The sequence below is a fragment of the Kineococcus sp. TRM81007 genome (assembly GCF_022669155.1).
In the GTDB taxonomy this organism is placed as follows: domain Bacteria; phylum Actinomycetota; class Actinomycetes; order Actinomycetales; family Kineococcaceae; genus Kineococcus.
The window spans coordinates 590355-632327 of the sequence record NZ_JALBVB010000056.1; the positions used below are offsets into that span (position 1 = coordinate 590355).

The 41973-nt window shown below is 75.5% G+C and carries 37 protein-coding genes, 1 tRNA gene, 1 other RNA gene and 1 pseudogene; 22 read left to right on the plus strand and 18 right to left on the minus strand.

Translation table 11 applies throughout. The annotated features are described in order from the left end of the window. Window positions 1–22: 22 nt before the first annotated feature. The 5 genes from MN205_RS16920 to MN205_RS21295 all read right to left on the minus strand — a co-directional run bounded on the left by MN205_RS16920 (window position 23) and on the right by MN205_RS21295 (window position 5078). Complete coding sequence (locus MN205_RS16920) at window positions 23–1273, minus strand: beta-ketoacyl synthase (protein WP_242129408.1); 1251 nt, start codon at window positions 1271–1273, stop codon at window positions 23–25. Window positions 1274–1361: 88 nt separating this feature from the next. Then, entirely contained in the window at window positions 1362–1607 is a 246-nt protein-coding gene (locus tag MN205_RS16925; protein WP_166611561.1) for an acyl carrier protein, read from the minus strand. A gap of 108 nt (window positions 1608–1715) precedes the next feature. Further along, the gene (locus MN205_RS16930; RefSeq protein WP_242129409.1) at window positions 1716–2762 is read right to left on the minus strand and encodes a beta-ketoacyl-ACP synthase III; all 1047 of its coding nucleotides are present in this window, start codon (window positions 2760–2762) and stop codon (window positions 1716–1718) included. Next, window positions 2759–3724 (minus strand): ACP S-malonyltransferase, encoded by a 966-nt coding sequence (locus MN205_RS16935; RefSeq protein WP_242129411.1) that lies wholly within the window; start codon window positions 3722–3724, stop codon window positions 2759–2761. Before MN205_RS16935 ends, MN205_RS16930 begins: the two co-directional genes overlap by 4 nt. Window positions 3725–3863: 139 nt before the next feature. Beyond that, on the minus strand, window positions 3864–5078 hold the full coding sequence (locus MN205_RS21295) for a CdaR family transcriptional regulator (protein ID WP_242129413.1): 1215 nt from the start codon (window positions 5076–5078) through the stop codon (window positions 3864–3866). Between the two features lie 158 nt (window positions 5079–5236). Between MN205_RS21295 and MN205_RS16945 the strand changes: the two genes are divergently transcribed. Continuing rightward, window positions 5237–5911, plus strand: coding sequence for a hypothetical protein (locus tag MN205_RS16945; protein ID WP_242129415.1), 675 nt, complete (start codon window positions 5237–5239; stop codon window positions 5909–5911). Window positions 5912–5992: 81 nt separating this feature from the next. Here MN205_RS16945 and aceE read toward each other — a convergent pair whose 3' ends face one another. Both aceE and fdhD read right to left on the minus strand, forming a co-directional pair. Beyond that, window positions 5993–8749, minus strand: coding sequence for a pyruvate dehydrogenase (acetyl-transferring), homodimeric type (gene aceE, locus MN205_RS16950; RefSeq protein ID WP_374115947.1), 2757 nt, complete (start codon window positions 8747–8749; stop codon window positions 5993–5995). A gap of 57 nt (window positions 8750–8806) precedes the next feature. Next, window positions 8807–9697 (minus strand): formate dehydrogenase accessory sulfurtransferase FdhD, encoded by an 891-nt coding sequence (gene fdhD / locus MN205_RS16955; protein WP_242129417.1) that lies wholly within the window; start codon window positions 9695–9697, stop codon window positions 8807–8809. A 223-nt stretch (window positions 9698–9920) separates the two neighbouring features. Here fdhD and MN205_RS16960 point away from each other — a divergent pair, with 223 nt between their 5' ends. From MN205_RS16960 to MN205_RS16985, 6 genes are all read left to right on the plus strand, one after another. Next, complete coding sequence (locus MN205_RS16960; RefSeq protein WP_242129419.1) at window positions 9921–10349, plus strand: DUF3052 domain-containing protein; 429 nt, start codon at window positions 9921–9923, stop codon at window positions 10347–10349. Window positions 10350–10390: 41 nt separating this feature from the next. Then, entirely contained in the window at window positions 10391–10834 is a 444-nt protein-coding gene (locus tag MN205_RS16965) for a redoxin domain-containing protein (RefSeq protein ID WP_242129422.1), read from the plus strand. 49 nt (window positions 10835–10883) lie between these two features. Then, window positions 10884–10956: transfer RNA gene (locus MN205_RS16970), tRNA-Val, on the plus strand. A 20-nt stretch (window positions 10957–10976) separates the two neighbouring features. Next, a complete protein-coding gene (locus MN205_RS16975) occupies window positions 10977–11888 on the plus strand; it encodes a Nif3-like dinuclear metal center hexameric protein (RefSeq protein ID WP_242129425.1) in 912 nt (303 codons plus the stop codon). A gap of 8 nt (window positions 11889–11896) precedes the next feature. Then, window positions 11897–12640 (plus strand): zinc ribbon domain-containing protein, encoded by a 744-nt coding sequence (locus MN205_RS16980; protein WP_242129427.1) that lies wholly within the window; start codon window positions 11897–11899, stop codon window positions 12638–12640. Next, a complete protein-coding gene (locus MN205_RS16985; RefSeq protein ID WP_242129430.1) occupies window positions 12637–13752 on the plus strand; it encodes a bifunctional RNase H/acid phosphatase in 1116 nt (371 codons plus the stop codon). The genes MN205_RS16980 and MN205_RS16985 overlap by 4 nt, the downstream gene beginning before the upstream one ends. 88 nt (window positions 13753–13840) lie before the next feature. On the opposite strand, the gene MN205_RS16990 is transcribed toward MN205_RS16985, so the two are convergent. Both MN205_RS16990 and MN205_RS16995 read right to left on the minus strand, forming a co-directional pair. Beyond that, on the minus strand, window positions 13841–15640 hold the full coding sequence (locus tag MN205_RS16990) for a bifunctional UDP-sugar hydrolase/5'-nucleotidase (protein WP_242129432.1): 1800 nt from the start codon (window positions 15638–15640) through the stop codon (window positions 13841–13843). A 74-nt stretch (window positions 15641–15714) separates the two neighbouring features. Continuing rightward, window positions 15715–16458, minus strand: a complete 744-nt coding sequence (locus MN205_RS16995) for a YaaA family protein (RefSeq protein ID WP_242129434.1) — start codon at window positions 16456–16458, stop codon at window positions 15715–15717. A gap of 36 nt (window positions 16459–16494) precedes the next feature. On the opposite strand from MN205_RS16995, the gene rnpB reads away from it, so the two are divergent. Continuing rightward, an RNA gene (gene rnpB, locus MN205_RS17000) (RNase P RNA component class A) lies at window positions 16495–16884 on the plus strand. 13 nt (window positions 16885–16897) lie between these two features. Here the strand turns inward: rnpB and MN205_RS17005 are convergent. The 6 genes from MN205_RS17005 to map form a co-directional block, all read right to left on the minus strand. Beyond that, a complete protein-coding gene (locus MN205_RS17005; protein ID WP_242129436.1) occupies window positions 16898–17293 on the minus strand; it encodes a hypothetical protein in 396 nt (131 codons plus the stop codon). Between the two features lie 4 nt (window positions 17294–17297). Next, a complete protein-coding gene (locus MN205_RS22055; RefSeq protein ID WP_242129438.1) occupies window positions 17298–17882 on the minus strand; it encodes a DUF6083 domain-containing protein in 585 nt (194 codons plus the stop codon). Window positions 17883–17924: 42 nt separating this feature from the next. After that, entirely contained in the window at window positions 17925–18920 is a 996-nt protein-coding gene (locus MN205_RS17015) for an LLM class F420-dependent oxidoreductase (protein WP_374115968.1), read from the minus strand. A gap of 64 nt (window positions 18921–18984) precedes the next feature. Then, complete coding sequence (gene ppgK / locus MN205_RS17020) at window positions 18985–19764, minus strand: polyphosphate--glucose phosphotransferase (RefSeq protein WP_305037233.1); 780 nt, start codon at window positions 19762–19764, stop codon at window positions 18985–18987. Between the two features lie 85 nt (window positions 19765–19849). Beyond that, window positions 19850–20050 carry a PspC domain-containing protein gene (locus tag MN205_RS17025; RefSeq protein ID WP_242129443.1) on the minus strand — a complete coding sequence of 67 codons (201 nt, stop codon included), beginning with the start codon at window positions 20048–20050 and terminating at the stop codon, window positions 19850–19852. A 63-nt stretch (window positions 20051–20113) separates the two neighbouring features. Next, window positions 20114–21004: a type I methionyl aminopeptidase gene (gene map, locus MN205_RS17030; protein WP_242129445.1), complete on the minus strand. Its 891-nt coding sequence runs from the start codon at window positions 21002–21004 to the stop codon at window positions 20114–20116. A 53-nt stretch (window positions 21005–21057) separates the two neighbouring features. Here map and MN205_RS17035 point away from each other — a divergent pair, with 53 nt between their 5' ends. From MN205_RS17035 to MN205_RS17095, 12 genes and pseudogenes are all read left to right on the plus strand, one after another. After that, on the plus strand, window positions 21058–21243 hold the full coding sequence (locus MN205_RS17035) for a hypothetical protein (protein ID WP_242129447.1): 186 nt from the start codon (window positions 21058–21060) through the stop codon (window positions 21241–21243). Window positions 21244–21401: 158 nt separating this feature from the next. Beyond that, on the plus strand, window positions 21402–22661 hold the full coding sequence (locus MN205_RS17040) for a toxic anion resistance protein (RefSeq protein ID WP_255820478.1): 1260 nt from the start codon (window positions 21402–21404) through the stop codon (window positions 22659–22661). 5 nt (window positions 22662–22666) lie between these two features. Beyond that, entirely contained in the window at window positions 22667–23554 is an 888-nt protein-coding gene (locus MN205_RS17045; RefSeq protein ID WP_242129451.1) for a hypothetical protein, read from the plus strand. Between the two features lie 8 nt (window positions 23555–23562). Next, window positions 23563–24627 carry a hypothetical protein gene (locus MN205_RS17050; protein WP_242129453.1) on the plus strand — a complete coding sequence of 355 codons (1065 nt, stop codon included), beginning with the start codon at window positions 23563–23565 and terminating at the stop codon, window positions 24625–24627. A 43-nt stretch (window positions 24628–24670) separates the two neighbouring features. Next, window positions 24671–25465: an AIM24 family protein gene (locus MN205_RS17055; RefSeq protein WP_242129455.1), complete on the plus strand. Its 795-nt coding sequence runs from the start codon at window positions 24671–24673 to the stop codon at window positions 25463–25465. Between the two features lie 142 nt (window positions 25466–25607). Beyond that, entirely contained in the window at window positions 25608–26183 is a 576-nt protein-coding gene (locus MN205_RS17060; protein WP_242129457.1) for a TerD family protein, read from the plus strand. A gap of 133 nt (window positions 26184–26316) precedes the next feature. Beyond that, window positions 26317–27510, plus strand: a complete 1194-nt coding sequence (locus tag MN205_RS17065) for a DUF475 domain-containing protein (RefSeq protein ID WP_242129459.1) — start codon at window positions 26317–26319, stop codon at window positions 27508–27510. Between the two features lie 58 nt (window positions 27511–27568). Next, window positions 27569–28426 carry a hypothetical protein gene (locus tag MN205_RS17070; protein WP_242129461.1) on the plus strand — a complete coding sequence of 286 codons (858 nt, stop codon included), beginning with the start codon at window positions 27569–27571 and terminating at the stop codon, window positions 28424–28426. A gap of 68 nt (window positions 28427–28494) precedes the next feature. Beyond that, complete coding sequence (locus MN205_RS17075) at window positions 28495–29073, plus strand: TerD family protein (protein ID WP_242129463.1); 579 nt, start codon at window positions 28495–28497, stop codon at window positions 29071–29073. A gap of 66 nt (window positions 29074–29139) precedes the next feature. Next, the gene (locus tag MN205_RS17080) at window positions 29140–30390 is read left to right on the plus strand and encodes an HpcH/HpaI aldolase/citrate lyase family protein (RefSeq protein ID WP_242129465.1); all 1251 of its coding nucleotides are present in this window, start codon (window positions 29140–29142) and stop codon (window positions 30388–30390) included. Beyond that, a pseudogene (locus MN205_RS22360) lies at window positions 30387–32965 on the plus strand (phosphoribosyltransferase domain-containing protein). Before MN205_RS17080 ends, MN205_RS22360 begins: the two are co-directional and overlap by 4 nt. After that, window positions 32962–33891, plus strand: a complete 930-nt coding sequence (locus MN205_RS17095) for an HAD family hydrolase (RefSeq protein ID WP_242129471.1) — start codon at window positions 32962–32964, stop codon at window positions 33889–33891. The pseudogene MN205_RS22360 and the gene MN205_RS17095 overlap by 4 nt, the downstream one beginning before the upstream one ends. Here MN205_RS17095 and panB read toward each other — a convergent pair. Together panB and MN205_RS17105 are read right to left on the minus strand one after the other, a co-directional pair. Then, window positions 33837–34658, minus strand: coding sequence for a 3-methyl-2-oxobutanoate hydroxymethyltransferase (gene panB / locus MN205_RS17100; RefSeq protein ID WP_242129473.1), 822 nt, complete (start codon window positions 34656–34658; stop codon window positions 33837–33839). The two genes, MN205_RS17095 and panB, sit on opposite strands and share 55 nt — an antisense overlap. Continuing rightward, the gene (locus MN205_RS17105) at window positions 34655–36469 is read right to left on the minus strand and encodes an NAD+ synthase (RefSeq protein ID WP_242129475.1); all 1815 of its coding nucleotides are present in this window, start codon (window positions 36467–36469) and stop codon (window positions 34655–34657) included. Before MN205_RS17105 ends, panB begins: the two co-directional genes overlap by 4 nt. A gap of 148 nt (window positions 36470–36617) precedes the next feature. Between MN205_RS17105 and MN205_RS17110 the strand changes: the two genes are divergently transcribed. Continuing rightward, window positions 36618–37961 carry a glutamine synthetase family protein gene (locus MN205_RS17110; RefSeq protein WP_242129508.1) on the plus strand — a complete coding sequence of 448 codons (1344 nt, stop codon included), beginning with the start codon at window positions 36618–36620 and terminating at the stop codon, window positions 37959–37961. Then, entirely contained in the window at window positions 37958–41065 is a 3108-nt protein-coding gene (locus MN205_RS17115; protein ID WP_242129477.1) for a bifunctional [glutamine synthetase] adenylyltransferase/[glutamine synthetase]-adenylyl-L-tyrosine phosphorylase, read from the plus strand. Before MN205_RS17110 ends, MN205_RS17115 begins: the two co-directional genes overlap by 4 nt. Here the strand turns inward: MN205_RS17115 and fgd are convergent. Then, on the minus strand, window positions 41053–41973 hold a 921-nt coding region (gene fgd / locus MN205_RS17120; RefSeq protein ID WP_242129479.1), incomplete at its 5' end, for a glucose-6-phosphate dehydrogenase (coenzyme-F420). The two genes, MN205_RS17115 and fgd, sit on opposite strands and share 13 nt — an antisense overlap.

Below are 41973 nucleotides of genomic sequence, written 5' to 3' on the forward strand. Positions count from 1 at the left end.
GCGGGGCCCTCTCGCGTCCGGCTCAGACCGAGGCGAAGACCAGGCTGATGTTGTGGCCGCCGAAGCCGAAGGCGTTGTTCAGGCCCACCAGCCGGCCGGTGCCGTTCAACGGCCGGGCGTCCTTGCGCACCACGTCGAGGCTGACGTCCGGGTCCAGGTCGTCGACGTTGATGGTCGGCGGCGCCGTGCGCTCCTGCAGCGCCCGCACCGTCAGGATGCTCTCCACGGCACCGGCTGCGCCCAGGAGGTGGCCCGTCATCGACTTCGTCGCCGAGACCGCGACGCCGTCCACGGCGTCGCCCAGGGCCAGGCGCAGGCCCTTGTCCTCGGCGACGTCGCCGGCCGGGGTCGACGTGGCGTGGGCGTTGACGTGGTGCAGGTCCGCCGGGGTCAGGTCCGCCGACCGCAGCGCGTCGCGCACGGCCCGGGCGACACCGGCGCCCTCCGGCTCCGGGGCGGCCACGTGGTGGGCGTCCGCGGACAGCCCCGCGCTCAGCAGCTCGGCGTGGACGCGAGCGCCGCGGGCGCGGGCGTGCTCCTCGGACTCCAGCACGACGATGCCGGCGCCCTCACCCAGGACGAAGCCGTCGCGCTGGGTGTCGAAGGGGCGTGAAGCCCGCGCAGGGTCCTCGTTGCGCCGCGACAGGGCGTGCATGGCCGCGAAGGAGGCGATGGGCAGCGGGTGGATGGCCGCCTCGGTGCCGCCGGCGATGACGATGTCGGCGCGCCCGGTGCGGATCATGTCGGCGCCGTAGGCCAGCGCCTCCGCGCCCGAGGCGCAGGCGCTGACCGGGGTGTGGGCGCCGGCGCGGGCGGTGAACTCCAGGCTGATCGCCGCGGTCGGGCCGTTGCCCATGAGCATCGGCACCGTCAGGGGCAGGACGCGGCGGGCGCCCTTCTCCCGCAGCGTGTCGTAGGCCGTCAGCAGGGTCCAGATGCCGCCGATCCCGGTGGCGACCACCGACGCGAGCCGCAGCGGGTCCACCTCGGGGGTGCCGGCGTCCGCCCACGCCTCGCGGGCGGCGATCACGGCGAACTGCTGGGAGGGGTCCAGCCGCTTGATCTCGCGGCGCTCCAGGACGTCCTCGGCCGGGACGGCGGCCTGGGCGCCGAACGTCACGGGCAGGTCGTACTCCTGGGTCCAGGAGGCGCTGAACGGCCGTGCGCCGGACCGGCCGGCGAGCGCGCCCTCCCACGTGGAACGGACGTCCCCGCCGAGCGGTGTCGTCGCTCCCATCCCGGTGACGACGACGCGGCGAGCGGTCGCGGTCATGGTCGGTCAACTCCTTCTCGAGCGGTGACGGCTGTGGTGCCGGGCCGGCCCGCTGCGTGCGGGCCGGCCTCGCGGCGGTGCAGGCTGCTCAGCCCTGGGCCTGGGAGATGTAGGCGACGGCGTCGCCCACGGTCCGCAGGTTCTTCACGTCCTCGTCGGGGATGCGCACGCCGAACTTCTCCTCGGCGTTCACCACGATCGTCATCATCGACAGCGAGTCGATGTCGAGGTCGTCGGTGAAGGACTTGTCGGCCTGCACGCTGTCGGTGGGCAGGCCCGTCTCCTCGTTCACGATCTCGGCGAGACCGCTGAGGATCTCCTGCTCACTGGCCATGCGTAGCTCCTTCGGTGGGGGTGACCGGGGGGCCGGTCACCTCGTCGGCCTGGTGCGCGCCTCGCGCCCAGGGGTCTGGGACCGGGCGGGGACACCGCCCGGGACGGCTCACGGCAGGCGGACGACCTGCGCGGCGTAGGACAGGCCCGCGCCGTAGCCGATGAGCAGCGCCAGGCCGCCCGAGGGGGCGTGCCCGTCGGCCATGGCGCGCTCCATCGCCAGCGGCACGCTGGCCGCGGAGGTGTTGCCCATGTCGACGATGTCGCGGGCCACGTGCACCGACTCCGGCAGCTTGAGCTGCTTGACCATCGCGTCGATGATGCGCGCGTTCGCCTGGTGCGGCACGAAGACGTCGATGTCCTCCGCCCGCACGCCGGCGGCGTCGAGGGCGCGCTGCGCGACGGGGGCCATCTGCCACACCGCCCAGCGGAAGACGGACTGCCCCTGCTGCTCCAGGTAGGGCCACTTGACCGGCTCCTGGGCGGCGGCCTCCGCGGCGATCGGGTCGGCCATGGCGGCGGCGTGCGAGGAGCGCAGCTCCAGCCAGGAGAACTTCGAGCGGATGGCGTCGGCCTGGGCGCCGTCCGAGCCCCACACGGTGGGGCCGATGCCCACCTCGTCGGAGGCGCCGACCACGGCCGCGCCCGCGCCGTCGGCGAACAGGAACGCCGTGGAGCGGTCGTGCTTGTCCGTGAAGTCGGAGAGCTTGTCGACGCCCACCACGAGCACGTTGCCCGCGGTGCCGCCGCGCACGAGGTCCCCGGCCAGGGCGATGCCGTGGCAGAAGCCCGCGCACCCGGCGGAGATGTCGAACGCCGCGGCGGGGGTGGCGCCGAGGCGGTCGGCCAGCACCGCGGCGGCGGCCGGCGTCTGGTACGGGTAGGAGACGGTCGCCAGGACCACCGCGTCGACGTCGGAGCCGGTCAGGCCCGCGGCGGCCAGCGCCTTGGCGGCGGCGTCCTCGGACATCTCGACCACGCCGACGTCCTCCGCCGCCCAGCGGCGGGTGCGGATGCCGGTGCGCTGCTGGATCCACTCGTCGGAGGAGTCGATCCAGGTGCACACCTCCTCGTTGTCGATGACGCGCGGCGGGCGGTGCGCGCCGACGCCGAGGATCCGCGCGTGGCGGGCGGCGGGGGACTTGATGCTGGTCACTGGACGTCTCCTGCGCCGGACGTCGCGACCGGGGTCGCGCCGTGCTCGGCGATCATGGTGCGGGCCCGCTCGAGGTCGGCGGGCGTCTTCAGGGCGAGGACGTCGATCCCCTTCAGCTGGCGCTTGGCGAGGTTCACCAGCGTGCCCGCGGGCGCCAGCTCGATCAGCGCGGTGACGCCGAGGCGCCGGAACGACTCGGTGCACAGGTCCCAGCGCACCGGGCGGCCGACCTGCGCCACCAGGCGGCGCAGCAGCTCACCGCCGTCGGTGACGAGCTCGCCGTCGGCGTTGGCGGCCAGCGGCACGCTCGCCGTGCCCGGCTCCAGGCCGGCGGCCAGCTGGCCCAGGGTGCCGGCGGCGGGGGCCATGTGCTCGGTGTGGAAGGCGCCGGCGACCTGCAGCGGCACGACGCGCGCCTTCGCGGGCGGCTGGTCCGCCAGGGCGGCCAGGGCGCCCAGCTCGCCGGCGGCCACGACCTGCCCGCCGCCGTTGTCGTTGGCGGCCGTCAGCCCCAGGCGCTCCAGCGCGGCGGCGACCTCGGCGGGGTCGCCGCCCAGGACGGCGCTCATGCCGGTGGGCCGCACGGCCGCGGCGGCGGCCATGGCGCGACCGCGCTCGCGCACGAGCACCAGGGCCTGCTCCGGGGTCAGGGCCCCGGCGGCGGCCGCCGCGGTCAGCTCGCCGACGGAGTGGCCGGCGACGGCGCCGGCGACGCGTGCCAGCTCGGCGGGGCCCGCGACCAGCTCGCGCAGCGCCACCAGGCCCGCGGCGACGATCAGCGGCTGGGCCACCGCGGTGTCGCGCAGGGTCTCGGCGTCGGAGACGGTGCCGTGCGCCACGAGGTCGTCGCCGACGACGGCGGAGGCCCAGCGCAGGCGGTCGGCCACGCCGGGCAGCTCCAGCCAGGGGGCCAGGAAGCCCGGCGACTGCGAGCCCTGACCGGGGAAGACGAAGACGAGCACCCGATGAGACTGCCCCGTGCCGCCTGGTGTTCACGGTCACGACGCTCACGGACTTTACCCGCACACGTTGTGGGAAACCTACAAACCGTGCGGGGCCCCGTGCGAGCCGGGCACGGTGGGTGAGGGTCCGTCACCGCCTTCACGGGGTGTCGCGCCCGGCTTCCCGGCCACCCGGGGGAGCGGCCTGGGCCAGCCGCCCCAGCGCCAGCGCGACCTGCAGCACGAACCGTTCGCGGGGCTCGTTGGGCGTCCAGCCGCACACCTCCCCCACCCGGCGCAGCCGGTAGCGCACGGTGTTGGCGTGGACGAACAGCGAGCGCGCGCACGCCTCCAGCGACCCGCCGGAGTCCAGGTAGGCGGCCAGCGTCTCCAGCAGCGCCCCGCCCGCCCCGGCCAGCGGCACGTAGGCGCGGTCCACCAGCGCCCGGCGCGCCGTCGCGTCGCCCGACAGCGCACGCTCCGGCAGCAGGTCGTCCGCCTCCACCGGCCGCGGCGCGCGCGGCCACGCCCGCGCCGCCACCACCCCGGCCAGCGCCGCGCGCGCCGAGCGCGCCGCCACCGGCAGCGAGGGGACCGTGGGGCCCACCACGACCGGCCCCGGCCCGAACTCGGCGGCCGCCAGCGCCTCCGCCGTCGCGCGGACGTCCGCCACCCCGGACAGGACGACGACCAGGCGGTCGCCCTGCACCCCCACCAGGGCCTCCCCGCCGGCCGCCCGCGCCGCCTTGCGCACCCGCGGCACCACCCCGCCGGGAGCCTGCTCGCCCGCCGCGCCGATGACGACGGCCGTGGGGGCGTCCATCGTCCAGCCCAGCGCCGCCGCGCGGGAGGCGATGGTGTCCTCCCCGTCACCGCGCAGCACGGCGTCCACCACCAGGGCCTCCAGCCGCGCGTCCCAGGCGCCGCGCGACTCCGCGGCCCGCGCGTACACGGCGGCCGCCGCGAAGGCCACCTCCCGCGAGTAGCGCAGCAGCGCCTCCCGGGCGCGCACCTGCTCACCCGGTCGCGCGTCGCCCACGACCGCGTCCAGGCCCTCCTCCACGACCGTGATGGCGGTGCGCACCAGCTCCACGGTCTGCTGCAGCGTCACCGAGCGCATCAGCTCGCGCGGCGCCGTGCTGAAGACCGCGGTGGCCGCCAGCACCGCCGGCTCCGGCTCGGTCAGCCAGCGCACGAAGTCCGTGAACCCCGCCTGCGCCACCAGCCCCACCCAGGAGCGCTCGTCCGGTGGCAGCGCCGCGTACCAGGGCAGGGCGGCGTCCATGCGCGCCGCGATGGCCGAGGCGAACGTCCCCGCGGCCGCCTCCAGCCGGCGCACCGTCTCCTCGGACAGCTCGGCGGGGGGCTGGGGCACGTGCGCGAGCGTACGGCGACGGGCCGCCCCGAGGCCGCTGGGCTAGGGTTCGAGGACGGCGCCCTCTGCCCGCACCGGCACCGCCGGCCCCGGTGGCCGGCACCGCACACCCGCCGGGACCCGCCGCGGGGACCGACGAGGACGCCGGGGAGGGACGCATGGGACTGCTCGACCGCTGGCGCCGACGCCCCGCGGAAGCCGAGAGGACGGGTGAGGCCGGCCGCCGCCGGCGCCGCCGCCCGGCCCCGGCCGCCCCCGTGGGGGAGACCGCGCTGCGCGAGACCCTGCACGACGACCCGAACGACGAGACGGCCTTCGACGCCCTGGCCGAGACCGTGCGCACCCGCGCCGCCGAGGCCCACGTGGCGGACCACCCCGCCGAGGGCCACGAGGCCGAGGACGCCCGCCGCGCCGCCGACAACGCGGTGTGGGCCCTGGCCGAGGAGCTGGCGCAGAGCCCCAAGGCGTGGCGCCCGCTGCTGGTGATGGGACGGCTGTCCCTGCAGGACGACCGCGAGGCCGCCCTGCGGCGCCTGGGCATCGCCGCCGAGCGCGACTCCTCCGGCACCGCCCTCGCGCAGGCGCTCGGGATCCTGCGCGAGGGCGGCATGAACGACGAGGCGCTGAGCCTGGGCGTGGGCCACTGGCGACCGCGCGAGCACGACGTGGAGGCCGGCCGGCACCTGGTGGCCGCCGCCATCGACTCCGGCCGCCTGGCCGAGGCGCGCCGGCACCTCAAGGCGCTGGGGGAGCACCCCGACCAGGGGCGCGTGGCCCCGCTGCGCGCCGAGCTGGAGGACGCCATCGCCAGGGCCGACCGCTCGCGGCACTGACGACGGCCGCCCCGCTGCGCACGCACGAGGGCCCCGCACCGCGAGCTCGCGGTGCGGGGCCCTCGTCGTGGCGGGGCGGGGTCAGCTCTCCCCGCCGGCGCTGCCGCTGCGGCCGGCGCGCACGTCGTGCAGGCGGTACTTCTCGATGGCCTGGCCGGGTGCGCGCCAGTCCACCTCCCCGCGACGGGCGAGCACCTCGAGGGCGCGCACCGCCACCGACGGGCCGTCGATGTGGTAGTACCGGCGCGCGGCGGCGCGGGTGTCGGAGATGCCGAACCCGTCGGCGCCCAGCGAGTCGAACTCGCCCGGCACCCACTGCCGGATCTGGTCCGGCACCGCGCGCATCCAGTCGCTGACCGCGACCACGGGACCGGGCGCGTCCTTCAGCTTCTGCGTCACGTACGGCACCCGCGACTCGTCACCGGGGTTGAGGAAGGCGTGCTCGTCGCACGCCAGACCGTCGCGGCGCAGCTCGTTCCAGCTCGTCACCGACCACACGTCGGCCACCACGCCGAAGTCGTCCTTCAGCAGCTGCTGCGCCTCCAGCGCCCACGGCACCCCGACGCCGGAGGCCAGCAGCTGGGTGCGCGGTCCGTCGCCCTCGCCGACGGACACGCGGTGCAGGCCGCGCAGGATGCCCTCGACGTCCACGTCCGCCGGCTCGGCCGGCTGGACCATCGGCTCGTTGTAGACCGTCAGGTAGTACATGACGTTCTCGGGGCTCTCGCCGTACATGCGGCGCAGGCCGTCCTTGACGATGTGCCCGATCTCGTACGCGTACGCCGGGTCGTAGGAGACGACCGCCGGGTTCGTGGAGGCCAGCAGCAGCGAGTGCCCGTCGCCGTGCTGCAGGCCCTCGCCCGCCAGCGTGGTGCGGCCCGCGGTGGCGCCGACGAGGAAGCCGCGGGTCATCGTGTCGGCCGCGGCCCACAGGTTGTCGCCGGTGCGCTGGAAGCCGAACATCGAGTAGAAGATGTAGATCGGCACCATCGGCTCGCCGTGGGTGGCGTAGGAGGAGCCGGCGGCGGTGAACGCCGAGACGGAACCGCTCTCGTTGATGCCGACGTGCAGGATCTGACCCTGCTCGGACTCCTTGTACGCCAGCATCAGCTCGCGGTCGACCGACGTGTAGTTCTGCCCGTGGGGGTTGTAGATCTTGATCGTCGGGAACAGCGAGTCCATGCCGAAGGTGCGGGCCTCGTCGGGGATGATCGGCACGACGCGCTTGCCGAACTCCTTGTCGCGCATGAGGTCCTTCAGCAGCCGGACGAACGCCATCGTGGTGGCGATCTCCTGCTTGCCCGAGCCCCTGGCCGCGACCTTGTAGGCGTCGTCGGCGGGCAGGTGCATCGGGGCGTGCTGCACGCGGCGCTGCGGCACCGGACCGCCGAGGTCGGCGCGGCGCTTGTGCAGGTACTGGATCGCCTCGTCGCCGTCGCCCGGGTGGTAGTACGGCGGGTGGTACGGGTCCTTCTCCAGCTGCTCGTCGCTGATCGGGATGCGCAGCGAGTCGCGCAGGAGCTTGAGGTCCTCCAGCGTGAGCTTCTTCATCTGGTGGGTCGCGTTGCGGCCCGCGAAGTGCGGCCCCAGGCCGTAGCCCTTGATGGTCTTGGCGAGGATCACCGTCGGCTGGCCGGTGTGCTGGGTCGCCGCGCGGTAGGCCGCGTACACCTTGCGGTAGTCGTGGCCACCGCGCTTGAGCGACCAGATCTCGTCGTCGCTCATGCCGGCGACCAGCTTGGCGGTGCGCTCGTCGCGGCCGAAGAAGTTCTCGCGCACGTAGGCGCCGTTCTCCGCCTTGAACGTCTGGTAGTCCCCGTCGGGGGTGGCGTTCATCAGGTTCACCAGGGCGCCCTGGCCGTCGGCGGCCAGCAGCGAGTCCCACTCGCGCCCCCACAGGACCTTGATGACGTTCCAGCCCGCGCCGCGGAAGAACGCCTCCAGCTCCTGCACGATCTTGCCGTTGCCGCGCACCGGCCCGTCCAGCCGCTGCAGGTTGCAGTTGACGACGAACGTGAGGTTGTCGAGCTCGTCGTTCGCGGCGACGTGCGCCAGCCCGCGCGACTCCGGCTCGTCCATCTCGCCGTCGCCCAGGAACGCCCACACGTGCTGCTGGGAGGTGTCCTTGATGCCGCGGTGGTGCAGGTACTTGTTGAACTGCGCCTGGTAGATCGCGTTGGCCGGGCCCAGGCCCATCGAGACCGTGGGGAACTCCCAGAAGTCCGGCATCAGCCGCGGGTGCGGGTACGACGGCAGCCCGTTCGGCGCCGCGGAGGCCTCCTGGCGGAACCCGTCGAGCTGCTCGGTGCTCAGCCGGCCCTCGAGGAAGGCGCGGGCGTACACGCCGGGGGAGGCGTGGCCCTGGATGAACACCTGGTCGCCGCCGCCGGCGTGGTCCTTGCCGCGGAAGAAGTGGTTGAAGCCGACCTCGTACAGGGTGGCGGAGGAGGCGTAGGTGGAGATGTGCCCGCCAACCCCGATGCCGGGCTGCTGCGCCCGGTGCACCATGACCGCCGCGTTCCAGCGGATCCAGGCGCGGTAGCGGCGCTCGGTCTCCTCGTCACCGGGGAACCAGGGCTCCTGCTCCGGCCCGATGGTGTTGATGTAGTCGGTCGCGGTGAGGCTGGGGACCCCCACCTGCTGCTCGCGCGCCCGCTGCAGCAGCTGCAGCATGAGGTAGCGGGCGCGCGTCTTGCCGCGCTCGCCGACGACCGCGTCGAGGGACGCGAGCCACTCCGCGGTCTCCTCGGGGTCGATGTCGGGCAGCTGGCTGGGCAGCCCGTTGAGGATGGGGCCGAGCCCCGCGGGGCCGTTCCCCGCGTCGTCGCGTCTGGCCACGGTGGTGGTCCTCCCGCTGTCGTCCGTCGGCCCGCGGTCAGCGGGCACGGGCCCAGGCTATTCCGCCACCCCGACGGTCGGCGCACCCGGGAGGCGTCGCACCCCCGCGTGCGCGGGCGCGCGCAGCCGGTGACCGCCCGCGTACACGTTCGCGGTGGGCGGGCGCAGGAAGCCCACGAGCGTCATGCCCGCCTCCCGGGCCAGCGAGACCGCCAGCGAGGACGGTGCGGAGACCGCCGCGAGCACCGGCACGCCCGCCACGGCGGCCTTCTGCACCAGCTCGAACGAGGCCCTCCCGCTGACGACCAGCACGCGCCCCCGCAGCGGCACGGCGCCGGAGCGCAGCGCCCACCCCACGACCTTGTCGACCGCGTTGTGCCGCCCGACGTCCTCGCGCAGGCACAGCAGCTCGCCGTCGGCGGTGAACAGGCCGGCCGCGTGCAGCCCGCCGGTGCGGTCGAAGGCCGACTGGTGCGCGCGCAGCGCCCCCGGCAGCTCCGCCAGCACCGCCGGGTCCAGGAGCACCCCGTCGTCGTGCAGGGGGGCGGGCACCCGCGCCAGCACCTCCTGAACGCTGGCCGACCCGCACACCCCGCACGCCGACGTGGTGGTGAACGGGCGGGCGGTGCGGCGCCCGGCGAGCCTGCTGCCGGGCCGGGGGGTGACCTGGGCCACGTTGTACGTCGGCTGCCCGTCCTCGCCCAGGTCGGTGCAGTGCCGCAGCGCCACCACGTCCCCGGCGCCCGCGAGCAGCCCCTCGGCGTGCAGGAACCCCATCACCAGGTCCACGTCGTGGCCGGGGGTGCGCATCGTCACCGCCAGCTGCTCGCCGGCCACCTCGATCTGCAGCGGCTCCTCCACCGCGAGCGTGTCCACCCGGGTGCCGGGCGCCGCGCCCGGGCGCAGGTCCAGCCGCTCGGTGCGCGTGCGCGTCGTGACCCGTCCCACGGCGCCAGGTTCCCACGAGGGGCGCCGCCGCGCCCGCGAGGAGCCCGCGAGGAGGCCGCGAGGAGCCCGGGAGGGGGCGGCCGCGGGGAGGTCACGCGACGGTCACGTGATCGCCGTGTGCGCGGTGCCGCCTTGCGCGCGGGGCACCGGGTGGGCTGGACTAGGCGGTCACGGAGCACCAGACGATCCCCGGCAGCGGGGCAGAGGGAAGGCAGGACAGAACGTGGGCGCCACCGCGGACCCTGCCGCCGACACGGCGGCAGTGGCCAAGCTGGGCTTCAAGCCCGGCCAGATCGTGCAGGAGTTCGGCTGGGACGAGCAGGTCGACGAGGAATTCCGGACCGCCGTCGAGGAGCTGGTCGGCGGTGAGATCCTCGACGAGGACGCCGACGAGGTCGCCGACGTCGTCCTGTGCTGGTACCGCGACGGCGACGGTGACCTCGTGGACGCGCTCGTCGACGCGATCACCAACCTCGCCGACGGCGGCATCGTGTGGCTGCTGACGCCGAAGAAGGGCCGCACCGGGCACGTGCCCGCCGCGGAGATCGACGAGGCCGCCCCCACCGCGGGGCTGCACGCCACCTCCAGCGTCAGCGCCAGCGGCAACTGGGCCGGCACCCGCATGACCACGCCGAAGAGCGGCCGCCGCTGAGCGCGCCGGAGCGGGCCACCGCGACCCCCGGCACCTTCCCCGTGCCCGGGGCGCTGGTGCGCGACCAGCACGGCGAGGCCCTGCGGCTGTCCGAGCTGTGGTCGCAGGGGCCCGCGCTGCTGGTGCTGGTGCCGGCCGCGTTCTCCACGCACTGCACCGCGGAGCTCGGGGCGCTGGCCCACGACGTCGACCGCTTCGACGACGCCGGCGTGCAGCTCGCCGCCCTCTCGTGCGACCCCGTGCCGGCTCTGCGGGCCTGGGCCGAGGAACGGCGCTACCCGTTCCCGCTGCTGTCCGACTTCTGGCCGCACGGGGCCGTCTCGCGCGCCCTGGGCGCCTTCGACGAGGAGCTGGGCACGAGCCGCCGCCTGTCGCTGCTCGTGCAGGACGGCCGGGTGCGCTGGAGCCTGCGCAGCCCGGTGGACCGGCCCCGCTCACCGGCCGTCCACGAGGAGGTCCTGGACGTCCTCCGCGGTCCCGGCTGATCCCGCCGGTCAGGCACTACCGTGGACGCGACCGGCCCCGAGCCGGTGCGGGCCCGTAGCTCAGCTGGTAGAGCACCGCGCTTACACCGCGGCCGTCGTCGGTTCGAACCCGGCCGGGCCCACTCGCCGCTAGGGTGCGGCCGTGGCGACGACGACCCCCGTGCAGGAGCAGCCGCCCGGCCCGAGCGCCCCCACCCTCGCCGAGGTGCTGGAGGTCCTGGAGGCCATGCACCCGGCGCGGTGGGCCCAGCCGTGGGACGCGGTCGGGCTGGTCTGCGGCGACCCCGCCCGCACGGTGCGCCGCGTGCTGCTGGCCGTCGACCCCGTCGACGCCGTCGTGGACGAGGCCCTGGCCGCCGGCGCCGACCTGCTGCTCGTGCACCACCCGCTGCTGCTGCGGCCCGTGACCTCCGTGGCCGCCACCACGGCCAAGGGGAGCGTCGTGCACCGCCTCGTGGAGGCCGGCTGCGCCCTGCACGTGGCCCACACCAACGCCGACGCCGCCGCGCCCGGCGTCTCCGACGCCCTGGCCCGCGTCCTCGACCTGGACGGGCTGGTCCCGCTCGAACCCCTGGCGTCGGAGCCGGGCCGCCCCGAGCTGGGCATCGGCCGCGTCGGCGACCTGCCCGCCCCGGAGCGCCTGGCCGACTTCGCCGACCGGGTCGCGCAGGCCCTGCCGGCCACCGAGCAGGGCGTGCGGGTGGCCGGCGACCCCGACGCGCTCGTGCGGCGCGTCGCCGTGTGCGGCGGGTCCGGCGACAGCCTGTTCGACCGGGTCCGCGCCTCCGGCGCGGACGTGTTCGTCACCGCGGACCTGCGGCACCACCCGGCCTCGGAGGCCAGGGAGAGCGCCGCGTTCGCCGGTGCCGCCGGCGCTGCGGGCACCCCCCACCTGGTCGACGTGGCCCACTGGGCCAGCGAGTGGCCGTGGCTGGCCGGTTGCGCCGACCGCCTGGTGACGGGGCTGGCCGCGCGCGGCCGTACGGTGGACGCCCACGTGTCCACCACGCGCACCGACCCCTGGGTGCTGCGCGTCCCCAGTCGAGGAGAGTGACCCGGCGGATGCCCAAGGCCCCGGCGATCGACCAGCAGAAGCTGCTGGACCTGCAGGCCGTCGACATCCGGCTGGCGCAGCTCGCCCACCGGCGCGCCACCGTGCCCGAGCAGGCCGAGCTGGACTCCCTGCTCGCCGAGCGCCGCCGCGTCGGCGACGTGCTCGTGGCCGCCCGCGCCCTGGTGAGCGACGCCGAGCGCGCCGTCGCCAAGAGCGAGGCCGACGTGGCCCAGGTGCGCGACCGCGCCGCCCGCAACACCGCCCGGCTGAACGCGGGCAGCGGCAGCGCCAAGGACCTGCAGGGGCTGCAGCACGAGCTGGAGTCCCTGGCCCGCCGCCAGTCCGTCCTGGAGGACGCCGAGCTGGAGGCCATGGAGAAGCTGGAGCAGGCGCAGTTCGCGGCCGCCGAGCTGGCCACCACCGACGGTGAGCTCGCCGAGCAGGTCGAGGACGTCACCCGCCGGCGCGACGCCGTCCTGGCGGAGGTCGCCACCGAGGAGCGTGCCGTCCTGGCCCGCCGCGAGGCCATCGCCACCGGCGTCGACGCCGAGCTGCTGCGGCTGTACGAGGTCACGCGCGCGCCGCGCGGGGGCGTGGGCGCTGCGCTGCTGCGCGGCCGGCGCTGCGAGGGCTGCCGGCTCGAGCTGAACGCCTCCGACCTGGGGGCGGTGCGCGCCGCCGCGGCCGACGAGGTGGTCTTCTGCGAGGAGTGCGGGCGCATCCTCGTGCGCACCGCCGAGTCCGGTCTGTGAGCGCTCGCCTGCTGCGCGTCGAGGCCGACGGGGGCTCGCGCGGCAATCCCGGCCCCGCCGGGTACGGGGCGCTCGTCAAGGACGCCGCCACCGGTGAGGTGCTGGCTGAGGTCGCCGAGTCCATCGGCCGCGCCACCAACAACGTCGCGGAGTACCGCGGGCTGCTGGCCGGCCTGCGCGCCGCCGCCGAGATCGACCCGAGCGCGCGCGTGGAGGTCCGCATGGACTCCAAGCTCGTCGTCGAGCAGATGTCCGGGCGCTGGCAGGTCAAGCACGCCGACATGCGCCGCCTGGCGGAGGAGGCGCGCGCCGTCCTGCCCGCCGACCGGGTCGACTACGGCTGGATCCCGCGCGCGCAGAACTCCCACGCCGACCGCCTCGCGAACGAGGCGATGGACGCCGCGGCCGCCGGGCGGCCCTGGCAGCGCAGCACCGGGGGCCCCGCGGCGGCCGCCGGCCCCGCACCCGCCGGTCCCGCCGCCCCCGCCGGTTCCGCGCCCGCCGCGGGGGAGCCGCTGGAGCTCGTGCTCGTGCGGCACGCCTCCACGCCCCTGACCGAGCAGCGCCGCCTGTCCGGCCGCCACGGGGAGGACCCGGAGCTGTCCGAGGCGGGCCGCGAGGAGGCGCGGCGGGTGGCGCGGTGCGCCGAGGTGCGCGGTGCGGACGTCGTCGTCTCCTCCACCCTGCGCCGCTGCCGGCAGACCGCCGAGGTGATCGCGGAGCACGTCGGCGCCCCGGTCCTGCTGGACCCGCAGTGGGACGAGACCGACTTCGGGGACTGGGACGGCTGCACCACCGCGGAGGTCGTCAGGCGCTGGCCCGCGGAGTTCGCGGCCTGGTCGGCCGACCCCGCGGTGGCGCCACCCGGCGGGGAGCCCCTGGTGGCGGTGGAGCGCCGCGTGCGCGACGCCGCGTCCGCGCTGCGCGCCCGCTGGGCCGGCAAGCGCGTCGTGCTCGTCACCCACGGCGACCCGCTGCGGGCGCTGCTGCGCGAGTGCCTGGGGTGCGGGGCCGGTGCGCAGCGCCGCATCCGCGTCGACCCCGGCTCGCGCACGCTGCTTCGCCTGCACGGCGACGGCTCCAGCGAGGTCGTGGCGGTCAACCGGGTCTGACCGGCGGTGCGGGTGGGTGCGCCGGCGGCGGCGCAGGAGGGGGTGGTGGAGGGGGCTGGACCGGCCCCTCCACCACCCCGCGCTGGCCTCAGTCGAACAGGCGCTCACCGTTCGCGGTGAGCCACCAGTTCTCCACCGCGAAGTCGGCCGGGTCGATCGTCCCGGTCTCCTGCGCGTGGTCGATGAGCAGCTGACGGATCTCCGCCTGCTCGTCGTACACGATCGGCGCCTCGGCGATGTGCGGGAACTGCCCGCCGCCGGAGCGCCGGTAGTTGTTGACCGCGACGACGAACTGCTGGTCGTCGGCGACGGGCGCGCCGTCCAGGGTCAGCGACGCCACGCGCGAGCCGGCCGGCTGCGACAGGTCCAGCTCGTACTCCACACCCGCGAGCTGGTCGAGGTTGTAGTCGGGGACCTCGCCGGACGCGAGCGACTCCGGGTCCGCGGGGTTCCCCGGCGGGACGCTGGCGTAGTACTCGGCGGACTTCTCCAGGTAGTCGCGCACCTGCGCACCCGTCATGCGCACGGCCTGCAGGGTGTTGTCGTACACGTACAGCCCGGCCACGTCCTTGACGGTGACCTCGCCCCGCGGGAAGACCGCGGTGCGGCTGAACGGCGCGGCGATGGACAGCACCGGCAGGTCCGCGTCGGGTGTGCCGGCGATCGCCGCGCGCACCGTGTCGGTCTGCACCCGCTGGATGAAGTCGATGAGCGGGGTGTCCCGCCAGCGCGACTCGGTGGCCGGCAGCTCCTCGGTGGAGGTGGCGACGACCTGGTTGACGTAGTCGACGGTCTTGCGGTGCTCCTCGGCGACCACCTCGACGATCTCGGGGTCCTCGGGGACGTCGGCGGCCCGGACCTCCTGCACGTCGGCCCCGGCGAGGGAGTACTCGCCCTTCGTCCTGCGCAGCTCCAGCTGGCTGACGGTCACCGAGGCGCCCCAGCGGTACGGCTGGGTGACGAGGACGCGCTTGCCGGGGGTGGCGGTGGAGTCCACCCACGCCTCGGGCAGGTCCTGGTGACTGTGCCCGGCGACGACGACGTCCACGCCGGCCACCTCGGCGGCGACGCGGTCCGTGACGTTCTCCGCCGGCAGCTCCTCCTCGCTGTAGGAGGACTCCCCGGAGCGGCCGGAGTGCGAGAGCACGACCACCAGGTCGGCGCCGGCGGCCTTCATCCGCGGCACCTCCCGCTGCGCGGTGGCCACCACGTCCTCGAAGGTGAGCTGCCCCTCGACGTTCTGCTTGTCCCACACGGCCGAGCCGGGGGTGGTCAGGCCCAGGATGCCGACCTTCACGGGCTTGCCGCCGCCGGTGGGCTCCACGTCCCGCAGCACCCACGGCCGCAGGTACGGGGTGCCGGTGCGGTCGTCGACCACGTTGGCCCCGAGCAGCGGGGCGTCCAGGTCGAGGCGGTACTTCGCCAGGGTGTCCAGGCCGTAGTTGAACTCGTGGTTGCCGACGACCTGGGCGTCGATGCCGATGGCGTCGTAGGCCTGCGCCACCGGGTGCTCGACGCCGGTGGCGGTCACCGGCTCCTGGCGCGCGTAGTAGTAGGTCAGCGGGGTGCCCTGGATGGCGTCGCCGTTGTCGACCACGAGGGTGGAGTCGGCGCCGCGCTCTGCGCGCACGCGGTCCACGGCGGTGGACACGCGCGCCAGGCCCAGGCCCTGCCCCGCGGCGTACGGAGCGCCGGCGAAGTAGTCCCAGTCCAGGACGTGGCCGTGCACGTCCGTCATGGACACCAGGGTGATGGAGGGCGGGACGGGGGCCGCGGAAGCGGCGCCCGCGCCCGTGGTGGCGCCGAGGCCGACCAGCAGGCCGGTGGCGCTGAGGGCGGCGGCCGCGCGGGTGCGGCCGCGGCGCCCGGAGGTGGGGGGAAGCTGCATGGGCCCACTCCACCGTCCCCGGGTGTCGAGCAGGTGACGCGCAGGTGTCACACCGGTCACGGCAGCCCCCTGCGTCACGGCGCTTCCACCTCCAGGGTCCACGTCGCCCCGCGCTGCGCCGGCTCCAGCAGCTTCGCGCCGAACGCCTCCACGGTCGCGTCCAGCAGCGCGGCGGGGCTGCGCGGCGGACGGCCCGGACGGGTCAGCAGGTGCCGGGCCAGCAGGCCGCGGGTGTGCTTGGCGGCGTGCGAGACGACCTTCCCGTCCCGCAGCACCCGCACCGCGACGGTGCGCTCGGCCGCCGCCGCGTCCGGCACCCACGCGGCGGCGTACGCCGCCGAGCGGCAGTCCACGACCACGCCCGACGGCTCCAGCGCCTGCTGCAGGTGCGGGCGCCAGAACGCCGCCAGCGGCCCCACCCCGGGCAGGTCGGTGCCCATCGACAGCCGGTAGCCGGGCACCCGGTCGCGCGGTCGCAGCACCCCCCACAGCGCGGAGACCACCAGCACCCGCCGCGCGGCGGCCGCCGGCAGCGACGGCAGGTCCAGGGCGTCGAACAGCACACCGGTGTAGACGCGCGCCGCGGGCGCGGCGGGCCGGGTGCGCAGCGTCGTGTTCGCGCGCACCACGTCGGCCAGGCTCGCCCCGGCCCCCAGCAGCGCCGGTGCGTCGGGCCGCGCCGAGACCTCCACCAGGGCGTCCAGGACCCGCTCGCGCGCCGCCGTCAGCTCCGGAGCCGTCAGCGCCTCCGGTCGCACGGGGGCGCCGCGCGCCGGCCCCGCCCACTTCGACTCCGACGGGGGCAGCAGCACGAGCACGAGGGGGCAGCTTAGGGGCGCTACCCTGGTCGTGGACGAGTCGGCCGGGCGGTCGCGTCGGCCCGGGAGACCGGGCTGCCGAGGAAAGTCCGGACTCCACAGGGCAGGGTGGTGGGTAACGCCCACCCGGGGTGACCCGCGGGACAGTGCCACAGAAAGCAGACCGCCTCCCCGGCGCGAGCCGGGGCGGTAAGGGTGAAACGGTGGTGCAAGAGACCACCAGCGCACCGGGTGACCGGTGCGGCTCGGCAAACCCCACCCGGAGCAAGACCAGACAGGCAGCGTTCGAGGGCGGCCCGCCCGAGCTGCCGGGTAGGTCGCTGGAGGCGCGCGGTGACGCGCGTCCTAGAGGGATGGCCGCCGCCCGCGGCGGGTCGCGAGACCCGCCGCGGGGCACAGGATCCGGCTTACAGGCCGGCTCGTCCGCCCCCGGTCCCGCTCACAGCGAGCCCAGGGACCAGCCCGCCACCTCGCTGATGCGCCCGCGCCACAGCAGGCCCTCCGCGATGCGCTGCGTGCCGTCGATCTGCGCGCCGGCCAGGTGCAGGAAGTCGTGGTGCACCGGCTCACCGGCGGTGCGCTGGCGGTCCACCGCGCGGAACAGGCGCTGGACGTCCTCGCCGACCTGCCGGCCCCCGCCCCCGCCCCGCGCGGCGCGCTCCACGAACTGCTGCAGCCAGCGGTCCCGGCCGATGAGCGTCCCGGAGACGACCTGCCCCCCCGCGAAGAGGGTGATGTCCAGGACCATGCCGTGGTCCGCCATGGCGGCCAGCCGTTCCAGGACGGCGTCGCCGCCGATGTCGAGGATCTCCTGCACGTCGTGATCGTCGGGCACGCGCTCAGCCTAGGCCGTCGTCCGCGGGCGCGGTGTCGCGGTGGGTGCGCCACACCTGCCGCAGCCGCGGGTTCCCCGGCTCCGGGGAGTCGCCGCACACCACCTCGTGCAGCAGCCGGGCACCCACCTGGCCGGGGTCGTCCCCGGCCGGCTCGGCACGCCCGTCGCGCACCCGCCAGCGGTCCTGCACCGGCACGGCCGTCGCCAGCACCGCCTCCTTCGCCAGGCGCACCACCTCGCCGTCGGCGCGCCGGTAGACGTGCACCACCCCCGGGCAGCGCGGGCAGTCCTCCTCGGTGAACGGCCGGGCGGCGGCGATCCGGGCCACCCGCGCCAGGTGCCGCAGCACCTCGGGGGAGTGCTGCCCCAGCGTGGGCGGCAGGCCGGCACCGCCGGCCGGCTCGGGGTCCGGCTCGGGCTCGGGCTCGGGCACCGCCGAGAAGCGCGCGGTGCACCGGGCGCACACGCGCACGCGCACCCCGAGGCGCTCCTGCACGCCGACGTCCTCCGTGCCGCCGCAGAACGCGCAGGGGCCGGCGGGGTCGGGCTCCACCACGGCCCGCGGCGCCGGGGCGTCGTCCTCGCTCACGGCGTCAGCGTGCCAGCCCGTCCCGACAGCACCGCACCCGCGTCAGCCGCGCAGCGCGGGGACGACCTCGCGCTCGAACAGCTCGACGCCGCTGGTGTCGGTGGCCGCCTCGGGGAAGTACAGGATCGGGTACGTCATGCCCGCGTCGACGACCGGCTTGAGCTTCTCCACGATCTGCTCGGGCGTGCCCACCCCCGGCAGGTGCGGGGCGACCGAGCCCATCTCGCGCTCGGCGGCCTCGGCGCCGACGTGCCGCTCCAGCACCGCGCGCCGCGCGGCGAGCCGCTCGGCGACCTCCGCCTCGTCCCGGCCGATCGCGATGTTGTAGTTGGCGCTGCGCACGATCGAGCCGAAGTCGGTGCCCACCTCGCGGCAGTGCTCCCGGAGCACCCGCGACTTGTGCGTGAACCCCTCCAGCGTGCCGTCGAAGTTCGTGTACCGCGCGTACCTCGCCGCGGTGCGCAGCGTCTTGCGCTCCCCGCCGCCGGCGATCCACAGCGGGATGCCGCCCTCCTGCAGCGGCAGCGGCCGCACGATCGCCCCGTCGGTGGTGTAGTGCTCCCCGGCGAACGTGGACACGCCCTCGGTCCACGCCTGCCGCATGATCTGCACCCCCTCGTCCAGGCGGGCGAGGCGCTCGCCGGCGGACGGGAAGCCGTAGCCGTAGGCGAGCCACTCGTGCTCGTACCAGCCGGCTCCGATGCCCATCTCCACGCGCCCGCCCGAGACCACGTCGACCGTCGCGGCGACCTTCGCCAGGTACGCCGGGTTCCGGTAGCTCATGCACGTGCACATCTGCCCCAGCCGGACGCGCTCCGTGGCCGCTGCGAAGGCCGCCATCAGCGTCCACGCCTCGTGGGTCGCCTCGTCGGTGGGCTCCGGGACCGTGTGGAAGTGGTCGAAGACCCAGATCGACTCCCACACGTCGCCGGCGTCGGCGCGCTGCGCCAGCGAGCGCATCGTCGCCCAGTGCTCGGCGGGGGCCACCCCCACCAGGTCGTGCTTCCAGCCCTGGGGCACGAAGAGTCCGAACCGCAGCGTCGCGTCGCTCATGGCGCGACCCTAGTGCCCCGGGCCACCGATCGGCCCGTGCCGCCCGGCGTCAGCCCCGGGCGCGGGAGGCCGCCAGCGAGGCCGCCCCGATGATGCCGGCGTCGTTGCGCAGCGCGGCCGGCACGACGGGGGTGCGCAGGTCCAGCAGCGGCAGGAACTTCTCGTGCTTCTTGCTGACGCCCCCGCCGACGACGATGAGGTCCGGCCACAGCAGGTCCTCCAGGTGCGAGTAGTACCGCTGCAGGCGCTTGGCCCACTGCGACCACGACAGGTCGTGGCGCTCGCGGGCCGAGTCGGCGGCCTTCTTCTCCGCGTCGTGCCCGCCGATCTCCAGGTGGCCCAGCTCGGTGTTCGGCACCAGGGTGCCGTCGACGATGAGCGCGCTGCCGATGCCGGTGCCCAGCGTGGTGACGACGACCACGCCCCTGACGCCCTTGGCGGCGCCGAAGGCCGCCTCGGCGTACCCCGCGGCGTCGGCGTCGTTGACCACGAGCACGGAGCGGCCCAGCGCGTCGGAGAACAGCGCCTCGGCGTCCGCGCCGATCCACGAGGGGTCGACGTTGGCGGCGGTGCGCGTGATGCCGTGCTGCACGACGGCGGGGAACGTGATGCCCACCGGCACGTCCGGGTCCGCCTCGAAGCCCGCCAGGACCTCGGCGACCACCGGCGCGACGGCACCCGGGGTCGCCGGCTGCGGGGTCGCCAGCCGGACGCGTTCGGCGGTGAACTCCCCGGCGGCCAGGTCCACCGGGGCGGCCTTGATGCCGGAACCGCCGATGTCGACGCCCAGGGCCCTGACCGGCCGGGCCGGGGCGGGGGTCTCGGGCAGGCCGCTGCTGGACTCCGTGGGGGTGCTCACGCGCCGAGCCTAGGGAAACGGCGCCGCCGCGTCTCGCGGACGCCCCGGGGAGGCGTCAGCGGGAGGCGCGCGGGGAGCCCTGCTTGGGCATGATCACCCACAGGACCAGGTAGGCGACCACCTGCGTGCCGGGCAGGACGAGGGACAGCAGGAACAGCAGTCGCACCAGGTTGGGGGACAGGCCGAAGCGGTGCGCGAGACCGGCGCACACGCCGGCGATCACCTTGCCGCGGGCGGGACGGACCAGGCCGTTCACGTCGAGCTCCTCTCGTCGGGTTCCGCCCCGCTCAACGCGCGCGGCCGCCCGCGGGTGCCCGGCTCAGGGCAGCGTCAGGACCTCCGCGCCGGTGTCGGTGACCACGATCGTGTGCTCGAACTGGGCCGTGCGCCGGCGGTCCTTCGTCACCACCGTCCAGCCGTCCTCCCACATGTCCCACTCGTGGGTGCCCAGGGTGAGCATCGGCTCGATGGTGAAGACCATCCCCGGCTCCATGACCGTCGCGTGCTCGGGTGCGGCGTCGTAGTGCGGCACGACGAGGCCGGAGTGGAACGCCGGCCCCACGCCGTGGCCGGTGAAGTCGCGCACCACGCCGTAGCCGAAGCGCTTGGCGTAGGCCTCGATGACGCGGCCGATCACGTTGATCGCCCGGCCGGGGGCGACGGCCTTGATGCCGCGCCGGGTGGCCTCGCGGGTGCGCTCCACGAGCAGCCGGGACTCCTCGTCGACCTCGCCGCACAGGTAGGTGGCGTTGTTGTCGCCGTGCACGCCGTCCAGGTACGCGGTGACGTCCAGGTTCACGATGTCGCCGTCGCGCAGCACCGTGGAGTCCGGGATGCCGTGGCAGATGACCTCGTTGACGCTGGAGCACAGCGACTTGGGGAAGTTCCGGTACCCCAGCGTCGAGGGGTAGGCGCCGTGGTCGCAGAGGAACTCGTGGCAGACCCGGTCCAGCTCGTCGGTGGTGACGCCCGGCGCGATGCGCTTCGCGGCCTCCTCCATCGCCCGCGCCGCCAGCCGGCCGGCGCGCCGCACGCGCTCCACCGTCTCGGGGTCCAGCACGTGCGGGCCGGTGTACGGGGTGGGCGCGGGCTGGTCCACGTACTCCGGCCGCGGGATCGACGCCGGCACCGGCCGGCGCGGGCCCACCGTCCCGGGGACGAGGTCGCCGAGGGGCGCGGTGCTGCCGGGGGCGGTGGTGCCGGTGCTCATGCCCCGAGTCTAGGTCGGGTGCGCCCGCGGTCCGCAGGGGCGAGGATGGTGCCGTGAGCGCAGGACCGTACTTCTACGACACGCGCACCGGCGAGGTGCACGACGCCGAGCACCGCGGCCCCGGCAAGTACCTCATGGGCCCCTACGCCACGCGCGAGGAGGCGGCGCGCGCACCCGAGCTGGCACGTGCGCGCACCGAGGCGCAGGACCGCCGGGACGAGGAGGAGGACGACTGGTGACCCACCTCCCGCCGCCGCGTCCCCACCGCCGGGTGCACGGGCGGGTCCGTCGTGGGGTGGATGCCGGGGGCACCCGACCGCGGGCAGGATCGTTGTGCCGGTGCGGCTCCTAGGATGAGCCGCGCGTGGTGGCAGTCGAGGACGAGGGGAACCGCCTGATGTCGGAGTCGCTGGACCTGAGCAAGCCGCTGACGCCGCCCGCGGCGCCGGCGCCGGCCGCGAGCGACCTGAACCTGACGCCCCCGGCCCCGGTGCCCGTCGTCGCCGACGAGCAGGCCGAGAGCATGATCCCGCTGGACGAGTCCACGCGCGCCGAGCTGACCCGCAAGGCGCAGGCCTTCGTCGCGGACCTCGCCGAGCAGGACCCGCGCAGCCCGGCCTTCACCAAGCGCGTCGACGACATCACGCGCATGGGGGAGCAGGAGGTGCGCGCCTCGGCGCAGGTGTCCAACCGGATGCTCGAGCGCCCGGCGTCCTCGCTGGCCGGGGCGAAGGGGCAGAAGGCCTCCGGCCCGGGCGCGGACGCGCAGGTGAAGGTCGCCAACACGCTGCTGGACCTGCGCCGCACCGTGACCGACCTCGACCCCGGGCGCGCCGACCTCAAGGGCGCGAAGAAGATCCTCGGGATCATCCCGATGGGGAACAGGATCCAGCGCTACTTCGAGCGCTACCAGGACGCGCAGTCCCAGCTCGACGCCATCATCAAGGCCCTGGCCAGCGGTCAGGACGAGCTGCGCAAGGACAACGCCTCCATCGAGTCCGAGAAGCAGCACCTGTGGACCACGATGGGCAAGCTCACCGAGTACGCCACCCTCGCCAAGGCGCTGGACGAGGCCACGGTCGCCAAGGTCGAGGAGCTGCGGGTGACGAACCCGCAGGCCGCCGAGGCGCTCACGGCGGACGCGCTGTTCCCGATCCGCCAGCGCCACCAGGACCTGCTGACCCAGCTCGCCGTCAGCGTGCAGGGCTACCTGGCGCTCGACCTGGTGCGCAAGAACAACATCGAGCTCATCAAGGGCGTGGACCGCGCGCAGACCACCACGGTCGCCGCGCTGCGCACCGCCGTCGTCGTCGCGCAGGCCCTGGCCAACCAGCGGCTCGTGCTGGACCAGATCAACGCCCTGAACACGACGACGAACAACATGATCCTGTCGACGTCGGAGATGCTGAAGCAGCAGACCTCGCAGATCCACCAGCAGGCCGCCTCCGCCACCGTGGACGTCGCCACGCTGCAGAAGGCGTTCGACAACGTCTTCGCCACCATGGACGCCATCGACACCTTCAAGCAGCGGGCGGTGGAGAGCATGGCCACCACCGTCGACGCCCTGGAGGGGCAGGTGCACCGCTCCCGCTCGTACCTGGAGCGGGCGCGCAACGGCGAGGGCGACGGCTCCGGCCCGGCGCTGCCGGGGCGGTGAGCGACGTGGCCGAGCGCGCACCGCGAGCCCTGCGGGCCCGCGCCCGCAGCGGTGACGTCGTGGTGCGCCGGCACGGCGGGCCGGCGCAGGCGCCGCCGGAGGTCGTCTCCCGCCGTCTGCGCAGCCGCACCTGGCGCGCGGCGAACTCGTGGTGGCTGGCGATCCCCGCGGCGGGGCTGCCGTGGCTGGCGTTCCTCTACATGGGCCTGCGCGGGCGCCGGCCGCAGTGGGTGCTGGCGGCGATGGGCTACCTGCTCGCCGCGGGTGGCGCGGCGACGCTCGTCGCGATGGACGGACTGCTGCTCGGCGTGCTCGGGTGGCTCCTGGTCGTCGGGACCTGGGGGACGGGGCTGGTGCACTCGATCATGGCGAACTCCCGATGGCTGCGCATCAAGGCCGCCTTCGCCGGTGAGCACGCGGCGCTGGAGCAGGCGCCGCCCGCCCCGGTCGAGCCGCCGCCGCCGGCGGACCCCGTGCAGGAGCTGCGAGCGCGGCAGCGCCAGACGGTGCAGCGGGCCAACCGCGCCGGTGGCCGCCTGCCCGACGGGGCCGTACCCGCGGTGCGCGACCTGGACGACGTGCTGCGCCCGGTGCTGGAGCACGTGGCCCGCCGTGGCGCCCAGGTCGAGGAGCTGCACAACCTCGAGGCCATCGTCACCGAGTACCTGCCCGGTGCCCTGGACCGCTACCTGGAGCTGCCGGAGGACTACGCGCTGAACCACCGCGGACCCTCGGGGGCCACGCCCGCCGAGGAGCTGCTCAACCAGCTCGGACTGCTGCTGGAGGGCGCCCGCGAACTGCAGCAGGCGGTGCACGACCACGACGCGCGCCTGCTGCACGAGCAGGGCCGCTTCCTCGACGCGAAGTTCCGCCGCTCGGACCTGGACCTGTAGGAGGCGTCGTGGGGGTCGACCTGGGCAAGGGCGGGGCGCAGCCCCCCGAGCAGCCGCGCGAGGGCGCCGCACCCGGTGCCACCGGTGCCCCGCCGGGGGCGGGCGCCGCCGTCCCCGTCCGCTCGACGCCCCCACCGGCGCCGTTCCGGCCGCGGCCGCCCTCCCCGTCACCGCTGCCCGCCCTGCCGGGGAAGCGGCGCGGGAAGGGCCCGGACGGTGCGCACGCCGCCTGCCGGGACGAGGACGAGGCCGAGGCCCGGGAGCTGGAGGCCCTCGGCGTCGACGAGTCCCGCCTCACCCCGCTGGGTGCCACGCTGCCGAAGGTGGGGTTCGTCCCGGACCCCGTCCTGCAGGCCGTCCGCTTCGGCTGGATGGGGTTGTGGATCACCCTCTTCGCCGTCAGCTGGGCACCCCTCGCCATGGTGGTGATGTTCGCCTGGATCGGCGCCAACGCCGCCTACGAGGGGCACAAGAAGGAGCTGCGCCGCCGGCGCAAGCGGGAGATGCGCGCCCTGCGCGACGAGATGGCCGCCGGGCGCGGCCCGATGCCGCTCGCCGGGCCCCCGCGCCCGCCGTGCCGGCCGGGCCGGCCGGTCCAGCCCCCCGTGCCGCCGCGGCCGTTCCCCGAGCGCCGCGTCCCGGACGCCGTGCCGCCCGTCTCCGACGCCGAGCGCGCCCTCATCGCCACCGTGCACCGCGTCGACACCAGCGGCCGCTTCGAGCGGGCCGACGTCGCCCTCGTGCACGAGGTCGCCGAGCTGCTCGGACCGCTGCTGCTGCGGGTGGCCGAGCGCGGCGCGGACCCGCGGGTGCGCCACGACCTGGAGACGCTGGCCGCCGAGCACCTGCCCCGCACCGTCGAGGACTACCTGGCCCTGCCCGCGGACTACGCCCGCGAGCACCGCACCCCCGCGGGCACCACGCCCGCCGAGGAGCTGCGCAAGCAGCTGCACCTGCTCCTGGAGGGCGGCCGCCGGCTGCGCGACGCCGTGCACGACGCCGACGTGGAGCGCCAGCAGCAGCAGAGCCGCTTCCTGGAGGCGAAGTTCCGCCGCAGCGAGCTGGACCTGTGACCCCGGCCGACGGGTGCCGGGGCGGGGACGGGAGGAGCCGGACGTGACGCTCGACGTGCAACTGGTCGGCACGACCACGCAGATGGCCGTCGTCACCCTGCGGCCGGGGCAGGTGGTGTACGCCGAGGCGGGCAAGTTCCTGTTCTCCTCCGGCGACGTGACGATGGAGACGAAGCTGTCCGCCCCCGGCGAGAAGGGCGGCGAGGGCGGCCTCGGCGGCCTGCTGCGCGGTGCGGTCGGCGCGGGCAAGCGGGTGCTGGCGGGGGAGTCGTTCGCCTTCCAGCACTTCACCACCCCCGGCGGCGACGGGCTGCTGGGGCTGGCCGGCGTGCTGCCCGGCGAGATGCGCCACCTCGAGCTGGACGGCGCGACCACCTGGTTCGCCGAGAAGGACGCCTTCGTCGCCGCGGAGGCCGGGGTGCGCTTCGACATCGCCTTCTCCGGCGTGGGGCAGGGCCTCATGGGCGGCGAGGGCTTCGTCCTGGAGAGGTTCTCCGGGCGCGGCTCGCTGCTCATCGCCGGCGCCGGCGACTTCATCGACCTCAACCCCGCCGACTACGGCGGCACGGTGCGGGTCGACACCGGCTGCGTCGTCGCCTGGGACGACCGCATCCAGTACAGCGTGGAGAGCGTGGGCCGGCTGAACCGCCAGGGCGTCATGAGCGCCGTCTTCGGCGGCGAGGGCCTGACCCTGGCCACGCTGCGCGGCGACGGCCGCGTCATCCTGCAGTCCGTCACCATCGAGGGCTTCGCCAAGGCGCTCGCCAAGAACGCCGTCAAGCCCGACCAGCAGGGCCTGGGCGCCATCGGCGGGATGTTCTCCGGCTCGCGCGGCTGACCGCGGAACCACCACCGGACCCCGGCGGAACCCGCGCGCCCCCCGCGCGCGTTCACCCGGCGCGGGCAGCGCCCGCACCACGCAGGACCGAGCACGACACGAAGCACGACACGAAGCAGACCGACGAAACGGAGCGCACACCATGGGCGTCAGCCTCAGCAAGGGCGGCAACGTCTCCCTCACCAAGGAGGCGCCGGGCATGACCCGCGCCGTCATCGGGCTCGGCTGGGACGCGAACAGCTTCACCGGCTCGGAGTTCGACCTCGACGCGCAGGCGATCATGGTCGGCGCGAACGGCAAGGTCCCGAACGACGGCTACTTCGTCTTCTTCAACCAGCTGAAGTCCCCCGAGGGCTCCGTGGAGCACACCGGTGACAACCGCACCGGTGAGGGCGACGGCGACGACGAGAAGATCAACGTCGACCTCTCCGCGGTCCCGGCCGAGATCGACAAGGTCGTCTTCACCGTCGCCATCTACGACGCCGACACCCGCCAGCAGTCCTTCGGCCAGGTGCGCAACGCGTTCATCCGCGTGGTGAACGCCGACGGCGGCACCGAGGTCGCGCGCTACGACCTCTCCGAGGACGCCTCCACCGAGACCGCCATGGTCTTCGGCGAGCTGTACCGCAACGGCGCGGACTGGAAGTTCCGCGCCGTCGGGCAGGGCTACGCCGACGGCCTGCGCGGCATCGCGACCGACTTCGGCGTCAGCGTCTGACGTTCCCCGTCCCGGACGGCGGCGGCCCGCCGCGCGGTCGTGCACCGCGCGGCGGTTCGCCGTGAGCCACCGCTCCTGAGAAGGTGCGGTGTCCGGCCCGCGCCACGGGCCCGCACGAACAGGAAGCAGACGCGTGATCCTCAAGACCTACGGCTGGTCGTTCGCGGTGACGATCGCCGGGCTGGTGCTGGCCGCCTGGTACGGCCTGTCGGCCCACCTCGGCATCTTCCAGGCCCTGCTGCTGGTGGCCATCCTCTGCGTCCTCGAGATCAGCCTGTCCTTCGACAACGCCGTCGTGAACGCGACGGTGCTGGAGAGGATGAGCGACTTCTGGCAGAAGATCTTCCTCAGCGTCGGCATCATCATCGCCGTCTTCGGCATGCGGCTGGTCTTCCCGATCGTCCTGGTCAGCGTCACCGCCGGCCTGGGGCCGGTCGAGACGGTCGAGCTGGCCCTGCGCGGCGGGGACCCGGAGGAGCCGGGGACCTACGGCTACGCGCTCAACGAGGCGCACCCGACGATCGCGGCGTTCGGCGGGATGTTCCTCATGATGCTCTTCCTCAACTTCCTCTTCGGGGAGAAGGAGCACCACTGGCTCAAGCCGCTGGAGCGCCTGGGCGACCGCGTCGGCCGCCTGGAGGCGGTGCAGGTCATCGTCGCCGGGGCCGTCCTGCTCATCGCCGCCGAGACCTTCGCCGCCGAGCACGAGAGCACCGTCCTGGCGTCCGGCCTCGCCGGCATCCTCACCTACCTGCTGGTCAACGGCCTGGGTGAGCTGTTCAACGTCGAGGACCACCTCGAGCACGGCGAGGACCGCGCGGACGCCGAGCGCGGCACTCCCGTGGAGGGCGGCGGCGCAGCCGTGCCCGGCCAGAGCGGCACCAGCGCCACCGGTGGCGGCGGCGCGGCCGGACCGAGCGGGCCGGCGAGGGCGACCGGCAAGGCGGCGTTCTTCCTGTTCCTGTACCTGGAGGTCCTGGACGCCTCGTTCTCCTTCGACGGCGTCATCGGCGCGTTCGCCATCACCTCCGACCCGATCATCATCGCGATCGGCCTGGGCGTGGGCGCCATGTACATCCGGTCCATGACGGTGCACCTGGTGCGCGAGGGCACGCTGGCGCAGTACCCGTACCTGGAGAACGGCGCCCTCTGGGCGATCGGCGCCCTGTCGGTCATCCTGATCATCAGCATCGAGGTGCACGTCCCCGAGGTGGTCACCGGCCTCATCGGCCTGGCCTTCATCGTGGCCGCCCTCATCAGCTCGATCGTGCGCAACCGGCGCCACCCCGAGGAGGCGCACGTGGAGGCGCACGCCGCCGCGGGCTGACGCGGCGGGCCGGGACGGTGGGCCGGGCGGCGTCGCGCCGCCCGGCGGGGTGCGGGTGGTGAGCGCGGAGGAGGACGAGGTGGCGGGCGGGAGTCGGCCGGCCGAGGCGGTGCACAACTTCCTGGGCCGGCCCGGGCCGAGGCGCAGCGATCGCACGCTGGCCGACCACCTGGCGCCGCGACCGGTGCCCGCGGCCACCCCCTCACCCGCGCCGCGCCCCGCTCCGGCCCCCCCGCCGCCCCGGCCCGCGGCGACGGCAGCACCACCGCCCGCCACCGCGCCACCGCCCGCCGCGGTGGGCACCGCGCGCACCTCCGAGAGGCTCGTCGTCCTCGACGACGACACCCCGTCGTGGCGGGTGCCGACCGCCGAGCGGGGCACCGGCACGCTGCGCGTGCAGCTGGAGTGGGAGCCGCTGGTGACCGCCTCCGGGCTGCAGCGCTCCACCGACCTGCACCTGGGGTGCCTGTGGGAGACCCGCGACCGCCGCAACGGCCTCGTGCAGTCCCAGGGCGAGCTGCTCGCCGCCCCCGGGTACGGTGCGCGCCAGGTGCTCCGGCTCGGGGCCCGCGGCGCGCAGGGCGAGGAGCTGCTCGTGGACACCCGCCACCTGGACCTGCTGCGCCGCGTGGTGCTGTACCTCTACACCACCCGCTCCGCGCCGCCCGGCTACCCCGAGCTCGCCCCGCACGTGACGCTGCGCCGCCGCGACGGTGCGCGCCTGCAGGCGTGGGCCACCGGTGCACCCGCTGGTGCGCGCACCTGCGCGCTGCTCTCCGTCCACGACGTGGGCGGCGAGCTCGTGGTGCGCAGGGAGAACGAGTACTTCACCGGCCCGCAGCGCGAGGTGGCCGAGGCCTACGGCTTCGACGACCTGACGTGGGGACCGGACGGCACCGTGCCGCTGCACGCCTGAACCGCCGGCGCCACCGGGCCCGGCGGGGACGCACGACGGACGAGACACCGCACGAGAGGAGCAGGCACGTGGTGGACCTGAACAAGGGGCAGAGGCTGTCGCTGAGCAAGGAGGGCGGTGGCACGCTCACACGCGTCTCCATGGGCCTGGGCTGGGACGCCGTCGCCAAGGGGTTCCTGGGGCGCAGGAAGTCCATCGACGTCGACCTCGACGCCTCCTGCCTGCTGTTCGACGCCTCCGGGAAGCTGGTGGACACCGTCTGGTTCCAGCAGCTGCGCAGCCAGGACGGGTCCGTGACCCACACCGGCGACAACCTCACCGGCGAGGGGGAGGGCGACGACGAGGTGATCCTCGTGGACCTGCCCGCCGTCCCGGCGCAGGTCGCCGCGCTCGTGTTCACCGTGAACAGCTTCACCGGCCAGGACTTCTCCTCCGTCGAGAACGCCTACTGCCGGCTGCTGGACAGCGCGCAGCCGCGCACCGTCGAGCTGGCCCGCTACCGGCTCACCGGGTCCGGCAGCCACACCGCCCAGGTCATGGCCAAGCTCAGCCGGGACGGGGCCGGGTGGGCGATGACCGCCATCGGCCAGCCCGCCTCCGGCCGCACCTTCCGCGACCTGATGCCGGCGATCACCCCGCACCTCTGAGCGACGCCCCCGCCCCACCGACGACCCCGCCCACCTCTCCGACCCGACGGGAGGAGGAGCGCCGCCGTGCGCCACTTCGCCGAGCTCGACCCCGCGCGCACCGCGGCGCTCTTCCTGCACCCCCCGCAGCCGGTGGACCTCGCCGCCGGGCGCGACGAGCTCGCCACCGCGCTCGGGGCCACCATCTACTGCCCGGCGACTCGGCAGCGCCTGGCCGGCGACCTGCTGCGCCTGGCCCGCCGCGGCGTGCGCAGCGCCGTGGTGTGCCTGGAGGACTCGGTGCCCGACGACCGCGTCGGCCAGGCCGAGGACACGCTGGTGCGGGAGCTGGCGGACCTCGCCGGGCGCCCCGAGTGGGCCGGCGGACCGCCGCTGATGCTGTTCCTGCGCGCGCGCACCCCCGAACAGCTCCTCGCCGTCGTCGAGCGCAGCGGCGTCGGCGTGGACTGCCTGCAGGGCTTCGTGCTGCCCAAGTTCGGCGGCACCGGCCAACCGGACCCGCGGCGCTGGACGGCGGCCGTGCGCCGGGCCTCCGAGCTCGCGGGCCGGCGGCTGTGGGCGATGCCCGTGCTGGAGAGCCGCGACATCGCCCACCTGGACACCCGCCTCGAGGCGCTGCTCGGCGTGCGCGACGTCCTCGACGAGCACCGCGACCTCGTCCTCGCCGTGCGCACCGGCGCCACCGACCTGTCCGCCGCGTACGGCCTGCGCCGCCCGCGCGGGGCGACCGTGTGGGACGTGCGGGTCGTCGCCGACGTCCTCGGCGACGTCATCAACGTCCTGGGTCGCGCCGACGGCAGCGGGTACCCCATCACCGCGCCGGTGTGGGAGCACTTCACCTCCGGCGCGCGCGTCTCCCGCACCACCCTGTCGGCCGGGCCGTTCGCCGGCTCCGGCGCCGAGGGGCTGCGCGAGCAGCTCATCGCCGAGGACCTCGACGGGCTGGTGCGCGAGCTGGAGCTGGACCGGGTCAACGGGCTGCAGGGCAAGACCGTCATCCACCCCTCGCACGTCGCCGTCGTGCACGCGGTCTCCGTGGTCACCCACGAGGACTTCTGCGACGCCTCCGACGTGCTCGCCCAGTCCGCCGGCGGCGTCATGGCCTCCAGCTACCGCAACAAGATGAACGAGGCCGGCCCGCACCGGCCGTGGGCCGAGCGGGTGCTGGCCCGCGCCCACGCCTTCGGCGTCGCCCGCCCCGAGGTGTCGTACGCGCACCTGCTCCAGGCGCAGGACGACGCCTGGGACGCGTTCGCACAGCCGAGGGACGAGCCCGCCGGTGACGCCGGCGGGGACGACGCGGCGGTGGGCCGGTGAGGACCGCGGGCACCTGGAGCGGCACCTGGGTGCAGGACCGGCTGGGGGTGCGGCTGGACGGCCCGCCCGGCGCCGACGGCCTGGACGTGCGCGACCTGCTGGGCCTGGCGCTGCGGCGCAACCCCCGCCGGGCCCACCTGCTCGTCTCGACGGTGCTGGGCAAGCACGTGCCCACCGACCCGCGCCTCGTGCGGGCCGCGGGGTTGCGCCTGGGAGCGCTCGTCGCGCACGCGCTGGGGGCACCGGCCGGTGCGGGCGCGGACGCGGCCGCCTGGCGCACCGCGCTGACCGGGGACGTGCCGGACGGCGCGGCGGCGGCCCCGGTCCTCGCCGCCGCGGAGGCCGCCACCGCCGCCGTGCCCGCGGCGCTCGTCGTGGGCTACGCCGAGACCGCCACCGGCCTCGGGCACGCGGTCGCCGACGCCCTGGGCGCCGCCTGCCTGCACTCCACCCGCCGCGCGGCGCGCGGCGCCCCCGGCTACGCCGGGTTCGAGGAGGAGCACTCGCACGCCACCGGCCACCAGCTGCTACCCACCGAACCGGCCGTCCTGGCCCGGCTGGCGGACCCCGCCGCGCCGCTCGTGCTCGTCGACGACGAGCTGTCCACCGGCCGCACCGTCGCCAACACGCTGCGCGCCCTGCACGCGCGCACCCCGCGCGAGCGCTACGTCGTGGCCGCCCTGGTGGACGTGCGCGCCGGCGACGACCGCGGCCGGCTGGACGCGCTGGCCGCCGAGCTCGGCGCCCGCGTCGACGTCGTCGCCCTCGCCGCCGGGACGGTGCTGTTGCCCGACGGCGTCCTGGAGCGCGGTGCGGAGCTGGCGGCGCGGACCGCGCCCGTCGCGCCGCGCGAGAGGCCCGTGCCCGGCGTCCACGAGGTGGTGCTCCCGTGGCCGGCGCAGGTGCCCACCACCGCCCGCTTCGGCACCCCGCCCGGTCACGCCGCCGGGGCCGCCGCGGCCGACGCGGCCGACGCGCTGGCCGCGGCCCTCACCGGGGCCCGGGGCGGGGCCGGTGACGTCCTCGTCCTCGCCAGCGAGGAGCTGATGCACGCACCGCTGCTGCTGGCGCGGGAGCTGACCGCCCGGTCGCCGGGGCCGGTGCGGTTCTCCTCCACGACCCGCTCGCCGGTGCTCGCCGTGGACGCCGACGGGTACGCGGTGCGCTCCTCGCTCGCCTTCCGCGGCCACGACCCGGCCGTGGACGGCGCCGGCGTGCGCTACGCCCACAACGCCGACCGCACCGCGCGGGGTGAGCCGCCGTGGGGTGCGCTCGTGCTCGTCGTGGACTCCGCCTCCGACCCCGCCGCCCTGCGCGCCCCGGACGGCGCGCTCGCGGCGCTCGCACCGCTGGCCGAGCGGCTGCACCTGGTCACCCTGCCCGCCGACGACTGGAGCCGGACCGCGTGAGCACACCCCTGCCCGAACCCCTGCGGGGCCCGGAGTTCTCCAGCTACGCGCCCGACGAGGTCGGCTGGCTGCTCACCGACCTGACCGGCGTGCCGCTGGAGGCGCCCGCCGAGGAGCGCGAGGAGGCCGTGCAGTCCGGCGGCGCCCACTACGCGGAGTCGCTGCCGGTGGAGTACCTGCCCAGCGCCGAGTACGGCGCGCTGTTCGAGACCGCGCTGCGGCGCAGCGCCCGACGTGTCGCCCTCGGCGTCGGCGTGGTCGCCGAGCTGCTGCGCGCCGAGCGGGGTGAGCGGCTGGTCGTGGCGTCGCTGGCGCGCGCGGGTACGCCGGTGGGCGTGCTGCTGCGCCGGTGGGCGGCGCGCGCGGGCCTGGACTGGCCGCACTACGCGGTCTCCATCGTGCGCGGGCGCGGCATCGACGCGCTGGCGCTGCGCTGGCTGGCGGCGCACCACGACCCCGCGGACGTGGTGTTCCTCGACGCGTGGACCGGCAAGGGCGCCATCACCCGGGAGCTGTCGGCGGCGCTGGCCTCCTCGGGCGTCGGCGGCTTCTCCGACGAGCTGGCGGTGCTGGCCGACCCCGGTGCCTGCGTGCGCACGTTCGGCAGCCGCGAGGACTACCTCGTGCCGTCGGCGTGCCTGAACTCCACCGTCTCCGGCCTGGTCAGCCGCACCGTCCTGAACGACCGCCTCATCGGGCCGGACCGCTTCCACGGCGCGAAGTTCTACGCCGACCTGGCCGGCGCGGACGTCTCGAACCGCTTCCTCGACGTGGTGTCCGGGTTCTTCGACGACGTGGCCGGTGAGGTCCCCGCCGCCGTGGCGGCCGTGCGGGCGGGGGAGCGCGATCCCACCTTCGCCGGCTGGGCGCAGGTGGAGCGGATCTCCGCCGAGTTCGGCATCGGCGACGTGAACCTCGTCAAACCCGGTGTGGGGGAGACCACGCGGGTGCTGCTGCGGCGGGTGCCGTGGCGGGTGCTGGTGCGCCCGGACGCGGAGCTGGAGCACCCCGGCGACCTGGCGCACCTGCGGCTGCTGGCCGACCAGCGCGGCGTTCCCGTGCAGGAGGTGCCGGGCCTGGCGTACAGCGCCGTCGGCCTGATCCACCCCAGGTACACGCGCGGCGCCACCGGGGCGGACGGGCGCGCGGCCCAGGTGGCCCCGTGAGCGGGGACGGCACCGTGAGCGGTGTGCTGGCGGCCAGCGACCTGGACCAGACGCTGGTGTTCTCCGAGCGTTCGGCCGGCGTGGACGTCGCCGGCCTGGTGCCGGTCGAGGACTACGACGGCCGCACGATCTCCTGGGTGACGCCCGCGGCGTGGGAGGTGCTGGGCGAACTGGTGGCGTCGGGCGCGTTCGTGCCCGCCACCACCCGCACCCCGGAGCAGTACCTGCGCATCCGCTGGCCGCAGCGGCCCCCGCACCTGGCGGTGTGCGCGAACGGCGGGGTGCTGCTCGTGGACGGCGAGCCGGACGAGGCGTGGACGGCGCAGGTGCGCCGGAACCTCGGCGGCTGCGCACCGCTGGAGCGCGTGCACGCGGAGGTCGCCCGGGTCGTGGGCGAAGCGCGCGCGGCGGCGCCGGGTTCCGCGGAACCCGCGGTGCGGGACGTGCCCGGGTCGTTCTGCTACGCGGTGCTGCGCGACGGGCAGCGCCCGGCGCTGGAGGGCGCGCTGCTGGGGGACCTGACGGTCCTGCTGGACGGCTGGGGGTACGTGGTGTCCCTGCAGGGCCGCAAGCTGTACGCGGTTCCGCGGCCGCTGACGAAGTCGGCGGCGGTGGCCGAGGTGGTGCGTCGCGGCGGGTACGGCGGTCTCGTCGCCGCCGGCGACTCGCTGCTGGACGTCGACCTGCTGGTGGCCGCCCGCGCCGCGGTGCGCCCCGGGCACGGGGAGCTGTTCCGCACCGGGTGGGAGCACCCCGGGGTGCGGCTGCTGGAGGCGTCCGGCGCACGGGCGGGGGAGGAGACGGCCCGCTGGCTGCTGGCGCGGGTGCGCGGGGCGGGCAGCCCGTCCCGCGGAGTTCAGAAGGGCGGAGTTCAGAAGGAGTGCTCGGGTCCCGGGAACGTGCCCTCGCGCACCTCGTCCGCGTAGGAGCGCGCCGCGTCGCCCAGCGCGGCGCGCAGGTCCGCGTACCGCTTGACGAACCGCGCGGTGCGCTCGGACAGGCCGGCGAAGTCCTGCCACACCAGCACCTGCGCGTCGCAGCCGGCGCCCGCGCCGATGCCGACGGTGGGGATCGCCAGGGTGCGCGTCACCTGCTCGGCCACGCCCACCGGCACCATCTCCAGCACCACCGAGAACGCCCCCGCCTCCGCGACGGCACGCGCGTCGGCCAGCACCGCGTCGGCCGCGTCGCCGCGGCCCTGCACGCGGTAGCCGCCCAGGGCGTGCTCGGCCTGCGGGGTGAACCCCACGTGCCCCATGACGGGGATCCCCGCGTCCACCAGCGCCCGCACCCGCGAGGTGCTGCGCACCCCGCCCTCCAGCTTCACCGCGTGCGCGCCGCCCTCCTTCATCAGCCGCACGCCCGAGGCCAGCGCCTGCTCGTCGGAGGCCTCGTACGTGCCGAACGGCAGGTCCGCCACGACCAGCGCGTGCGGTGCGCCGGCGACGACCGCGCGCACCATCGGCAGCAGGTCGTCCAGGGTGATGCCCAGCGTGCTGGGCATCCCCAGCACCGTGTTGGCCGCCGAGTCGCCCACGAGCAGCACCGGGATGCCCGCCTCGTCGAACACCGCGGCGGTGAGCGCGTCGTAGCTGGTGAGCATCGCCCAGCGCTCGCCGCGCTCCTTCAGCTGCTGCAGGTGGTGCACGCGGGTGCGCCGACGCGGCGCGGGAGCTTCGGTCGCGTAGCTCACGTGAGCGTCTCCGCGGCCGCGTCGCCGGGGACCACCGGTGGTGCCAGCTGCGGGTCCGCGGCGGGTTCGCGCCAGCGGCTGGAGATGGGCAGCCGCCGGTCGCGGCCGAACGCCTTGTACGAGATCTTCGGCCCCGGTGCGAACTGCCGGCGCTTCCACTCCGCGCGGTCCACCAGGGTCAGGACCGAGTCCACGACCGCGGCGTCGAAGCCCTGCGCGATCATCTCGGCGCGGCCGCGGTCGCCCTCGACGTAGTCCTCCAGGATCGCGTCGAGCACCTCGTACGGCGGCAGGGAGTCCTGGTCGGTCTGGTCCGGGCGCAGCTCCGCCGAGGGCGGCTTGGTGATGGTGTTCTCCGGGATCGGCGGCTGCTCGCCGCGCTCGGCCGCCTGCGCGTTGCGCCAGCGCGACAGCTCCCACACCAGCGTCTTCGGCACGTCCTTCAGCGGCGCGTAGCCGCCCACGGAATCGCCGTACAGGGTGGAGTACCCCACCGCCAGCTCGCTCTTGTTGCTGGTGGCCAGCGCCAGGTGCCCCTCCTGGTTGGCCAGGCCCATCAGGGTGGTGCCGCGCACCCGCGCCTGCAGGTTCTCCTCGGCCACGCCCGTCAGCGGCACCGTGCCCAGGAAGGCCTCCACCATCGGCGCGATCGGGTACTGCCGGTACTCGAAACCGCACCGCCGCGCCAGGTCCTCGGCGTCGTCGCGGGAGTGCTGCGAGGAGTACCCGGAGGGCAGGGAGACGCCCACCACGTTCTCCGCCCCGACGGCGTCGCACGCCAGCGAGGCGACCAGCGCGGAGTCGATGCCGCCGGACACCGCGATGATCACCGAGCGGAAGCCGTTCTTGCGCACGTAGTCCCGCAGCCCCAGCACCAGGGCGGCGTGCACGTCGGCGACGTCCGGCAGCGGTTCGTGGTGCACCGCCTCGCGCGGCTCGTACGCGGGCACCGGTTCGTCGCCGACCGTCACCCTCTTCACCCCGCCCACCCAGGACGGCGAGGTGTCGGCCGCGGCCAGCTCCAGGTCCGCCACCACGAGCGCCTCGGTGAACTGCGGCCCGCGCGCCAGCACCCGCCCGCCGGCGTCCACGACCAGCGAGTCGCCGTCGAAGACCAGCTCGTCCTGGCCGCCGACGGCGTTGACGTAGGCGATGGGGCAACCGGCCTCCGCGGCGCGCCGCTCCACCAGGTCCAGGCGCACGTCGTCCTTGTTGCGCTCGTACGGGGAGGCGTTCAGGACCGCCAGAAGGCCGGCGCCGGCGTCGCCGGCCTTCTGCACCGGCCCGCCGTCCTGCCACAGGTCCTCGCAGATCGCCACGGCCACGTCCACCCCGCGCACCCGCACCACCAGCAGGTCCTCGCCGGGGACGAAGATGCGGTACTCGTCGAAGACGCCGTAGTTGGGCAGGTGGTGCTTGGCGTACCGGGCCACCACGCGGCCGCGGTGCAGCACCGCGGCGCAGTTCTGGGGCAGGTCGCGCCGAGCGGTGGCGCCGCCCGGCGGGGTCGGTCCCGTCTCCCGCTCGGGTGCGCGGTCCACGTACCCGACGACCACGACCAGCTCGCCGTTGCCGTCGTCGGCCAGCTCCGCGGCCAGCCGCCCCAGCGCGCGCTTGGAGGCGTCCACGAAGGAGCGGCGCAGCGCCAGGTCCTCCACCGGGTAGCCGGTCACGGCGGTCTCGGGGAACAGGGCCAGGTGCGCGCCCTCCTCCGCGGCGCGCCGCGCCCACTCCCGCACCGCACGCACGTTCCCGTCGACGTCGCCGACGGTCGTGTCGACCTGCGCCATGGCGACCCGCAGCTGAGGCATGGCGCCAGCGTAGTGAGCGCCGTCACGGGCCTCGCGCCCGCCCGGCCGCAGGGTGCTCCGCCGCGCCGGCGCGGGCATGGGGGAGGATGTCGCCGCAGGACGCCGACGACCGCCGGCGGCCCGGTGAGCGACGACGGGAAGGGTGGCCATGGACCGCCAGCAGGAGTTCGTGCTGCGCACGCTGGAGGAGCGGGACATCCGCTTCGTGCGTCTGTGGTTCACCGACGTCATCGGCACGCTGAAGTCGGTGGCCATCGCGCCCGCCGAGCTGGAGGGCGCCTTCAGCGAGGGCATCGGCTTCGACGGCTCCGCCATCGAGGGCCTCTCGCGCGTGTCGGAGTCCGACATGCTGCTCAAGCCCGAGCCGAGCACCTTCCAGGTGCTGCCCTGGCGCACCACCGACGACCACCAGGGCACCGCCCGCATCTTCTGCGACATCCTCACGCCCGACGGGCAGCCGGCGCGCTCGGACCCGCGCAACGTGCTCAAGCGCGTCCTGGACCGCGCCGCCCAGCACGGCTACACCTTCTACACGCACCCCGAGATCGAGTTCTACCTCTTCAGGGGGCCCCTGCAGCGCGGTGCCGTGCCCGAGCCGGTCGACTACGTCGGCTACTTCGACAACCACCCCGGCGGCACCACGACCGACTTCCGCCGCGAGGCGATCTCCGTGCTGGAGAGCATGGGCATCTCCGTGGAGTTCAGCCACCACGAGGGCGGCCCCGGCCAGAACGAGATCGACCTGCGCTACGCCGACGCCCTGACGACCGCGGACAACGTCATGACGTTCCGCACGGTGCTGAAGGAGGTCGCCGGGGAGATGGGGCTGTACGCCAGCTTCATGCCCAAGCCCCTGGAGGCGCAGCCCGGCTCCGGCATGCACACCCACCTGTCGCTCTTCGACGGCGACGCCAACGCCTTCTACGAGGCCGGCTCCGAGTACCAGCTGTCCACCACGGGGCGGCGGTTCATCGCCGGGATCCTGCGGCACGCCGCCGAGATCACCGCCGTCACCAACCAGTTCGTCAACTCCTACAAGCGCCTGTGGAGCGGCGGCGAGGCGCCCAGCTACGTCAGCTGGGGCCACAACAACCGCTCCGCGCTGGTGCGGGTGCCGATGTACAAGCCCAGCAAGGCGCAGTCGGTGCGGGTGGAGTACCGGGCGCTGGACTCCGCGTGCAACCCGTACCTGGCCTTCGCGGTGCTGCTGAGCGCCGGCCTGAAGGGCATCGAGGAGGGTTACGAGCTGCCCGACGGCGCCGAGGACGACGTGTGGGCGCTCACCGACGCCGAGCGGCGCTCCATGGGCATCGAACCCCTGCCGCAGAGCCTGGAGCACGCCATCTCCGTCATGGAGCGCTCCGAGCTGGTCGCCGAGACCCTCGGCGAGGGCGTGTTCGACTTCTTCCTGCGCAACAAGCGCGCCGAGTGGGCCGACTACCGCGCGCAGGTCACGCCGTTCGAGCTGCAGCGCTACCTGCCGCTGCTGTGATCGCCGGCCCCGGGCGCCGCACCAGCGCCACCGCGCAGCTGGCCCGGGCGGGGTTCGCCGACCCCGCCCGGGGCCTGCGGCTGCTGCGCGACAGCGCCCTCGAGGGCGTGGTGCGCCCGGGCGCCGACGACGAGCCCCTGCACGACGAGGCCACCGCCTCGCTGGTGCGCGCCCTGGGCCGCACCGCCGACCCCGACCAGGCGCTGCTGAGCCTGGTGCGCTTCACCGAGGCGCTGGCCGCCCGCGGCGACGCGGCGGGCGCGGGGCGCGCCCGGGACCTGCTGCGCGGCGGCGGCCCGGACGACGGCCGGGACGGCGACGGCGTGGGGGCCCGGGCCCGCCTGCTCGCGGTCCTCGGCGGTTCGGTCGCCCTCGGCGACCACCTGGTGCGGCACCCGGAGCACTGGACCGCGCTGGTCCCCGCCACCGCACCCGACCCCGCCGAGCTGCGCGCCGAGCTGCTGCGGGCCGTCGGTGCCGACCCGGCCGCACCCGTCCCCGTCGCCGGGCCCGACGCGGCCGGCACCCCGGGCGCGGAGGCCCTGCGGGTGGCCTACCGCCGTCGCCTCACCGGGCTGGCCGGGCGCGACCTCGCCGCCGCCGACCCCACCGCGGTGCTGCACGAGACGGCCGCCGAGCTGGCCGACCTGGCCGCGGCCGCGCTGGAGACCGCCCTGGCGCTGGCGCGGGCGGAGCTGCCCGGCGGCGGCCTGGAGTGCCGCCTGGCCGTCATCGGCATGGGCAAGGCCGGTGGCCGGGAGCTGAACTACCTCTCCGACGTGGACGTCGTCCACGTCGCCGAGCCCGCCGACGGCGCCGAGGAGGCCGAGGCGCTGCGCACCGGCACCAAGCTGGCCGCCGCCCTGCAGCGCATCTGCTCCGCACCCACCGCCGAGGGCACGCTGTGGGAGGTCGACGCGGGCCTGCGTCCCGAGGGCAAGCAGGGGCCGCTGGTGCGCACCCTCGACAGCCACCTGGAGTACTACCGCCGCTGGGCGAGCACGTGGGAGTTCCAGGCGCTGCTGAAGGCCCGCCCCCTGGCCGGCGACCGCGACCTGGGCGCCGCGTACGTGCGGGGCATCGCCCCGATGGTGTGGAGCGCGGGGGAGCGCGAGGGGTTCGTCGGCGAGGTGCAGGCGATGCGCCGGCGCGTGGAGTCCCTCATCCCCTCGAAGGAGGCCGAGCGCCAGCTCAAGCTCGGCAGCGGCGGTCTGCGCGACGTGGAGTTCTCCATCCAGCTGCTGCAGATGGTGCACGGGCGCACCGACGAACGGCTGCGCGGCAGCGCGAACACCCTGGAGGCGCTGGACGCCCTGGCCGCGTTCGGCTACGTCGGCCGGCACGACGCCGGCGAGCTGGACCGCGACTACCGGCTGCTGCGCGCCCTGGAGCACCGCGTGCAGCTGCACCGGATGCGCCGCACCCACGTGCTGCCCACCGCGGAGGCCGACCTGCGTCGCCTCGGCCGCGCCCTGGGACTGCGCGGCGACCCCGTCCGCGCGCTGGAGGACGTCTGGCGCGGCACCCGCCGCGACGTGCGCCGCCTGCACGAGAAGCTCTTCTACCGGCCGCTGCTGCCGGCCGTCGCCAGGTTGTCGGCGGCCGACGCCCGCCTGGACGCCCAGCTCAGCCCGGAGGCCGCCCGCGCGCGCCTGGCCGCCCTCGGCTACCGCGACCCCGCGGGTGCGATGCGGCACCTGCAGGCCCTGACCTCCGGCGTCAGCCGCCGCGCCAGCATCCAGCGCACCCTGCTGCCGGTGATGCTCGGCTGGTTCGCCGACGGCGCCGACCCCGACGCGGGGTTGCTGACCTACCGCCGGGTCTCCGAGGCTCTGGCCGGCACCCAGTGGTACCTGACGATGATGCGCGACTCCGGCGCGGCCGCCGAGCGGCTGGCGTCCGTGCTGTCCGCGGCGCGGATGCCGGCGGAGCTGCTGCTGCGCAGCCCGGAGGCGGTGGCGGTGTTCGCCGACGACGAGCGCCTGGCGCCCTACGACGTCTCGGAGGTCGTCGCCGACGCCGCCGCGGCCGCCGCACGGCGCGCCGACCCCGCCGCGGCGGTGCTGGCCGTGCGGGGGGTGCGCCGCCGCGAGCTGTTCCGCACCGTCGTCGCCGACCTGGTGGGCGCCCGCGACCTCGCCGGGGTGGGGCGGGCGCTGGCCGACGCCGACCAGGCCGCCCTCGACGTGGCGCTGCGGGTCAGCGCCCGCGCCGTCGAGCAGCGCACCGGTGCACCTCTGCCCACCCGGCTGCTCGTGGTGGGCATGGGCCGTCTCGGCGGCGCCGAGACGGGGTACGGCAGCGACGCCGACGTGCTGTTCGTGCACGACCCGCTGCCGGGCGCGTCGGACACCGACGCGCAGCGCGCCGCCACGGAGGTCGTCGCCGAGCTGCGCCGCCAGCTCAGCGGGCCCGGCCCGGAACCGGCGCTGGAGGTGGACGCCGACCTGCGACCCGAGGGCCGCAACGGGCCGCTGGTGCGCTCCCTGGACAGCTACCGCGCCTACTACGCGCGCTGGTCGCAGCCGTGGGAGGCGCAGGCGCTGCTGCGCGCCCGCCCCGTCGCGGGGGACGCCGACCTCGGCGACGAGTTCCTGGAGCTGGTCGACCCGCTGCGCTGGCCGGCCGGTGGCCTCTCCGAGGCCGACGTGCGCGAGGTGCGCCGCATCAAGGCCCGCGTGGAGGCCGAGCGGCTGCCGCGCGGTGCGGACCCGCTGCGCCACCTCAAGCTCGGCCGCGGCGGGACCTCGGACGTGGAGTGGACCGCGCAGCTGCTGCAGCTGTGCCACGCCGGCGAGCACGAGGCGCTGCGCACCACCTCCACCAGCGGCGCCCTGCAGGGGGCGGTGCGCGCAGGGGTGCTGGACGCCGCGGACGCGGAGGTCCTCGTGGGGGCGTGGACGCTGGCGTCCCGCGCCCGCAACGCCCTGACGCTGTGGCGCGGCAAGCCCGGCGACGCGCTGCCCAGCCACGTGCGCGACCTCGACGGCCTCGCCCGCCTGCTGGGTTTCGAGCCGGGCTCGGCCGCGGAGTTCGAGGAGCTGTACCTGCGCACCACCCGGCGCTGCCGCGCGGTCGTCGAGCAGGTCTTCTACGGGCGCTGAGCCCCCGGCCGCAGCAGGGGCACCACGTCGGCGGTGAACTGGGTCAGGAAGCGCGCCTGGTCGTGGCCGGGGGCGTGGAAGACCAGGTGGGTGAACCCGGCGTCGACGTACTCCTGCACCGCGGAGGCCACCTGCGCGGGCTCGGAGGCGACGATCCAGCGCTGGGCGACCTGCTCGATGGGCAGCTGGTCGGCCAGGCGCGCCATCTCCACCGGGTCGTGCACGGACGCCTTCTGCTCCGGGCTCAGCGACAGCGGTGCCCAGAACCGGGTGTTCTGAAGCGCCCGGGCCGGGTCCTCGTCGAAGGACAGCTTGATCTCGATGGTGCGGTCGATCGAGGTGGCCCGGCGCCCGGCGGCGGCCAGCCCCTCTTCCAGCGCCGGCAGCAGCGTCTCGCGGTACAGGTCCATGCCCTTGCCGGAGGTGCAGATGTAGCCGTCGCCGGCGCGGCCGGCGTACTTCGTCACCCCCGGCCCGCCGCCGGCGACGTAGATCGGCACCGGCTGCGTGGGCCGGTCGTAGACGGTCGCGTCGTGCAGGCGGTAGAAGTCGCCGTCGAAGGTGACGCGCTCGCCCGCCCACAGGGCCTTGATCAGGCGCACCGCTTCGCGCAGGCGGGCGAAGCGTTCCTTGGCCTCGGGGAAGGGCACGCCCACGGCGGTCTCGTTCAGCGCTTCGCCGGTGCCGATGCCCAGGATGACGCGGCCGGGGGCCAGGCAGCCCAGGGTGGCGAAGGCCTGGGCGATCACGGCGGGGTTGTAGCGCAGGGTGGGGGTCAGCACGCTGGTGCCCAGTTGCACCCGGTGGGTCTTGGCGGCCACCCACGGCAGCCAGGTCAGCGCGGCGGGGGCGTGCCCGTCCACGTGCCGCCAGGGCTGGAAGTGGTCGGAGATCCACACCGAGTCCAG

Excerpts from the sequence above, each read along its gene's own strand:
- MN205_RS16920 (WP_242129408.1), bottom strand. The coding sequence starts at position 1,273 with ATGACCGCGACCGCTCGCCGCGTCGTCGTCACCGGGATGGGAGCGACG.
- MN205_RS16925 (WP_166611561.1), bottom strand. The coding sequence starts at position 1,607 with ATGGCCAGTGAGCAGGAGATCCTCAGCGGTCTCGCCGAGATCGTGAAC.
- MN205_RS16945 (WP_242129415.1), top strand. The coding sequence starts at position 5,237 with ATGGGACTGCTCGACCGCTGGCGCCGACGCCCCGCGGAAGCCGAGAGG.
- MN205_RS16980 (WP_242129427.1), top strand. The coding sequence starts at position 11,897 with ATGCCCAAGGCCCCGGCGATCGACCAGCAGAAGCTGCTGGACCTGCAG.
- MN205_RS16990 (WP_242129432.1), bottom strand. The coding sequence starts at position 15,640 with ATGCAGCTTCCCCCCACCTCCGGGCGCCGCGGCCGCACCCGCGCGGCC.
- map (WP_242129445.1), bottom strand. The coding sequence starts at position 21,004 with ATGAGCACCGGCACCACCGCCCCCGGCAGCACCGCGCCCCTCGGCGAC.
- MN205_RS17040 (WP_255820478.1), top strand. The coding sequence starts at position 21,402 with ATGTCGGAGTCGCTGGACCTGAGCAAGCCGCTGACGCCGCCCGCGGCG.
- MN205_RS17060 (WP_242129457.1), top strand. The coding sequence starts at position 25,608 with ATGGGCGTCAGCCTCAGCAAGGGCGGCAACGTCTCCCTCACCAAGGAG.
- MN205_RS17105 (WP_242129475.1), bottom strand. The coding sequence starts at position 36,469 with ATGCCTCAGCTGCGGGTCGCCATGGCGCAGGTCGACACGACCGTCGGC.
- MN205_RS17110 (WP_242129508.1), top strand. The coding sequence starts at position 36,618 with ATGGACCGCCAGCAGGAGTTCGTGCTGCGCACGCTGGAGGAGCGGGAC.